Origin of the sequence: Streptomyces longhuiensis (assembly GCF_020616555.1) — a bacterium.
GTDB classification, from domain to species: Bacteria; Actinomycetota; Actinomycetes; order Streptomycetales; family Streptomycetaceae; genus Streptomyces; species Streptomyces longhuiensis.
Genome location: NZ_CP085173.1, coordinates 1,815,019 through 1,870,958, shown reverse-complemented (window position 1 = coordinate 1,870,958; position 55,940 = coordinate 1,815,019). Strand labels below are relative to the sequence as shown.

Below are 55,940 nucleotides of genomic sequence, written 5' to 3'. Positions count from 1 at the left end.
ACCGGCGCGCCCTGGGGCTGCTGCGGGGCGATGCCCAGCGCCGTCGTGTACTTCGACAGGGCCAGCTTGCCGATCGCCGGGTAGGCGCCCAGCGACTCGGCGGACGCGCAGCCGGCCTCGTTCGCCGCCGCCTCGAGGAGGCTGGCGTCTATCTCCGGGCCGATCAGGTACGGGGCGAGCGCCAGCTGCTGCGAGCCGGAGCCGCGCAGCTGCTCGGCGGTCGCCGCGATGGCGCCCTCCTCGTCGAGCGCGGCCGCCATGACCGGCACCGCGAGGCGCGCGGCCAGGAGCATGCCGGTGATCCCGGCCGCCTGGACGGCCTCGTCGCCGCCGACCGAGGCGAGGATGATGCCGTCGGCGGCGGTCGCCACCGTGAACAGCCGGGCGCGGTCGGCACGGGCCAGGCCCGCCTCCGACAGACGCACGTGCAGGCCCTCCGCGAGCAGCGGGTGCGGGCCGAGGACATCCGTCAGTTCGGCGGCCGTACGGCTGTCGATCACGGCCTGCCGGATGCGGCGCGTGAGCGCGCTGTCCGGGCCCGCGAGCAGGGGCACGACCACGGCGACCGGTCCGTCGGGCTCCGCGACGTCGGCGCCCGCGGCACGGGCCTGCTCGAAACGGGCGGTGCGCTCCTTCGCGGCGCGCGAGAGCACGGCCCGCAGGGAGGGGAACTCGGCGAACGCCGAGGCCTCGGCGGCCTCCGAGTCGTCACCGTCGAGGTATCCGATGCGGGCGTCGAGGCCCGGCAGCTCGGAGCGGGCGATGCTGACAACCTCTTCGGCGAGGCTGCGCGAGGCGTTGCTGGGCGTGCCGGGCACCGCGAGGACGAGTGCGGGTGCGCCCTCGGGAGCGGCCACGGGTTCCGGGCGGCGGTGCCGACCGGGCTGACGGGGTCGCGGCATTCGTACAGGCAGGCCGGATGCAGGCCCAGTGGGGGAGCTCATGCCGCCGCATGCTACTGGCTCACGGGTCTCCCTTGTTCGGGGAGGGGGCAGCTGAGCGGTATCCGTCCGTATTTATCCTTTCAGTTACGAATGGCTCAACTGTCCAGGTCAGAAGGGGTGCAAGGACCGCCGTCAGCGGTCGGCCGCCTCCTGGGGGACGTGGAGGAGGCGGCCGTCGCACGGCAGGCGCAGCCCGTCGACGGCGAGCGCGGCGGCGATCACCAGCGCACCGTGCAGGGGGTCGCCGGTCGCCGACACCGCGTCGGCGTACGGGAGTTGCTCCGCGAGCTCGGCGCGGAGCGGGGCGAGCAGCGGCTCGCCCATCTTGAACAGGCCGCCGGTGAGCGCCACTTCACTGCCGTCGCCCGCCGGGCACACCGCGGCCGCCGCCTCGGCGATATGTCCGGCCGCCTCGCGCAGGATGCCGGCGGCGACGGAGTCGTCGAGTGCGGCGCGGGCCACGTCGGGCGCGAAGGCGGCGAGGACGGCGGGACGGTCCGTGCGCGGGTAGATCCGGGCCGGCAGCCCGGCCGCCGGGCCGAACCGCTCCTCGGCGAGGGCGAGCAGCGCGGCGGAGCCTCCGCGGCGCCCGTCGTGGGCACGCATCGCCGCGTCCAGGCCCGCACGCCCGATCCACGCGCCGCCACCGCAGTCGCCGAGGAGATGCCCCCAGCCGTCGGCCCGCTGCCAGGAGGTGAGGTCCGTGCCGAGCGCGATCATGCCCGTGCCCGCGGCGACGACCGCGCCGGGCCGCTGGCCGAGGGCGCCCGCGTAGGCGGTGACCCCGTCCGCGGCCAACGCGAGCCGCCGTACGCCCAGTTCGGCCGCGAGGGCGGCCGGGAGTTCGGCCCGCAGTCCGTCGCCGAGCGTGGCCATGCCGGCCGCGCCGACGGCGACGGCGCTCAGGCGCGGCACGCCGGGGCCGCGGCCGCCGACGCGGGCGAGCAGGTCCCGGGCCATCGGAAGCAACTGTTCGAGCAGGTGCCCGGCGTCGATGCCCGCCGCGCCGGTGCGCACGGGCTCGCGGGACACCGTCGTCTCGGGACGTGCGAGGTCCCCGGCCGACGCGAGTGCCACGCGCAGACCGGAGCCGCCGGAGTCGACGCCGAGAACCCACCGGGGGCCCGCGGGATCGTCCCCGCCGTGGCCCGGTCCGGGCTCGGCAGCGGCGGGCTCGCGCGTCACGGCAGCCGCCAGTCCACCGGCTGCCCGCCCTGCCGCGCCAGGAGGTCGTTGGCCCGGCTGAACGGGCGCGAGCCGAAGAACCCGCGGTCGGCCGACATGGGGGAGGGGTGCGCGGACTCCACGGACGGCAGGTCGCCGAGGAGGGGCCGCAGATTGCGGGCGTCGCGGCCCCACAGGACGGACACGAGCGGGCGGCCGCGCGCGGCCAGCGCCCTGATCGCCTGCTCCGTGACCTCTTCCCAGCCCTTGCCGCGGTGTGCGGCGGGGCGGCGCGGGGCGGTGGTGAGTGCCCTGTTCAGCAGGAGTACGCCCTGCCGCGTCCAGGGCGTCAGGTCACCGTTCGACGGCTGAGGCAGGCCCAGGTCCGTGTTCAGCTCGCGATAGATGTTGATGAGACTGCCGGGCAGCGGCCGCACCTCGGGCGCGACCGAGAACGAGAGCCCGACGGCATGTCCCGGCGTGGGATAGGGGTCCTGGCCGACGATCAGGACCCGCACCTCGTCGAACGGCTGCTGGAACGCGCGCAGCACGTTCGCCCCGGCCGGGAGGTAGGTGCGTCCCGCGGCGATCTCCGCGCGCAGGAACTCACCCATGGCGGTGATCTGTCCGGCGACGGGTTCGAGGGCCTTGGCCCAGCCGGCTTCTACGATTTCGTGCAAGGGTCGTGGTGCCACGGGCGTCACCCTACTGCCGTGACGGACGGGCCGATCAACCGACCACGGCCGCCCGCACACACAGCACGTCCGGCAGATGGGAGGCCAACTGCCGCCAGCTGTCCCCGTCGTCGGCCGACGCGTACACCTCGCCGTTGCGATTGCCGAAGTAGACGCCCGCCGGGTCGGAGTCATCCGTGCACATCGCGTCGCGCAGCACCGTCCCGTAATGATCGCCCTGCGGGAGCCCCGCCGTCAGCGGCTCCCAGGTCCTGCCCGCGTCCTCCGTGCGGAAGACGCGGCAGTGCCGCTCCGCGGGCACGCGGTCCGAGTCGGCGTTGATCGGGAAGACGTACGCCGTGTCCCCGCGGTGCGGATGCGCGGCGGCGGCGAAGCCGAACGTCGAGGGGAGGCCCGTCCCGATGTCGTTCCACCGGGTACCGCCGTCGTCGCTGCGGTACACGCCCCAGTGGTTCTGGAGGTAGAGGCGGTCCGGGTCGGCCGCGTCCTGCGTGACCTTGTGGACGCACTGGCCGAACTCGGGGTTCGGGTCCGGCAGGAAGACCGCCGAGACCCCGGAGTTGGCGGGCTCCCAGCTTTGTCCGCCGTCCCGGGTGCGGAACACCCCGGCCGTGGACACCGCGACCGTCACCGCGCGGGCGTCACGCGGATCGGTGACCACCGTGTGCAGGCCCTCGCCACCGCCGCCGGGGACCCACTTCGACCGCGTCGGGTGCTCCCACAGCGGACGCACCAGGTCGAACGTCTCGCCCCGGTCCTCCGAGCGGTAGAGCGCCGCGGGCTCGGTGCCCGCGTACACCACGTCCCGCTCGGCGGCGGCCGGGTGCAGCTGCCACACGCGCTCCAGCGAGGCCCCCGTGTCCTTGGGGAACTTGACGGCGGGGCGTGACGGCTCCGTCCACGTACGGCCCAGGTCGTCGGAGTGGAAGACCGACGGGCCGAAGTGCGCACTGTCACCGCCCGCGAGGAGTCGCGGGACGTCGCCCCGCGTGTCGATCGCCACCGAGTACACGGCCTGGGAGTTGAAGTACGGGCCTTCGTCGAACTCCCACGCGCCGCCGCCCCGCCTGCGGCCGATGAAAAGCCCCTTGCGCGTGCCAACCGTCAGCAGCACTTCAGTCATGCCCGACACCTCCGAGGACGCCTTTGTCTCAGGTACGGCCCAGTCTGCACCCGACCACTGACAGTCACCCCCGAAGGCGGCGTCGCCGCAGGTCACACCGGCTGGGCGGCCACTTGCTCCGGCACCGGCAGCGGAAAGTGACAGGCCACCTGGTGGCCGGCCCCGCGCGGCGCCGCGACCGGCGGCTCGACCTCGGCGCAGACGTCCTGCGCGAGCGGGCAGCGGGTGCGGAACCTGCACCCCGACGGCGGCTTCGCCGCGGACGGCGTCTCGCCCGTCAGCGGGGACCCGGAACCGGCCGCGGCCGACGGATCGGGCACGTTGACCGTGTCGAGCAGACCCCGCGTGTACGGATGCAGCGGCCGCGCGTACACCTCCTCCGCGGGACCGGTCTCGACGAGTTTGCCGAGGTACATGACGCCCACGGTGTCGGCGAGGTAGCGCACCACCGCGAGGTCGTGCGAGATGAACAGGTACGTCAGGCCGCGCTCACGCTGGAGCTCCCGCATCAGGTTGAGGATCTGCGCCTGCACGGACACGTCGAGCGCCGAGACCGGCTCGTCCGCGACCACAAGATCGGGCGACAGCGTCAACGCCCGCGCCAGGCCGAGGCGTTGGCGCTGGCCGCCGGAGAACTCGTGCGGATAGCGGTGCACGGCCCCGCGCGGCAGCCCCACGGCGTCGAGGAGCCCGTCGATCTGCGCCTCCTGCTCGGCGCGGCTGCCGACTCCCTGGATGACGAGGGGTTCGCGCAGGATCTCGCCGACCCGCATCCGCGGGTCCATGGCCGCGGTCGAGTCCTGGAACATGAGCTGGATGCGGCGGCGGTGCGCCCGGCGCCCCGCCCGCGTGAGGCCCGCGAGGTCCTCGCCGCCGAAGCGCACCGATCCGGCCGTCGGGTCCTCCAGACCGGCGACGATCCGGCCGAGCGTCGTCTTGCCGCACCCGGACTCGCCGACCATGCCGAACGTCTCGCCCTTGCGGATGGTCAGCGACACCCCGCCCACGGCGCTGACCGTGCCGCGACCGCGCGAGAACGGACCGCCCTTGAGCGGGAACTCCTTGACGAGGCCGTCGAGTTCGAGAAGCGGCGCGCCCGGTGCCGACTGCGCGGGGACGGCGGCGGGCGCGATGACGTCGGCCGCCTTGCCCCGCGCGGACACGTCAGGCACCGGATGGAAGCAGGCGAACCGGTGCTCCGTACCCCGCAGTTCGTCGTCGGCGAGCGGCGGCTCCTGGGAGCGGCACTCGTCCGTGGCGAACACGCAGCGCGGCGCGAACCGGCAGCCCTCCGGCCGCACCGTCAGGTTCGGCGGCAGCCCGGGAATCGTGTGCAGTTCGGTCCCTCCGTCGCCCGCCCGCTCCGGAAGCGCCGCGAACAAGGCCTCCGTGTAGCGGTGGCGCGGCCGGGCGAACAGGTCTCGTACGTCGGCCTGTTCGGCGACTCTGCCCGCGTACATGACGGCGACGCGGTCCACACGGTTCGCGATGACGCCGAGGTCGTGCGTGACGAGGATCATCGCCATGCCGAGCCGCTCGCGCAGGTCGTCGATCAGCTCCAGGATCTGGTGCTGGGTCGTGACGTCGAGCGCGGTCGTCGGCTCGTCGGCGATGAGCAGCTTCGGCTCGCAGACCAGCGCCATGGCGATGGCGACCCGCTGGCGCATGCCGCCCGACAGCTGGTGCGGATAGGCCTTCATGCGCTCGGCGGGCTGGGGCATGCCGACGAGCCGGAGGGTCTCCTCGGCGCGTGCCCAGGCCTCCTTGCGGGAGACGCCGCGGTGCAGGAGGAGCGGCTCGGTGACCTGCCGGCCGATCGTCATGGTCGGGTTGAGCGAGGTCAGCGGGTCCTGGAAGACCATGCCGATGGTGTTGCCGCGTACGTCCTGGAGGACGGGGGCGGGCGCGGCGGCCAGGTCCACTCCGTCGAACAGGACGCGTCCACCGGTGACCCGTCCGCCGGGCGGCAGCAGCCCGAGGACGCTGAGCGCGGTCATCGTCTTGCCGCAGCCGGACTCGCCGACGACGCCTAGCGCCTCACCGGCGGCGAGGTCGAGGGAGATCCCGTCGAGGGCGTGGACGGTGCGGTCGCGCGTGGCGATGTCGACGCGCAGGTCGTCGATCCTGAGCAGGGGCTCGGTCATGTCTGTCTTCCTCAATGCCTCGGTCCCTTACTTCCGCAGCCGTACTTCGAACGCGTCACGCAGCCCGTCGCCGATGAAGTTGAACGCGGCGACGACCAGGACGATCGCGATGCCCGGCGGGAAGATCAGCCACCAGTAGCCGTTCTGCGTGTAGGTGATGCCGGCGGACAGCATCGAGCCCCAGTCGGCGGACGGCGGCGGGATGCTGAGTCCGAGGAACGCGAGATAGCTGACGTAGAGGATGGCGTCGGCGATCTGGAACGTGCAGTTCACGATGACCGTGCCGATCGCGTTCGGCACGATGTGCTTGAACACGGCCCGCGTGCCGCCGCCGCCCATCATCCGCATGGCCTGGACGTACTCACGGTTGCGCAGCGACAGCGCCTCGCCCCGCACCAGACGGGCGGGGGAGAGCCAGGCGACCCCGGCGATGATCAGAATGAGGATGCCCTTGCTGGGCGTGATGATCGCGGCGACCACGACGAGCAGGAACATCGCGGGGATGGCCAGCGCCGCGTCGGTGACCCGCATCATCGCGGCGTCGACCCAGCCCCCGAAGTACCCGGCGACAGCCCCGTACACGGTGCCGAACAGCGTCGCCAGCAGGCCCGCCGCCAGGCCGATCTCGAGAGAGGTCCGCCCGGCGACCATGAGCCGGCCGAGCAGGTCGTACCCGAGGTCGGTGGTGCCGAGGAGGTGCCCGGCGGTGCCGGGGGAGAGGTTCGCCTGCGCGAGATCCGTGTGGATCTGCTCGTTCGGGTGGACGAGTGGGCCCAGGTAGCAGAAGGCGAGCAGCAGGACCAGGACCACGACGCCCGTCAGGGCCAGCTTGTTGCCGGTGAAGACGCGCAGCGTGCGACGGGCGAGGGAGGGGGTGGCCTGCGCGGCTTCCTCCTGGCCCGGCTGGACGGGAAGGACGGCGGACGTACTCATGCCACGCTCCGGATCCGGGGGTCGAGGACGGCGTACAGGATGTCGGTGAGCAGCGAGCCGAGGACCGTGGCGATGCCGACCACGAGGGTCACGCCGAGGAGCACGGGGAAGTCGGAGCCCTGGGCCGCGTTCCAGAACAGCAGCCCCATGCCCGGGTAGTTGAACATCGACTCGACGACGAGGGCGCCGCTGAACAGGGTCGGGAGGTAGAGCCCGAGCAGGGTCGCGAGAGGGATCAGGGCGTTGCGCAGGACGTGCCTGACCATGATCCGCCGGCTGGACTGGCCCTTCGCCATGGCCGTGCGGACGTACTCCTCGGTGAGGTTGTCGAGCACGGCGGAGCGCATGTAGCGGCTGAACATCGCCACGATGCCGAAGGCCATCGTCACGACCGGCAGGACCAACCCGGTGAAGTCGCCGAGGAGTTGACCGATCGTCTCGCCCTGCGGTGCCTCGGCCGGGAAGATCGGCATGACCTGCGCGAACAGGATGATCATGATGAGGCCGAGGAAGAAGACGGGCGTCGCGTACAGCAGGAAGGCGAGCCCCGTGAGCGCGTAGTCCGAGGCCTTGCCGCGCCGCACGGCCTGGAGCAGGCCCAGCGGTACGGCGATCACGACGGCGAGGACGGTGGACAGGACCGTCAGGAGCAGCGTCTTCGGCAGGCGCTGCTCGAGCAGGTCGAAGACCGGCGAGTTGAGCTTGTACGAGTCGCCGAGGTCGCCGGTGACCAGCCGCTTCAGATACATCACGTACTGCGTCGGCAGTGAACGGTCATAGCCCTGCTGGTGGTTGAAGTGCTCGATCTGCTGCGGGGTGCCCTTCGGGCCGAGGATGGCTCGGGCCGGGCCGCCCGGCAGCAGATGCAGGAGGGTGAAGACGATCACCGAGACCAGGAACAGGACGACGAGGGCCTGCAGGAAGCGCTTGACCAGAAAGCCGGTCACTTCGCGGCTCCCTTCTTGGCTTGCTTGTTGTTCGTGTCGTTCGTGTGGTGCTTGTCGTTCTTGACGAAGTACCAGTGCTGCGGCGCGAACGTGACGGTCGGGTTCTGCTCGATGCCCCGCAGATCGTTGCGGATCACCGACACTTGGTACGCGGGGTTCGGCATCCACATCACGGGCAGCTGCCCCGCGAGGTACTCGCCGTACTGGTGGACGGCCTTCATGTCCGGTGAGTACTGCACGGCCCGGATGATCCGGTCGGCCTTCTTGTCGCTGTAGTTGCCGAAGTTGGCGGAGGCGCCCGTGGAGAAGAGCTGCTCGCCGCTCGGGTTGAGCGGGTAGTACCAGCTGCCGGCCGTACCGAAGAACGACATGTCCCAGTCGCAGCCCGGGTCCTTGGCCGTGCACGGCACGGAGTTGCCGAGCACCGAGTTCAGGGGCTGCTGGCGCACGGCCAGGTCGATGCCCGCCCGGCTGAGCGACGACTTCAGCTCCTGCATCATGTTCGTCGTCTCGGTGGAACCCGACTGCGAGAGCAGGGTCATCTCCAGGGGAGCGTTCTCCTCGATGCCGGCGCCGCACTCGTCGTCGCCGGTACCCGGGCGTGCGCACCGCGCGACGCCGTCGCGGGTCTTCCAGCCGTGCGCGGCGAGCAGCTCGCGCGCCGCGCGTACGGAGAACGGGTACTGGTTCTTCGCCATGGCCGGCGACAGGTACTGGCTCTTCGGCGTCACCGGCACCGGGCCGAGCGTCGGGGTGGCGCTGCCCTGCCAGATGACGTCGCTCATCGCCTTCTGGTCGACGAGGTGCTGCATCGCCTGACGGATGTACAGCTGGCTCATCAGGGGCCCGGCGTGCGTGGAGTTGAAGTTGTAGACGATGTACGTCGCCGCCCAGCCCTCCCACGGATCGACGCGGTACCCCTTGTCCTCGAACTTCGCCTTCTGCGCCATGACGGACGGCGGTATGTAGCCGTAGTCGACCCCGCCGGAGCGCAGCACGTTGTACTCGGAGTCGGCGGTGGTGAACGGCTTGAAGACGACCTTGTCCAGGTGCGGCCGCTCGGAGTCGGGGCCGGTGAACTTCTCGTTGGGGACGATGGTCACCTGGCCGCTGTCGCGCCAACCGGCGAGTTTCCAGGGTCCGTTGACCGTCTTCCACAGAGGGTCGCTGCCGTACGAACCGAGGCTCTTGGCGTGCCGCGTGAGACGGGCGAAGACGGCCTTGGCGCCCTTGGTGGTGCGGTCGTGGTCGCCGACCCCGCCGCCGTCGGCCGTGGCGTCCCAGGCGTGCTGGGGCAGGGCGCGCATCAGCGTGAGCTGGTTGGCCGTGAACCAGTCGGGGTTGTACGCCCGGTCGAGGTGCAGCCGCACCGTGTGGTCGTCGACGACCTCGAACCGCTTCACGTCGTCCGGCATCGTGCCGACCGAGTAGCTGCCCCAGTCGGCCTTGTTCGCCTTGACGAGGTTGAACCAGAACTCGAGGTCGCGGGAGGTGACCGGCTTCCCGTCGGACCACTTCACGCCCTCGCGCAGCGGCACGGTCACCGTCGTGTTGCCGTCGCTGTACTCCGGTTCGAGGCCGAGCGTGCTCGGGCCGTGCGTGGTCAGCTCGCCCTTGAGCTGCACGGCGTCGTAGACCGGCATGAACAGCAGGGTCTGGATGCCGTAGTTGTACGAGGCTCCGTAGCCGGGCGCGCCGATCGGGAAGATCCAGTTCGGCGTGGCGGCGGGAGGCAGCGCCATCGTGGCCGTGCCGCCCTCCACGGGGGTGCCGCCGGTCGGCCCCATGGCGATGCCGCCGCCCTCGTGCGTGCAGCCGGTGAGCGCCGCCGCGAGGACGAGGACGGCGGCGGCCGTTGACCTGAATGAGCGCATGCCGGAGGGCCTCCAAGGGGACGGGGGACGGCCCCGTACCGGAGTGCGACGGGGCGGCGCCCGAACGCTAGGCCGGTCGACGAAAACAAGTCAATAGCTTCATTCGGCAAATACTTCTTCGGCTCGAAGGTATGGCCATCTTGGTTCGGATCGGTCTAGGGTTCGATCATTCATCGAAGAAAGACATCGAACCAACGCGCCGAACGAGCTCAACGAACCCCACGCGCTGAACCAAGCAACCAAGCAACCGAGCAATCAAGAGGGCGGTATGTCCGACACATCGCAGGGCGAACCGGGGTCGGCGCAGCACATCCTGCACCTGGTCTCCTCGGGCGCCGCCACCTCCCGGGCCGACCTCGTACGGGAGCTGGGCCTCGCCCCCTCCACCGTCTCGCTGCGCGTGCAGGAACTCGTGGCGGCCGGCGTGCTCACCGAGTCCGGCGAGGGCGCCTCGCGCGGCGGGCGGCGCCCCCGTCTGCTGCGCGTGCGGGCCCAGGGCGGTGTCGCGCTCGCCGCCGACCTCGGCAGCCATCACGCGCGGCTCGGAGTGGTCGGCCTCGACGGGACCGTCCTCGACGCCGTCGACCTGCCGCACGACATCACCGTGGGGCCGGAGTCGGCCGTCGACTGGCTCTGCGGCCAGGTCACCGAACTCGCCGCGCGGCAGCGTGAGGCGGGCCGCACCGTGCGCGCGCTCGGCGTCGGCTTCCCCGGCCCGGTCAAGCCTGGTGAGGGGCGCGTCCTGAGCCCGTCCCGCATGCCCGGCTGGCACCGCTACCCGCTGCGCGACGTCCTCGCCGAACGCCTCGGCCTGCCCGTCACCGTGGAGAACGACGCCACGATGATGGCCGTCGGCGAGCACCGCGCCGCCCGCCCCGACCTCGACCACTTGGTGGTCGTGAAGGCGGGCCGAGGCATCGGCAGCGGCATCATCTCCGCGGGCCGCCCGCACGACGGAGCCAACGGCTGTGCCGGCGACATCAGCCACGTACGCGTGGAGGCCGCGCAGGACCGGCCGTGCAGTTGCGGCAACATCGGCTGCCTGGAGACGGTCGCCAGCGGCGCCGCGCTGATGCGCGAACTCGCCGGGCGGGGCGTCGAGGTGGCCTCCACCACCGAGCTCCTCCAGCTCGTCGCCGACGGCGACCCGCAGGCCACCACCCTGGTCCGCACCGCGGGCCGGCACATCGGCACGGTCCTGTCCGTCGTCGTGAACTTCTTCAACCCGCAGGTCGTGGCCCTCGGCGGCGCGCTCGCCGCCGCCGAACCGCTGGTCGCCGCCGTCCGCGGAGTCCTGTACGAGCGCTGCCTGCCGCTCGCGACCGCGGACCTGGAGATCACCACGACGGTCACGGGCCCCGACGCGGGACTGCTCGGCGCCGGCCTCACCGCCCTGCGCCACAACCTCCCCACCGCACCCCTCCCTCAGGAAGAGAGCGCCTCAGCATGACGAGCACGGCCCCCGCACGCCGCCTGCGCATCGGCATCGGCGGCATCGGCATCGAGTCCTCCACGTTCTGCCCGCACCGCTCCACCACGGACGACTTCCGGCAGACCCGCGGCCAGGACCTCCTCGACCGCTACACCTGGACCCGCCCCGACTCCGACCTCGCCGACGTGGTCGAGTGGGTGCCGCTGCTGCACGCGACCTCGCTGCCCGGCGGCCCCGTCGAGGCGGACTCGTACCTGGTCCTCAAGGACGAACTCGTCACCCGCATACGCGAGGCGGGCCCTCTCGACGGCATGGTCTACGACATCCACGGCGCCATGAGCGTCATCGGCCTCACCGACGCCGAGGGCGACCTGACGGACGCCGTCCGCGCCGCCCTCGACGCGCACGGCACCCGCCCGCTGCTGTCCGCCGCGATGGACCTGCACGGCAATGTCTCGCGCCGCTTCGCCGACCCGTGCGACCTGCTCACGGCCCATCGCCTCGCCCCGCACGAGGACGCCTGGGACACCCGCGAGCGCGCCGCCCGCAACCTCGTGCGCTGCCTGCGCGACGGCACGCGTCCGCACCGCGCCTGGGTCCAGGTCCCCGTCCTGCTGCCCGGCGAGAAGACCAGCACCCGCCTCGAACCCGCCAAGTCCCTCTACGCCTCGCTCACCGACATCGAGCGCAAGGAGGGCATCCTCGACGCGGCGATGTGGGTCGGTTACGCCTGGGCGGACGAGCCGCGCTGCAAGGCCGCCATCGTCGTCACCGGCGACGACGCCCCACTCGCCGCCGCGGAGGCCGAGAAGCTCGCCCGGCGCTACTGGGACGCCCGCAGGGACTTCGTCTTCGTCGGCCCGACCGGCAGCGCCGAGGAGTGCATCGAGAAGGCGGTCGCCTCCGACAGGCGCCCGTTCCTCATCAGTGACTCCGGTGACAACCCGACCGCGGGCGGCGCCGGTGACCTCGCGTACATGCTGGGCAAGCTCCTCGCCAACGACGCCATCCGCACGGGCGAGGTCACGGCCGTGCACCCCGGCATCACCGACCCGGTCGCCGTGGCCCGCTGCTTCGAGGCGGGCGTGGGCACCGAGGTCACCCTCAGTGTCGGCGGCAAGGTCGACGCCGGTCACGGCGGACCGTACGAACTCACCGGCACCGTCACGGCGTTGCAGCGTGCCACCGAGCAGAAGGACCGCGCCGAGGGCGGCGCGTACGACCGCGGCGTCGACATGGCGGCCGTGCGCGTCGGCGGACTCACCGTCGTCCTCGTGGAGCGCCGCAAGCCGTTCCACACGCTCGCCGACTTCATGGGCCCCGCGGACGGTGGCCTCGGCGTCGACCCGCGCACGTACGACCTGGTCGTCGTCAAGATCGGATACCTGGAGCCCGAACTCCACGACATGGCCGCCGACTGGCTGCTCGCCCTCACCCCGGGCGGCGTCGACCAGGACCTCCTGCGCCTGGGACACCACCGGGTCGAGCGGCCGCTGTACCCGTTCGACGACGACGCGTACGTGGACGGGCCGGGCCCCGACCTCACGGCCACGCTCCTGTAGGCGCGCTCCTTCAGGCGGGCGTGCTTCCGTAGGGGGGCGCGCTTCAGTGAACCGGCAGCGGACGGAGTCGCGGCGCGGCCGCTTCCGGGTGAGGCTTGAGAGGCCCGTACCGGCCGTCGACGAGCCGGTGCGCTGAACCGCGCGCTGAAGGAGACACGATGCAGCAGGACAAACAGCCCGCCTACGGCCCCGTGGTGTTCCGTGACCGGTCGGCGGGCTATGCCTTTCTGACCCGCTCGACGGCCGCCAGCGAAGAGACGATCGAGTGGGACGACGGCGAGACGTACCCCGTCGTCGACGTGGAGATCTCCTCCGAGTCGCACCCCTTCTACACGGGCAAGGCGCGGGTGGTCGACTCCGAGGGGCAGGTCGCCAAGTTCGAGAAGCGGTACGGCGAGCAGGACAAGGGCTGAGCGCCCGGACGCCTGACCGACCGCCGTACCGCCGGGGCTCAGACCGAGCGGTGGTACTGGTCCGGCACGTGCACGTTCCCGCCGAGCTCGCGCGCCGCCGAGCGCGCCCACGACGGGCTGCGCAGCAGTTCGCGGCCGAGCAGGACGGCGTCTGCCTCGCCGTTGGCGAGGATCTTCTCGGCCTGCTCCACGTCGGTGATGAGGCCGACGGCGGCCACGGCCAGCTCCGTCTCGGCCTTCACGCGCGCGGCGAAGGGGACCTGGTAGCCGGGGCCGACCGGGATACGGACGCCGGACGCGTTGCCGCCGGTCGAGACGTCGAGCAGATCGACGCCGTGCTCCTTGAGGAGGGTGGCGAGGCGCACGGTCTCGTCGGGCGTCCAGCCGTTCTCCTCCAGCCAGTCGGTGGCGGAGATGCGGAAGAAGAGCGGCTTGTCGTCGGGCCACACCTCGCGCACGGCGTCGACGACCTCCAGGGCGAAGCGCACCCGGTTGTCGAAGGAGCCGCCGTACTCGTCCGTGCGGACGTTGGAGTGCGGCGAGAGGAACTGGCCGATCAGGTAGCCGTGCGCGCCGTGGATCTCGGCGACCTCGAAGCCCGCGTCCAGGGCGCGGCGGGCGCCGTCGGCGAACTGGGCGACTATCTCGCGGATCCGCGCCACGGTGAGCTCGGCCGGGGCCGCGTGCTTGTCGTCGAAGGCGAGCGGGCTCGGCGCGACCGAGTCCCAGCCGTACGCGTCGGCGCCGACGGGGCCGCCGCCCTTCCAGGGGCGGTCGGTCGACGCCTTGCGGCCCGCGTGCCCGAGCTGGATGCCGGGGACGGTGCCGTGCGCCTTGAGGAAGGCGGTGATCCGGCGGAACGCCTCGACCTGGGTGTCGTTCCAGATCCCGAGGTCGTACGGGCTGATGCGGCCCTCGGGGCTGACACCGGTGGCCTCGACGATGATGAGGCCGGTGCCGCCGGCGGCGCGGGCCGCGTAGTGAGCGAAGTGCCAGTCGTTCGGGGCGCCGGTGTCCGGGCCCTCGGGAGCGGCGCTGTACTGGCACATCGGCGGCATCCAGACCCGGTTGGGGATGGTCAGCGACCGAAGGGTGTAGGGCTCGAACAGCGCGCTCACGGCAGACTCCTATACGTTCACGACGGGCGTGGCGGGTCCTCGTACGATAGGCATCGTAGTACGGCACCTGTCAAACTACGATGGGTCTCGTACAATGAACCCCGACGCAACAGGAACGCATCCGCACCCGCCATCCCCATCCGCACACCGGGCCGAACGAAGTGGAGCCGCCGTGACGACCGCCGCACCGAGCAGCAGGGCGCTTGCTCACCCCACGCGTGACGAGATCCGCCTGGAGTCGGTGCTGCACGCGCTCGCCGACCCGATGCGCCTGCGGGTGGTGCGGGAACTGGCGGAGGAGGGCGAGAACAGCGAGCTCTCCTGTTCGCACTTCGTCCTCCCGGTCACGAAGTCGACCACCACGCACCACTTCCGCGTCCTGCGCGAGAGCGGCGTGATCCGGCAGATCTACCGGGGCACCGCCAAGATGAGCGTGCTGCGCCGCGCGGAACTGGACGAGCTCTTCCCCGGCCTTCTCGACAGCGTCCTCGCGGCGGCCGCCCGGCAGGACGACCGGCTAGGTGACGGGGGCTCCGGCGGTGCCGGCGGCCTCGGAGGCTGAACTCCCGCTTCCCGGAAGGTGGTTGAACAGCAGGTTGAGCACGATCGCCGTGATGCAGCCCGCGCTGATCCCACTGTCCATGACCGTCTGGAACCAGTCGGGGAACTCGGCGTAGATCCCGGGCACGCCCACCGGCAGCACGCCGATCGCCACCGACACGGCGACGACCGTCAGGTTGTGGTTGCCGGCGAAGTCGACCCGGGCCAGTGTGCGCACGCCGCTCGCCGCGACCGTGCCGAACATGACCAGGCCCGCGCCGCCGAGCACCGGCGCCGGGATCGCGGCGACGACCGCGCCCAGCTTGGGCAGCAGGCCGAGCAGCACCAGGATCCCGCCCGCCGTGGCGACCACCCAGCGACTGCGCACCCGCGTCATGCCCACGAGCCCGACGTTCTGGGCGAACGCGGTGTACGGGAACGTGTTGAACACGCCGCCGAGGACCGTGGAGAAGCCGTCCGCGCGCAGGCCGTCCGCCAGTGAGTGCGGCTGGACGGGCCGCCCCGTCATCTCGCCCACCGCGATGAAGTCGCCCGTGGTCTCGGTCATCGTCACCAGGGCCACGATCAGCATCGACACGATCGCCGCGCCGTGGAACGTCGGCGTACCGAAGTGGAACGGCGTGCTGATGCCCACCCAGTGCGCGTCACCGACACCGCCGAAGTCCGTGAAACCGGTGGGCACGGCGACGGCCGTGCCGACGACGATGCCGATGAGCACGGCGACGCGGCTCAGGAACGGCGGCGCGAACCGCTGCACCGCGAGGACCACCACGAGGACGAACGCCGCCAGCGCGACGTTCTTCGGGGCGCCGAAGTCCTTCGAACCCGCGCCGCCCGCAACCCAGTTGCCCGCCACCGGCAGCAGCGAGACGCCGATGATCAGGATGACCGTGCCGGTGACCAGTGGCGGGAAGAAGCGCAGCAGCCTGCCGAAGACCGGCGCGAGCACCATCATCGCGAGCCCGGCGACGATCACCGCCCCGTAGATCGCGGGAAGCCCGCCGCCGGTCGTACCGATGATCACCATCGGCGAGACCGCGGCGAACGTACAGCCCTGCACGATCGGCAGCCGGACGCCGAACCGCCACACCCCGACGCACTGGATCAGCGTCGCGATGCCGCACACCAGCAGATCCGCGGTGATGAGATACGCGAGGTCGGCGGGCGACAGCTTCAGCGCGCCGCCCACGATCAGCGGCACGGCGACCGCGCCCGCGTACATGGCGAGCACGTGCTGAAGGCCGAACGCGGCCAGCTGCCGCACGGGCGGCACCTCGTCGACGGGGTGGACGGACGGTGGGGCGGCCGGGGCTGCCATGGGCACTCCAAGGGGATGTCGGAACGCGAACGTGGGTGCGGGGGGCGGGGTGGACAGCACGAGACCGTAAGGGGCTTAAACGATTTGTTGATTTCGCGTCTGTTGCCGGGACGTGTCGCGCCTCCCGGGTGCCCCGCGTCGGCGCGTATCGCTGCTCAGGCGCTACGTCGTCCCGTCGCGGGCCGCCGCCAGCAGGCCCGCCCAGTCAGGGATCTTCACCGGGCCACGTCCCAGGGACCGGCCCAGCTCCGCCTCCGCGCGCTCGATCGCGAGCCACCCGGGCCACTCGACGGCCGCGCAGCCCGCCGCGCGAAGCCCGCCGAGCGCGTCCTCGGGAACGTCCCGGGAGGCGAGCGCGGCCGCGTCGTCGAGCAGGGACTGCGCGGTCTCCTTGGCGCACGGGCGGTTGGTGCCGATCACGCCCGTCGGGCCGCGCTTGATCCAGCCCGCGACGTACTCGCCGGGTGAGACCTCGCCCGCCCGCAGGACGCGCCCCTCGCGATGCGGCACGGTTGCGGTGGCCTCGTCGAACGGCAGCCCGTCCAGGGGCACTCCGCGGTATCCCACCGACCGCAGGACGAGCTGCGCGTCGATGTCGTCGAACCGGCCGGTTCCGCTCACGCCGCCCGAGCCGTCCGGCGCGGTGTGCTCGAACCGGACGCCCGAGACCCGGCCCGCAGCCCCCTCCAGGAGTGCCACCGGCCGCTGGAAGAAGCGCAGATGGATGCGGCGGGGGAGACCCGGCGAACGGCGCTCGGCCCAGCCGCGCAGCACCTCGACGTTCCGCCGGTGCGCCGCCGGCAGCCCCGAGGGGTCGAGGTAGGCGGGATCCAGCGCCAACTCGGCCGGATCCACGACCACTTCGACCCCGGGAAGTGTGCCGAGCTCTCGCAGCTCCTTGGTCGTGAAGCGTGCCTGCGAAGGGCCGCGCCGCCCCACCATGTGCACGTCCCGTACCCGGCTGTCGGCCAGTGCGCCGAGCGCCGTCTGCGGCATGTCGGTGGGCGCCAGCTCGGCCGCGCCACGGGCCAGGATCCGGGTGACGTCCACGGCGACGTTGCCCACGCCGATCACGACGGCCGACTCCACGTCCTGTACGAACGCCTCGGCCACCGCGTCCGGATGCGCGCTGTACCAGGAGACGAAATCGGTCGCCGACCAGCTGCCCGGCAGCTCCTCGCCCGGTACGCCCAGATGGCGGTCGGTGGCGGCGCCCACGCAGTACACGACCGCGTGGTACATCTCCAGGAGCCGGTCGGGCGGCAGGCCGGGGCCGATCTCGACGCCGCCGACGAAGCGGACGCGCTCGTGCTCCAGGACCGTGCGCAGATTGTTCTGCAGCGACTTGATCTTCTCGTGGTCCGGTGCCACGCCGTAGCGCACCAGGCCGTACGGGCAGGGGAGCCGGTCGAGGACGTCCACGTGGACGTCCGGCACCCGCTCCTGCTGGACCAGGCTCTGCGCGGTGTACACCCCGCTCGGCCCCGAACCCACAACGGCGACGCGCAGCACGGCGGACTCCTTCCGCAGGCCGACGGACTTCCAGCATGACACCGCGGGGGCCGGGCCGGGAGGGTGTGACGCGCACGGAGCTCACCCGCCCGGCGTCACGACATCTTCCGCATGCGTCCGATCTCGGCCGTCTGCTGCGCGATCACGTCGTTCGCCATCTCCTCGACCTGGACGTTGTTCCCCTCGGACAGCACGTCCGTCGCCATGGTCACCGCCCCGGTGTGATGCGTGATCATCAGCTTCAGGAAGAGCTCGTCGAAGGCGGCGCCGTGCGCCGCGCGCAACGTCTTCAGCTGTGCCTCGGTCGCCATCCCCGGCATCGCCTCGTGCCCGTGGTGCCCGCCGCTCTCGCGCTCCCTGCCGTGGGAGTTGAGCCAGCCCTCCATGGCCCCGACCTCCGGGCCCTGCGCCGCGGCGATGCGCTCCGCGAGGCGCTTGACCTGGCCCGACTCGGCCCGCTTCGGGGCGAGTTCGGTCATCTGGAGGGCCTGCGTGTGATGCGTGATCATCATCTGCGCGTAGCTGAAGTCGGCCGAGTTGGGACTGTCGTCCGGCTTGCGCTTCCGCGCGTCCTCGGCCGACAGCGTCTCGGCGCCCTCGCCCGGCTTGCCCGGCGCGATCACCGAAGGCCCGGGCTGCGCACGGGAGTTGGCGTCGGCGCCCCCGCCGTCCGGCGCCGTGTCACAGCCGCCGAGCACGAGCGCGGCGACCGCGACCGTCAACGGCAGAACAACTTTCATGACGAGTACGTTGCCATCTGTTGATCTGTGCATGATGAAGACGATACTCGTGGGGGTCCGTGCTCCGCTCCCGCATCAACGAGGGACGCGGGGAAGTTTTCGACGAGGGAGACAGCAGTGACCCTGTTGAACGAGTCCCGAACGCGCCGCAGACGCCTGGGAGTTGCCGCGACCGCGGCCGGGCTGCTGGCCGCCCTGCTCATGGCCGGTCCGGCGGCGGCGACCCCCGACCCGGGCGACGCGCCGGCCAAGGCCGAGCGGCTCTCGAAGAGCGTGGCGGCCGACACCCGGGCGGCGATCGCGAACGGCGACATACCCGCCCAGGACGAGGTCGTCCACTCCGACAACATCGAACATCTCACCAACATCCCCAAGGACGTGCTGCCCGGCATCAACTCGGACCTCGCGTTCCAGGGCAAGTACGCCTTCGCGGGCAACTACGACGGCTTCCGCATCTTCGACATCAGCAACCCGAAGGCCCCGAAGACCGTCGCGCAGGTCCTGTGCCCGGGATCGCAGAACGACATCTCCGTCTCCGGGAACCTGCTCTTCCTGTCGACCGACTCGTCGCGCAGCGACAACTCCTGTGCCAGCACCACCCAGCCCGCCACGGAGAAGTCCTCCTGGGAGGGCATGAAGGTCTTCGACATCAGCGACAAGAAGAACCCGAAGTACGTCGCAGCCGTCGAGACCGCCTGTGGCTCGCACACGCACACGCTGGTACCGGAGAAGAAGAACGTCTACGTGTACGTCTCGTCGTACTCGCCGAGCGCGACGTTCCCGGACTGCCAGCCGCCGCACGACGGGATCTCCGTCATCAAGGTGCCGCGCAAGGCGCCCGAGAAGGCCGCGATGGTCAACTTCCCCGTCCTGTTCCCCGGTGAGGGACCCGACGGTGGCGGCAACCCGGGTGGGCCCACCAACCCGGGCGTCTCCAAGACCACCGGCTGCCACGACATCACGGTCCTGCCCTCGAAGGACCTGGCCGCCGGCGCCTGCATGGGCGACGGCATCCTGTTCTCCATCAAGGACCCCGAGAACCCGAAGGTCATCGACCAGGTCGAGGACAACACCAACTTCGCGTTCTGGCACTCGGCGACGTTCAACCAGAAGGCCGACAAGGTCGTCTTCACGGACGAGCTGGGCGGCGGCGGGGCGGCCACCTGCAACGAGGCCGTCGGGCCGAACCGCGGCGCCGACGGCATCTACGCCATCGTCGGCAAGGGTGACCACCGCAAGCTGGTCTTCAAGAACTACTTCAAGATCCCCCGCCACCAGGCGGACACCGAGAACTGCGTGGCGCACAACGGCTCGCTGATCCCCGTCAAGGGCAAGGACATCATGGTCCAGGCCTGGTACCAGGGCGGCGTCTCGGTCTGGGACTTCACCGATTCCTCGAAGCCCAAGGAGATCGCCTACTTCGAGCGCGGTCCGCTCACCACGGACACCCTCCAGGTGGGCGGTGCCTGGTCCGCGTACTACTACAACGGCTACATCTACTCGAACGACATCGCCAAGGGCTTCGACGTCCTGAAGCTCAGCGACCGGCGCACCGACCCGGCCGAGCGGGTCCGCACGGGCGAGCTGAACGTCCAGACGCAGCCGGACTACTTCGACTGAGAACCGTTCGACCGGGACCCGGGACCTCCGGGCTCGAAGTACTGGGAGAAGTCCGGGGCACTCCCCGGGCTTCTCCCGCCGGGCGCCGCGTCGTCCGGCGGGGTTCCGAGCTCCCACGCGAGCCCGTACCGGGCGAACAGCTCCGCCCGAAGCGTCGTCAGAGGCATCGGCGCCCCCGGGACCAGCGCCGCGAACACCGCCCCCATCAGCTGGGAGCGCAGCAGCGGATAGTCGCGCTCGACGCTGAGCGAGCCGTTCCGCATGACGGTGTCGCGCAGCAGCTCGGCGAGCCGCTGCTGCTCGGGGCACTGCACGAAGCCTTCGGCCTGGAGGATCCCCGCCATGTGTGTCCGCATGAGGACGGGGTGGTCGACGGCCAGACCGAGGATCGCGTCGACGGCCCGCGCCAGCCGCTCCGGCCCGTCCTCGGTGTGCGGCTCGCGCTCCAGGGCCGCCTCCAGCGTCCGGTGCATCAGCCGGTGCACCGCGGACTGGAGCAGGTGCCGCTTGCCGGGGAAGTAGTACGACACCAGGCCCCGCGCCGAACCCGCGCGGTCCGCGATGTCGCCGAGTGTCGTCGCGTCGTACCCGCGCTCCCCGACGAGCTCGACCGTCGCCTGCAGGAGCCGCTCGCGGGATCGCCGTCGCAATTCCTCGTTGACCGATGCGCTGCGCGGGGACATCCTGTAACTCCTGCGTTGACTGGCTCCTAGCCAGTATACTCAGCGCGTCCCTGTCAGAGGGCCTTTTGCGGAACCTCTGGCCAGGGCTCCTGGGCGTATCCGGCGACGCGGGGGATCGTCGGATACGCCCGGCTCTACCGGGCGGGTGTCCGGACGGCGTCGGCGCCGTCCGGACACCCGCCCGGTAGCGATTCCGGTCCGGCCGCCGGCGCCGGAAATCCCCGCCGCGGCGGCCTCCTCCAGGGGCACACTGGCCCGATGCCGCAGCTGATCGCTCCCGACGTCCGCGTCCACGCCTCCTTCCTCGCCGCCATGGACGAGGCCCGCGCCGAGGGCCACGGCGGACCCGACGACGACTCCACCGCGGGGCTCAGCCTGCGCGCGTACGGAGACACCTGGCAGGACCCGGCGGTCTTCGCGCAGTACGTCGCCCGCATGCGACTCACCCACGGACCGCGCAGCATCCTGCAGTACGACGTCGAGTGCACGACCCTCTGGTACGTCGACGGGGACACCTACCTCGGCCGCCTCGCGATCCGCCACCGCCTCACCGAGGCCTGGCTGCGCGACGGGCACATCGGCTACGACGTACGGCCCGGCGCCCGCGGCCGCGGACACGCCACCGCGATGCTCCGCGCCGCTCTCCCGCTCGCCGCGCGTCTGGGCGTCGACCCGGCGCTGATCACCTGCGACACCGACAACGCCGCCTCCCGCCGCGTCATCGAGGCCTGCGGCGGAGTACGGGACGACGCGGGCGAGGACGACGGAGTGCTGCGCTACTGGGCGCCCACCGGAGCCGGATCGCACACCGCGCGAACCCTCCCTACAGTGGGCAAGGGGTGACGGCAGGCCACCTGGGAGGCGTACCGACATGGATCAAGAGCAGATCCTCGCCCGGATCACGGCGATGGTCGACGACGAGAAGCGGCTCCGCGCGTCGCTCGCCTCCGGTGAGATCGACGGGGCGACCGAGCACGAGCGCCTTGCCGCCGTGGAACGCGAACTCGACCAGTGCTGGGACCTGCTGCGCCAGCGCCGGGCCAAGACGGAGTTCGGCGAGAACCCCGACGAGGCGAGGGCCAGGCCCGAGTCCCAGGTCGAGGGATATCAGTCGTGACGGCTCAGTAGTGACGGCTCAGTAGTGACGGCCCGGTGGCGACGCCCAGTCGTGAGGGCACACCCTGACGGTCTCGCCCTGATGGTCCTGCCGTGACGGGTCACCTGCTCGCGGTGAGCCGCTCGTAGGCCGTCACGGACACGGTCACCGTCAGCGCCCCGAGCAGCCAGCCGCCGAGTACGTCCGAGGGCCAGTGCACGCCGAGCCACAGCCGCGTGAGGCCCACGCCGACGACCGACACCACCGCGAGCGTGCACGCCGTGCGCCACAGGACACGGCCCGCGCCGTAGCGGCGCAGCAGCCAGAGGATCAGCCCCCACACCACCGTCGCCGTCATCGCGTGCCCGGACGGGAAGGCCGCGTAGTGGGCGGAGTCCACGGGGTCCGTCCACACCGGGCGGTCACGCCCGACGGCCGCCTTGAGTCCCTGCTGGACCAGTGTGCCCACCGCACATGTGGCGGCCACCCACAGTGCGAGCCACCAGGCGTCGTGTCTCCACACAAGCCAGACGACGACCACGACGCACAGGGCGCGCATCGTCCACGGATCCCAGAACCAGTCCGAGAGGACCCGGTTCACCTGCGTCAGTCCGGGGTCGGCCACGGCCCAGCGGTGGGCGGTGCGCGCCAGCTCGCCGTCCAGTGTCATCAGCGGTTCCCAGCGTGTCGCCACCGCGATCAGCAGCAGCGCGCTGAGGGCGGCGAGCACCGCCGTCGCGCGTGCGAGCCGCGGATGCCGGGGGCGGGGCGGGGAGTCGACCGGTGCCGGGTGCATGGGGAAGATCCTCACCCATGGACGGTGCCGGTGGCCATCAGGCGGAGCGGACGCGTCCGGCTCCGGCCTTCGGTCAGCCCAGCGCGCGCAGGCCCGGCACGAAGGTCACCAGGAGTGGCACCACCGGTACGAGGGCGGCCGCCGCGGTCAGACGCAGACGCCGGGCCGGGGTGAGCCGCCGCGGCGGGGTCAGCAACCGGTGCACGCGCTGCGGCACATGGGCCTGCGGCGTGGGGCAGGGGCCGAACACTCCCCGGTCCTCGTTGAGTTCGACCAGGGCGAGGGCGATGGTCAGGCGCCCGAAGCGGCGCGACGCCACGTCGTCGGCGGCGAGTTCGACGAGCCGGTGCATCTCGTCCCGGAACGCGGCGAAGACCGGAACCTGCGGGAAGCCCGTGGCCAGCGCCCCCGAGCAGTGCAGCAGCCAGTCGTGCCGCCACTGCGCGTGGCCCATCTCGTGCGCGAGGACCGCGTCCAGCTGGCGGCCCTTGAGGCGGCGCAGTGCGGCCGTCGTGATGACCAGTTGGGGCGCGGCGCCCGGCAGCCACCAGGCGTCGGGACGTTCGCCCTCGAGGACGACGAGCCGGTCGCTGCCCGGCTCCTCGCCCGGCAACAGCGGGGAGCGCACCAGGAGTTCGGCGCGCCGCCGCCTGCGCCTGGCCCGCGAACGGAAGATCTCCCGGGCGAGCATCGCCGCGGTCCACAGCCCGCCGAGCGCGAGGGTCACGGCCAGCGTCGCCGCCCATCCGCCGGCCGCCCGCAGCGCGTACGCGTCGACGACGGCGTGCGGGGCGGAAGCGAACACATGGCCGCGGACGGCCTGCCAGGCGGCGGCCGCGCTCAGCGTCATCGACAGCGCGCAGCACAGGAGGACACCAGCCACCACGCACTGCCACACCCAAAGGGCGACCACCGGCTCGCGCTCCGGCCAGTCGGCCCGCGCGAGAAGGCGCGGGGCGACGACAGCGGCGAGGGTGCCGAGCAGCAGCAGTGCTACGGGGACCGTCATGGCCTCAGCCTATGAGCCGGGGCTACCAGAGGGTACGGGCTGTCGCGTCAAGTGACGTACGCCACGGTTTTGAGCGGGCGGTTGTCCGCAATGGAGCAGTTTCCCCGGCCCTCTGTCCGTGCGGGCTCACGACGGCACCTCCACGGCCCCGCCCGCGCGTCTACATGGTCAGCAGCATCGCGACCATCCCGATGCCCATCGAGAGGCGGCAGGCCCGCGCCAGTTCCGGGCGGTCCCCCCATCCGGACGCCGGCGGGCCGCCCCCGGCCGTCGCCGCCGGCACCGGTACGAGCCGTGCCCCCGACCACAGCACGTACCCCGCGAAATAGAGCAGGAGGGGCCCGGTCACCAGAGGTGCGCCCGTCCCGCCATGGCCGGCGTGCCCGCTCGGCGCCGCGGCCATCCCCACCGCCATGTACGCCATGGCGAACGTGCCCACCAGGTGGTGCAGGTGGTGCGCGCTCGAACGGGACGCCCACAGCGCGCGCAGCGCCGCCGCGCCGAACACGACCGCGTACAACGTCCAGGCGGCACGCGATGGCGTGATCACCGCGTCGGGTATCGCCATGAGCGCCATGCCGAACCCCATGAGGGCCTCGCTGCCCGCGGTGCGGCGCTGCTCCTCGACTCCGCTGCGCATCCGCAGCAGGCAGTACGCCCCCGTCGCCGCGCACAGCGCGACGAGCAGCCAGGCGGCCGAGCCCGGTCCGTGCACGCGAACCTCCCCAGTCGGACGCCGTACCGCGTCGGGGACGAGATGCCCGTGCGGGGCGGGGCGCAATCGAGCGCAGGGGAGCACTGGGCGCGTTCGGCGGTGCGACCGTGCGCGGGTGGTGCGCAGCCCACGGCCCACGGCTCGCGGGCCGGTGGACGGGTGCAGTGATCAGATGCACGTCCGCAGGAAAAGTTTTCAGGTAAAACACTTGCTAAACTTCTCTGTATGAGCAGCGCGGAGAGCCCAACCTCGACCCCCGCCCCGTCCCCGTCCAGGACCCGGCCGGTGCGGCGGCTCCCGCTCGCGGGGGTGCTGCGCCTCAACAAGCCGTCCGACATCTGGTTCAAGCCCGCGACGAGCGTCGTCGTGTCCGCGGCGGTGCCGAACCTGACGCTGCTCGCCCTCGGCCGCCTCGACCTCGCGATGTACACGATGGCCGGGTCGCTGTGTGCCCTCTACGCCCACAACCTGCCGTACGCGGCGCGCGCCCGTGCCCTCGCCTGGGTCGTCCTCGGCATGCTCGCGAGCCTCGCCGTGGCCCTGCTCACCGCCTCGCTCACCTCGTCGGCTGTCGTGCTCGTGGCGGTCGGCGCGCTCCTCGCCGCGGCCCAGAAGACCCTGTGCGACGCGACCCGCATCGGGCCGCCCGGCCACCTGATCCTCACCTTCATCAGCTCCGCCAGCCTCTTCGCCCCGCAGACCCTGGGGCAGATACCCGGCCACCTCGCCCTGACCGCCGGTGCGGGCGCCGTGGCCTGGCTCGTCGGCATGGCCCCCGCCCTCGTGCGCCCGCACGGCCCGGAGCGGCGCGCCACCGCCCGCGCGCTGAACGCCGCCGCCGCGTACGTGAGCGCCGAGGGCGGCGCGCGTGAGCGGGCCAGGGCCGGCGCTGCCGCCGCCGTCCACGCCGCCTGGCAGTCCCTCCTCGCCACCGGCGGCCGCGGCGCCGCCCGACGCGCCCTGGAGCGCCTCGTCGTGCGCGCCGAGGTCGCCCTCGCCGCGCCCGCCGACGCCGACCCGGCGCTGCTGCGCGACTGGGCCGCCGGCCTGAGCGGCACGGGCCCCGTCCCGCGCGTCAACGACGCCCACGCAAGTGAAGTCGACGACGAGGTCCTCGGCATCGAGGCCGAACTCGCCTTCGGCAAGCCGTCGTTGTGGCGCAGGCTCGCCCCCGGCTCGCCTCTCCTGCCGGTCGCCCTGCGCACCGCCGTCGGCTGTGCCCTCGCCGGATACGGGTCCCTCGCCCTCGGCGTCGGCCGCCCGTACTGGGCCCTGGTCACCGCCGCCTCGCTCTATCAAGCCAACGTCACCCTCACCTGGAACCGCACCGTGCAGCGCGTGGCCGGCAACCTCGCCGGAGTGCTCGTCTTCGCCGCCGTGGTGCCCCTCGCCCACGCCGGCCAGGTCTTCGTCGTCCTGTTCTGCCTGCTGTTCAGCTTCGGCGCGGAGGCGTTCATCTCCCGCAACTACTGGCTCGGCAGCGTCTGCGTGACCCCCATGGCACTGCTGATCACCGAGTTCGCCCGGACGCAGGAGGCCGGCGAGCTCATCACGGACCGGGTCGTGGACACCCTCGTGGGGGCGCTGCTCGGCATCGTCGCCGCCGTGATCGTCACCAACCGGCGCGCCGCCGACCACATCGAGCTCGCCCTCGAAGCGACCGATCACGCCCGCGAGGCCGCGGAGCGCACCCTCGCCGCCCCGCGTCCCGGGCCCGGCGACCTGGAGACCACGCGCCGCAGGCTCGCCGCCGCCCTCGTCGAACTGCGCGCCGCCGACGACACCGCGGCCGGCGAATGGTGGCAGCGCGCCCTGCCCGAGGAGCGTGTGGTCGCCGCCGAGCAGGCCGGACACCGTACGCTCGCGGCGACGGTCCGACGCCCGACGCGGCGGACCGTCCAGGAGACCGACGAGCACAGGGGCGGCACGGACGCCCGGGAGAACACGCGAGCATGACGACACGGAACGGCAGGGCCGCGGCGGACGACACCGTCGCCGCGGTGGTGCGGCAGTGGCAGACGGTCCGCCCCGACATCGACACCGGGCCCATGGAGGTCATCGGGCGGATCAACCGCTGCGCCGCCCTCCTCCAGCAGGCCGAGGACGCGCCGCTGCGCCGCGCCGGGCTGACCCGCGCCGAGTTCGATCTGCTCGGCGCGCTGCGCCGTACCGGCCATGAACTCACCCCGGGCGACCTCGCGCGGGAGACGTTCTCCTCGGGCGCCGCCGTCACCAAGCGGCTCAAGCTGCTCCAGGAGCGCGGTCTGGTCGGCCGGCGCGGCGACACCCGCGACCGGCGCGTATCCCACCTCAGCCTGACCGACGCCGGTCGCGAGCTGGTCGACGCGCTGCTGCCCGACCAGCTCGCGTACGAGAAAACGGTGCTGTCCGGCCTGGGCGGCCCGGGACAGGGGCAACTCAGTGTCCTGCTGGGCGAGTTGCTCGGTCAGCTCGAAGGCCGCCCGGGTGGTCCGCGCGCCTGATCCCGGGGCTCGAAGAGGTCGCCGACCGGGTTGGCCCAGCTGTTCGCCCGGCTTGGTGGAGTACCTGTGGAAGACCCGGTCGGTGGCCCGCGGCAGCCGCTGCTCCGGGGGATCCTCCACGTCCGCCGCGAGCAACCGCCGTGTCCGCGGCGCCACATGGTCGGCACCGCCGTCGGGTGCCATGTGCTGCTCGGCGTGGGACGGTCGCGCCGGAATGAATCCATGATCCGACCATTGACCCGGGCGTGAAAGGACGGGCAGAGTACGGGAAATCAACTGGTCCGACCAGTCGACTGGGCTCATGGCCGGCCGACTTGGAGGTTCCGTGCGTTCCCGCTCAACAGCCCTGTCCGTCCCCGAGACCGACGCCGAGGCGGCGGTCGCCCCCGCCGAAGAACGCGTCCGGCTGCGCACCGTCCACGCCGCGGGAGCCACGGAGGGCGGTGGCGGGGACGGCCCCACGCTGATGTTCGAGGGACACATCGACGTCGTCACCGAGTGAACGACTCGCCCGCCGCCCTTCCCCCCTCCCCAAGGAACTTCATGTCCCCCACAGGCGAAGCCGCCGGCCGCTCCCCGGAGCCGGACCCGCGCGAGGCCGACCCCCTCGAAGGACTCCCCACCCTCGGCGGCCGGGCCCGCCGCTCCCTCTGGATGCTGCTCGTGCCCGTCGTCCTCTACGGCGCCGCGCCCTTCGTCGCCAACCGCATCGAACCCCGCGTCCTGGGCGTCCCGTTCCTGCTGGCCTGGATCATCGGGGCCACGGTCGTCAGCCCCGTCGCCATCTGGCTCGTCGCCCGCTTCGACCCCGCGTACCGCACCGGAGCCGTCGAACCCGTCCCCGCCGACGAGGGAGGCGCTTGATGAGCGGCTCCGCAGCCGTCGCCACGACCGTGTTCGGCCTGGCCATGGTCGCCACCGTCCTGATCGGCGTGCTCAGCGCGCGCGGCCGGTCCAAGGGCCTCGCCGAGTGGTCCGTGTCCAGCCGCGGCCTGGGCGTCATGTTCATCTGGCTTCTGATGGCCGGCGAGACGTACACCAGCTTCTCGTTCCTGGGGACCGCCGGCTGGTCGTACTCCTTCGGCGCGCCGATCCTCTACCTCGTCGCCTACCTCACGGTCGGCTTCGCCGTCGCGTACATCGTCGGCCCCGCCCTGTGGACCTACGCCTCGCGGCACAGCCTCATCTCGATCGCCGACATCGCCGAATTCCGGTTCCGTTCAAGGCCGTTGGGGATCCTCGTCGCCGTCGTCGGGACCGTGTTCCTCGTGCCGTACATCCAGGTGCAGATCCAGGGCATGGGCGTCGTCGTCAACGCGATGACGTACGGGAGCGTCGACCTGCACGTCGCCGCCGTGATCTCGTTCGTCGTCGCCGAGGTGTTCATCCTCGTGTCGGGGCTGCGCGGCTCCGCCTGGGTGAGCGCGCTCAAGGACGTCCTGGTGATCCTCGCGGTCGTCTTTCTCGCCGTCTACATCCCCCTGCACTACCTCGGCGGATTCTCCGACTTCATGCAGCGCATGGTCACCGAGAAGCCCGAGTGGCTCACGTTCCCCGGGCACGCGTCCGGCGGGCGCAACGCCGCCTGGTTCCTGAGCACCGTCGTCCTGAACGCCGTCACCATCACCATCTTCCCGACCACCGTGGCCGGTTACCTCAGCGCGAAGAACCCCAACGCGCTGCGGCGCAATGCCCTGCTGCTGCCCTGGTACCAGCTGCTCCTGTTCGTGCCGATGATGGTCGGCGCCACGGCGCTGTTCGTGCTGCCCACCCTCGGCAACCCCGACCTCGCCCTGTTCAGCCTGGTCACCGACTCGCTGCCGTCGCCCGTCGTGGCGGTCGTCGGCGTCGCGGGCGCCCTGTCGGCGATCGTGCCGATGAGCGTCTTCATGCTGTCCATCGGCACCCTGTGGGGCAAGACCGTTCTCGGCGGCGGCAACGGCTCCGACCCGCGCCACCCCCGGCCGGATGTCACCCACGACCACGACCTGCGCACCAAGCGCCTCTCGCAGGCGGTCTGCGTCCTCGCCGGTCTGGTCGCGCTCGGCGGCAGCCTCTTCTACCCCAACACGCTCGTCCAGCTGTCCGTCCTGTCGTACGAGGGCCTGGCCCAGCTCGTACCCGTCGTGCTGCTGTCCTTGTTCTGGCGGCGGATGACGGCACGCGCCGGGATCTCCGGCATGCTCGCCGGGCTCGCCGTGATGACGGCGTTGTGGGCCACCGACAACGACCCGTGGCACGGAGTCAACGGCGGCGTCATCGCGCTGGCCGCGAACCTCGTGGTGACGTTCGCGGTCACCCGCGCCACACCGGCTCCGAGCGCCCCCGCCCCGCGACGGCCCACCGCCCCGGCCACCTCGGCCGCCCAGGCGAAGGAGTCCCGATGATCGAAGAGACCGCACCCGTCCTCCACCGCGCCACCCACATCGTCAGCCAGAGCGGCGCGGGCCCCGAGCCCGAGATGATCGCCGTCGCCGGCGGCCGGATCCGCGCCACCGGCACCGTCGCCGCGCTGCGCGACCGCTTCCCCGGCGCGCCCGAGACCGACCACGGCGACGCCACCCTCGTCCCCGGTCTGAACGACGCCCACATCCACCTGGTGATGACGGCCGAGGACCTCCTCCACCTCGACCTGTCCGCGGCGGCCGTACGTGACGTCGACGACCTCCTCGCGACCGTCACCGCCGAAGCCGCGCGCACATCACCCGGCGCCTGGGTGCGCGGCAGCCGCTACGACGACGTCAAGACGGGCCGCCTCACCCGCACGGAACTCGACAGGGCCGCCCCCGGCCACCCGGCCCTCGTCGTGCACGTCGCCGGGCACTGGGGCGTCGTCAACTCCGCGGCCCTGCGCGCCCTCGGCATCGACGAGGACACACCCGACCCGGACGGCGGCGCATACGGCCGCGGACCCGACGGCCGCCTCGACGGACGGCTCGTCGAACGCGCCCTGATGAACGTCGTCTACCCGGCCACCGCCCGCGGCGCCACCACCCTGGACGCGAGCGCGCAGGACGACAAGCTGCGCGGACTCGTGCGCGCCCAGGAGCTGTGGCACGCCGCCGGGCTCACCTCTGTCTGCGACGCTCTCGTCGCCCCCGAGGACATCGCCCTCCTCCAACGCGCCCGGTCCGAGGGAAAGTTGAGCCTGCGGGTCGGGATGCTCCTGTCCATCGACCACTACGAGAAGGCGCGCGCACTCGGCGTCGGCAGCGGCTTCGGCGACGACCTGCTGCGCCTCGTCGGCGTCAAGGCCTTCCTCGACGGCGCCGTGGGCGGCCGCACCTGTCTGCTCAGCGAGCCGTTCGCGGACCACGGCGGACACGGTCTGCAGACCACGTCCACCGAGGACCTCTTCGCCCACGTCCGCACGGTCCACGGCGACGGCAACCGCGTCGGCGTGCACGCCAACGGCGACGCCGCGATCCGTCTCGTCCTCGACGCGTTCGAACGGGCGGCCCGCGACCTGCCGCGCCCCGGCCTGCGCCACCGCATCGAGCACTGCAGCCTCGTCGACGACGGGATCCTCGCCCGGATGAAGGCACTCGACGCCATCGCCGTCCCCTTCGCCGGATACGCCGCCTACCACGGCGGCGCACTCAACGACTGGTACGGCGCCGAACGCGTCGGCCGCATGTTCGCGCACCGCTCCTTCCTCGACGCGGGCGTCACGGTCGCCGGCTCCTCCGACTACCCCTGCGGCCCCTACCAGCCGCTCATCGGCCTCCAGTCGATGGTCACCCGCGAGGGAACGGACGACGGCGCCGCGGCCGGTCCCGGGCAGCGCGTCTCGGCGGAGGAGGCGCTGCGGATCTTCACGCTCGGCTCGGCGGAGGCGGAGGGCACGCAGGCGTACAAGGGCCGCCTGGCTCCCGGCCAGTTGGCGGACTTCGTGGCCCTCGGCGAGAATCCCCTGACCGCCGACCCGCGCGGCATCGCGGCGATCCCGGTCAGAGCGACCTATGTGGGCGGCGACCAGGTGTACGCGGCGACGGGGGAGACGCACCGGTGAACGCGCGAGCAGCGAACGACTTCGAGATCCCCGGCCTCGCCGGCCCGGTCGAGATCCTCGTCGACCGGTGGGGCGTCCCCCACCTCTACGCGGACTCCCAGGACGACCTGTTCCTGGCACAGGGCTTCAACGCGGCCCGCGACCGTCTCTTCCAGCTCGACCTGTGGCGTCGCCGCGGACTCGGCCTGCTGTCCGAGGTGTTCGGTGGGCAGTACGTCGAACACGACCGCGCCGCCCGCCTGTTCCTCTACCGCGGCGACATGGCCGAGGAGTGGAGCGCGTACGGCGAGGACACCGAAAAGATCACCACGGCGTTCGTGAACGGCATCAACGCCTATGTGTCCCTGTGCCGCGGCGATCCCTCCCACCTCCCGCCGGAATTCGCCATGTTGGGCTACGAACCGGCGGACTGGGACCCCTCGGACGTCGCCCGCGTCCGCAGCCACGGCCTCCAGTACAACCTCCACGACGAGGTCGCCCGCGCCCTCACCCTGCGCGATCACGGCACCGGTGTCGAGGATCTGCGCCGGCGCCGCGAACCCGCCCCGCACCACCTCACCGTCCCCGAGGGCCTCGACCTGAGCGTCATCCCGGACGACGTCCTGCGCGTGTACGACCTCGCGACGGTCCCGCCCTGGCCGGACGCCGCCGCCCTCCAGGGCATCGACGGCTCCAACAACTGGGTGCTCGCACCGTCCAGGACCGCCACGGGCCGCCCCATCCTCGCCAACGACCCGCACCGCGCGCTCACCCTGCCCGCACTGCGCTACCTCGCGCACCTGACCGCACCCGGCATCGACGTCATCGGAGCGGGCGAGCCCGCCCTGCCCGGCCTCTCCATCGGCCACAACGGGAACATCGCGTTCGGCTTCACGATCTTCCCGATCGACCAGGAGGACCTGTACGTCTACGAGACCGACCCCGGCAACCCGCGCGCCTACCGCTACGAAGACCGCTGGGAAGCGATGACCCGCGTGACCGAGAGCATCCCGGTCAAGGACGAGGAGCCGGTCGAGGCCGAGCTGTGGTTCACCCGGCACGGCCCCGTCATCCATGAACACCCCACACGGGACACCGCGTTCGCCGTGCGCGCCGCCTGGCTCGGCCCCGGCATGGCGCCCTACCTCGGCAGCACCGGCTACATGCGCGCCGAAGGCCCCGACGCGTTCCTCGCCGCGCTGCGCCGCTGGGGCGCACCCGGCGAGAACCAGGTGTACGCGGCGCCCGACGGCACCGTCGGCTGGCGCCCCGCGGGCCGCGTCCCGGTCCGTCCGAACTGGGACGGCACCCTGCCCGTGCCCGGCGACGGCCGCTACGAATGGGACGGCTTCCTCGACGCCGACGCGCTGCCCGCCGAACGCGACCCGGACCAGGGCTGGTTCGCCACCGCCAACCAGATGAACCTGCCGCCCGGCCACCCGAACGACCGCGACACGGTCACGTACGACTGGTACGCGCCCACCCGCCACCACCGCATCGCCGAGGAGCTCGACGCGCGCGCGGACTGGACCGTCGAGGACTGCGTACGGCTCCAGACCGACACCGTCAGCCTGCCCGCACGCCGCATCCTGCCGCTGCTCGCCGGACTGACCGGCGACGACCCGCTGACGGCGCGGGCCGTCGGCCTGCTGCGGGAGTGGGACGCCGACGTCACGGCGGACTCGGCGGCCGCCGCGCTCTTCGAGATCTGGTACCGCCGCCATCTGCGCCCCGCCGTCCACGGCAAGGCGCTGCGGGAACTCGTCCCCGAGGCCGACCGCGCGGCGGCCCTCGCCCGGATCCTGCCGCCCGACGACCCGGCCTCCGACCCCCGCGTCGACCTGGACCTGCTCACCGGCGCGGAGACGGGCCTCGACCCCGGCACCCTGCTCGCCACCCTGTCGGCCGCGGCCGGTGAACTCTCCGCGCTCCTCGGCGCCGACCCGGCCGCATGGACCTGGGGTGCGCTCCACCACGCCCGCGTGTACCACCCGGTGACCGCGCTCCACGACGGACCGCAGCCGCCGTGGGCGTCCGTCGGTCCCGCCCCGCGCGGCGGCAGCGGGGACACGGTGGGCGTCGCGCCGTACGGACCCGACTTCCGCCAGACGACGGGCGCCACCTTCCGCCTGGTCGTCGACGTCGGTTCCTGGGACGACTCCGTGGCCATGAACTCGCCCGGCCAGTCGGGGAATCCGGACAGTGAGCACTACAGCGACCTGTTCGCCGCCTGGGCCGCCGACGGCTCCTTCCCACTCCTCTACAGCCGTGAGCGGGTGGAGAAGAACACGGCGCGGACGATCACCTTGCGACCGTCCGCGCCGGCCACCGCTCAGGACCCGAACGGCAGATAGTCCACGTCGTACCCGAAGTACCGCGGCCCGGCCAGCGCCAGGCCGCCCGGCGAGGTCCACCGGGGGTCGCAGCGCGCGGCCAGCACGCTGACGCGCAGCCCGTAGCGCAGCCCCTCGGTGGTCACCGGATCGCCCGACTCGCTGTCCAGGACGCAGATCAGGTCGGGCGTCGTGGCGACGGTCACGCCGTCACGCGTGGCCAGCAGGTGCTCGTTCTGGAAGTGGAGTTCGAGCACCTGCCCCGCCTCGCCGGCGATGCCCTCGACGCGGGCCCGGCCCCGCGCGAAACCGCCCTCGGTCCGCCGGCTCACGTCGACGACCTTGCCGGTCAGCAGATGGACACCGGCGAGCATCGCGCGGGCCGCGGCCACCGGGTCGCTGTGCGCGGCCCGCGCCTCGCGCACCGCTGCGCCGAGCCGCTCGGCCAGGGTCAGCGTCGAGGGCACGAGGCCGTCGGCGAGCTGGTCCCCACGCATGACCGTGTCCGCGCACGAGATCTGGCAGCCGAGCTCCACGCACACGGCGCGAGCGATCCGCTCGGCCGCGTGGTTGTCGACGGCCTCCACGATGATCGTGTTGCCCTTGTCGTCCGCGAGCGCCATCGGCGAGTTGGTCACGCCGATCAGGCCCGGCAGCACCATCTGCGCCTCGGGGAAGGCCCGCCCCATCGCGTCACCGTCCACGATCGGGAGGCCCGCCTCCGCGGCGCACGCGATGGGCAGCATGGAGTTGACGCCGCCGACCTCGATGGGCGCGATGTGCGTCGCGGGGCGCCCGATGTGCTTCTCCAGCGCCCGCAGGGCGGCCAGTTCCTCGCCGCCGTTCGGGACCCGCTCCAGGAGGACGGTCGGCGCACCCATACCCGACACCGGCACGACGGTCGCGTCCGGCGCCACCTCGTCGATGTCCACCACCCGCACCGGACCGTGCTTGCGGATGGCCTCACGCGCAAGGAGCTTGCCGATGTACGGGTCGCCGCCCCCGCCGGTGCCGAGGATGCCGGCGCCGCAGGCGATGTCGTCGAGGTTGTCCAGGTTGATCTCACGCATGTGCCGTCGCTCCGTGCTGCTGGGTTCCGATGCGGTGCAGGTCGAGGGCGCCCACCGCCTTGACGCGGATCCGGGTCGCGCCGCCCGGCAGATACGCGAGCGGCACCTCCTCTATGTCCACGACGTGTACGGTGCCGCGCCGCGCGCCCGCGTCCTCGGCCCGCCCCACGGCTTCGTCGCGCGCCTCGGCGAGCACCGCGTCCCGGCGCCCCTCGGGGATGTGGAAGACCCGGTCGACCTCGCCGCCGACCTGCGCGATGGCCGCGCCGACCGCGTTCGCGACGCCGAAGTTGCCGGGCCGTCGTACGTTGTCGAAGCCGGGCAACGACTCGGGCACCAGGATCGAACCGCCTCCGACGGCCACCACGGGCAGCGGGGCGGCCGAGGTCCGCATCCGGTCGACGCTCTCCGCGAGCCGGTCGGCGATCCGGTCCAGGGCGCGCGCCACGAAGCCCGCGTCGAGGTGCGCGACCCGCGCGGCGTCACCGACGTCCGCGCGGCCGGCCGCCACGGCCAGGTCCGTCGCCGTCAGCGTCGTACCGCCGAAGACGAGCGCCTCCTCCGTCAGCCGGTACCCGACCGACCGTGGCCCGGTCTCCCCGTCCGGTGACACCAGCGAACCGCCGCCGATCCCGAGGGAAAGCACGTCAGGGATACGGAAGTTGGTGCGGATGCCCGCCGCCTCGCTCTCGCCCGCGGCCTCACGCGGGAAGCCGCCCGCGAGGATCCCCACGTCGGCGGTCGTGCCGCCCACGTCGACCACCGCACAGTCCCCGAGCCCGGAAAGGAAGGCCGCGCCGCGCATCGAGTTGGTGGGGCCGGACGCGAACGTCGCCACCGGATACGTACGGGCGAAGTCCACGTCCATCAGCGTCCCGTCGTTCTGCGACAGGAAGAACGGCGCCGTGATCGACACCTCCGCGAGGGCTTTGCCGAACGACTCCACGATGACCGTCGCCAGGTCCCGCAGCGCCGCGTTGATGATCGTGGCGTTCTCGCGGGCGAGCAGACCGATCCGGCCGAGCTCGTGCGAGAGCGAGAAGTGCACGCCGTCGCCCAGCTCGCCGCGCAGAATCTCCGCGGCGCGCCGCTCGTCGTCCTCGGCGACCGGGGAGAACACCGAGGAGACGGCCACGGAGCCGATCCCGCGCGCGGCGATGTCCGCGGCGGTCCGCTTCAGCTCGTCCGGGTCGAGGGGGGAAAGCACCCGGCCGTCGAACTCGCGGCCGCCGTGACACAGATAGCCGTGCCCGCCGACCGCGGCCCGCTGCCGGTCGGGCCAGTCCGTCATCGGCGGCAGGGCCGCCGTGGCCGGCAGGCCGAGGCGCACGGCGGCGACGGGCGCCAGCCGGGCGCCCTCGATGAGGGCGTTGAGGAAGTGGGTCGTGCCGATCATGACCGCGGTGATGGACTCGACGGGCGGGTCGAGGGCCCGGACCGCCGCCGTGACCCCGGACGTGATGTCCGGCGTCGTCGGCGACTTGGCCGCCGCGAGGACCCGGTCGTCGTCCCCGAGCAGGGCGGCGTCGGTATTGGTTCCTCCGACGTCGATGCCGATGCGCATGTGGTGGCTTCCTTCGTGCGTACGTGGACGGTGCGTCCGTGGATGGTGTGTCCGTGGGTCGGGACGGGGTTCAGTGGGCGGGGGCGGGCAGGGGGTCCGCCGCGCCGGACTCGGCCTCGATCTGGGCCGCAGGGCGGGCGGGCTGGGTGAAGGGCAGCTCACGGACGCCGCGCACGAGACCGAGCCTGCCGACGATCACGTAGCCGAGGCCCGCGAGGATCAGCGAGTTGAGCGCCGGGATGCCCCACGAGGCGTAGTGGTCGCTGAACCAGCCGACCAGTGAGGCGGCGGTCCACAGGGCGACTGTGGCCGGCACCCAGCTCGGCTCGCTCTCCGGAAGCCGGCCCAAGGCACGGGAGGCGTCGAGCTGGGGCCGCCACTTCTTCACGACGAAGTACTCGGCGACCATGATCCCGGCGACGGGCGGGGTGAGGACGCCGAGGATCGTGAGGAAGTCCGTGAAGTGGTCCAGGATCCCGGCCGCCGCGGCGAGGCTGCCGAGGACACCGATGACGACGGTCGTCCCCACCCGGCCGAGGCGCACCTTGAACACCGACTCCACGGCGGTGATCAGGCCGAGCGCGGACGAGTACAGGTTCCAGTTGTTGATCTTCACGGTGGCCGACACGAGGACGATCACCCCGACCACGCCGGAGCTGGACGTGATGATCGCGATCAGGTCGGAGGACTTCACGGCGTAGGCCAGGAGCACCCCGGCGAGGCCGAGGACGTACTCGCCGAGGGAGATGCCGACCAGGGTCTGCTTGACGACGTCGCCGGTGGTGCGGTTGAAGCGCGTCATGTCGGGCGTCGTGACGGCGCCGACGATGTACGAGCCCGCGACGATCGTCGCCCCCGTCGCGATGGAGATGTGCGCGCCGAACGGCGGCGACGCGACCAGGTCGGTGAAGCTGTGCCGGGAGATCTGCACGGTCATCGCCCACCCGGCCAGGCCCAGGAACGCCGGGACGGTCACGAACGCCGTCCAGCCCATGGCCCGGAAACCGCGCAGCACCAGCGCGGTCACGGCGAGCCCGCAGATCAGGCACCAGGCCCACAGCGGTATGGACGGCACGATCGACTGGAGACCGGCCGCGAACACCGCGGTCTGCACCCCGAACCAGCCGAAGAGACTGACCGCGATGACGAGCCCGATGAGCGTCGAGCCGTACCGCCCGAAGCCGGTCCAGCGCACCAGCATCGAGGTCGCGAGGCCCTCGCGCATCCCGGCGATGCCGACGAAGATGCAGACGACCTCCAGGATCACCGAGCCGAGGGTGAACGCCCAGAAGGCGCCCCAGAAGGAGAGCCCGGCGCCGAGCGTCGCGCCGAGGAGGAACTGCGTGAGGTCGGAGAGCTGGCCGAACCGCTGCACGGCGACGTTGAACCAGGAGTAGCGGGCCGCGCGCGGCACCCGCTCCAGGGGGTAGTCCTCATCGGCCGGGTCGTTCTGACCGGGCGTCGGCACGTCGGATGGCTTGGGCATGGGGACGGTCCTCGCATCGAAGAGGGATGGGCGGGATCACGGCAGGGCGAAGCTGAACTGCCGTGCGGGGAAAGGGTGTTGGTCAGGTCAGAGCGGTAGCGGCGGCCCGAAGGCCCTGGCCCTCAGGAGCAGCGCGCCCGGCAGGTAGGGCACGGTGAGATCCGGTTCGAGAAGCGTGCGCACACGACGGGGATCCGCCCCGGCGCGCACGGCCCCGGCCCGGGCGAGGTCGCGCACCTCGTCCCGCACGGCGTCCAGACGCCGGCCGGGACCGGCCCGCACGATGCGCTCGTGGTGGCCGCCCACCGGGCTCGCGGCCGCGCCGAACGCGCCCGCGACGCCACCGTGTTCGGGTCGCACGACGTCGCATCCGGGAAGCGCACGGCCGGGCACCGCAGCCGCGCCACCGCCGACCAGGACGACGGGGAGCCGGCCGGCGGCCGGTTGCATGCGGTCCACCGCCTCCGCCAGGTCGCGGTGTGCCGCGGCGCCGACGGTGAGCAGTTCGGGGACGCGCAGGCTGACGGGTACGCCGCCGATGCGCCCTCCGGGTCCGGCCTCCTGGGGATAGCCGGCGGTCAACGCGCCGACGCGGGCCCGGCGTTCGCCGATGTCCGCGACGACGGCGTCCCGTACGCCGCCGAGCAGCCCCGCGCCGCGAATCGTGCACGCAGGGCCCGAGCCGAGGCTCAGGCCGGGCTGGCGGCGCAGGTAGTCCAGGCTCATCAGGGTGCCGTCGTGCCGGGTCACGAGCACGGCGGCGCCCGGCGCGAGCCCGAGCCGGGGGAGCGCGGCCGTCAGTTCGTCGGCGACGCGCGCCACCAGGAGGCACAGCGCGGCGTCGAGGGCCGTCGCGTTCTCGCGCCGCAGCAGCCCGAGCGAGCCGATCTCGCCCGACAGGACCACCGGCACGTCGGCACCCGCCTCGGCCCGCAGGATCTCGGCGGCCTCCCGCTCCTGCGTCCCGTCGGCGGGCGCGAACACGGCGCTGACCGCGAACGCCTCGGCCCGGCCCGCGAGTTCGGCCCCGAAACGGGCCACGGCGTCCCGGTCGAGCGGCGCCCCGTCGTGCGGACCGAGCCCGCCGCCACCGGCCACGTTCGCGGTCCCGGCACACACGGCGTCACGCAGCTCGGCGGGCCACCCGAACAGCGGCCGCACGGTGTCGGCGGCCTCGCCCCCGATGCGCAGCACCCCCACATGGGCGAGGCCCGCGCGCTCCGCCAGGGCCCGGTCGGCGACCCGCAGCCCCACGGCGAGCTGCGTGGCGCGCGCCCGCGGCTCGCCGGGCAGCGCCTCGACAGCGGCGACGAGCGAACCGACGGCGTCGCCGGGCAGGGACGGCACCTTCACGGCCCGGACCGCCCGACCGCCACCCGTACCGTCCCCGTCCAGCAGGACGGCATCCGTGCTGGTGGGGCCCACATCCACACCGATGATCATGGCGTGGCCCCCCGGGTGCGGCCGTCGAGCCCGAACGCGCGCCTCGTCGGCGCGGCTTGGTCGACCTGCTCGTCGATGCTGATGATCATGGCGCGACCTCCCCCGGGAGTCCGTGCTCCCCGAACGCGGCGGGCGCGGCGAGCGGCAGACGGGCCTCCGTGTGCCGGATCTGCGTGGAGTGCGGCGCGGCAAGCTGCGTCGGCGGCCGGTGTCTGAGCTGTTTCGTCGGGGCGGTCCGGCGGGGCTGCTCGTCGATGCCGGTGATCACGGCGTGACCTCCCTGGTCAGCCCGTGCACCCCGAACGCGGCGGGTCCGGCCAGGCGCAGTCCGGCCTCCGAGTACCAGATCGGCGCCGACGGAAGGGTGACGAGGCGCACCCGCAGCCCGTACCTGACCTCTTCCACGGGCACCGCCCAGCCGGTCCGCACGTCGACGAGAGCGATCACGTCGGGCACCAGCGCCAGCGCCCTGCCGTCCTCGACCGCCGCGACGAACTCGCTGCGGGCCTCGATCCGTACGAGGCGACCGGCGTCGGCGCCGGTGCCCTCCAGGAGTACGCGCGTCGCGTCCTCGTCGGCCCGCCGCACGGACGAGACCTTGCCGGTCAGTACGGGCGGGGGCCCCTCGCCGCGTCCGACGGCGACGGCCCGCGTCACCGAGCCCGCGACCGCGTGCCGGGCGGCCTGCCCGGCCGTCAGCGGGTACTCGGACGACGCCGCGTGCCCGCCGAACGTCGCGACCACGGCCCGCGCCAGCTCCTCCAGCCAGGGGCCGTCGACATGGTCGAGGACGACGGTGCGGCCGTACTCGTCCGCGAGCACGGTCGGGCCCGGCCGGAGCCCGGCCAGTTCGAGGACGTTCTGGTCCATGCGCGGGAACGCCCGGCCCATGGCGTCGGCGTCGAGCAACGGCAGCCCCAGCCGCGCCGCCCAGGCGACGGCCGTACAGCCGTTGAGCCCGCCGATCTCCGAGGTGAGGACGGCGGCGACGGGCACGCCGTGCAGCGCCTCGACCCGCTCCCGCATCCGCGCGGGCTCGGCCCGGCTGCCGATGCGTTCCTCGGCGACGGCGGGCGAGCCGATCAGGCCGACCGGCATGACGAACGCGTCCTCGGGCAGCTCGCCGGCCGCCACGACCCGCACGGGCCCGCATTCCTCGATGGCCTGCTCGGCCACGGGGCACGTCACGGCGGCGGGGCCACCGCCGCCTCCCGACCCCAGGACGGCACAGCCCCGCGCGAAGTCGGCGAGCACTCCGGCGTCCATCTGCATACGGCTCAGAGTACGAGCCCGCGCGCGCCCACCAATGGGCTGCAAGCCCACACCTTGGCAGCGTGATGTGCCTCCAGCACAATGGCCGTATGCCCCGCCTCGTCGACCTGCTCAGCGCTCCCGGCCTCGACACGCTCCGACCGCTCGCGGGCCCCCTCGACGCCACCGAGGTCACCGGCATCCGCCTCGAACCCCGCGCCGACGGGCTCGCGACCGTCCCCGCGGGCACGGTCGCGGTGCTCCTCGCACCCGTGCCGGACCACCTCCTTGACGTGGCCGTACGGGACGCCGCGGCAGCCGGCGCCGCGGCGCTGGTGCTTCCGGGCGCCGAGCAGGTGGCGGGGGACATCGCCGTACGCACCCTCGCGGAGCGCGGCCGGATCGCCGTCCTGGCCACGGACGGAGACCTCGCGGCCCTCGTCGTGGCCGTCGACCGCGCCGTCGCGGGGGACTCCGCCGACGCCCTCGCCCGGATCGGGGCCGCCGCCCGCGAACTGCCCTCCGCCGCGGGCGACCCGGAACGGGCCGCCGCGATCGCCGCCCGCCTGCTCGGCACACCCGTCGAGCGCCGGGCCGCAGGCCCCGGGGAGGAGGGCGCGACGGCCGCCGGACCCGACGGCGAGGTGCGCCTCGCCGCGGCCGCACATCCTGGTCACCCGGGTACCGCGATCCGCTCCGTCCTGGCGCTGGCCGCGCTCACGGCGGTCGGCGGCGGACACGGCGACGTCCCCGTGCGCTCCCGCGGCCACCTCCTCGCCGAACTCCTCGTCGCCCCGCAGGACCAGACCGCCCGCCTGGCCGCCCGCGGCCGGACCATCGGCCTCCCCGTCGACGGCCGCCACATCGCCCTGCGGATCGAGGCCGCGGCGCTGCCCGCCGCGGACCGCTACCGGCTCCTCGACACCGTCCTGCCCAGGACACTGACCGACGTACGGCAGCACGCCGACGGCCACGTCCCCGACGGCGTGCACTGGAACGCCGCGCTCGTCGACGACGCGCTCGTCCTGCTCGGCACCTGGCCCACCGACCCCGGCGCCCCGGGCCGCCGCGCCGCGCTCGCCCTGGCCCGCCGCGCCGTCGACCGGCTGCGCCGACTGCACCCCGAGGCGGACCTGCGCGGCGGCGTCGGCGCCCCGCACCGCGGCCCCCTGGGCATCCGCACCTCGGCCCGCGAGGCCAGGGCCGCCCTCCTCAAGCCCGCCGGCGCCGACATCGCCCCCGTGACCGCGCACGACGCCGCGGGCCTCGACCGCATGCTCCTGGAGTGGTACGCCTCGGACACCGCCCGCGAAGCCGTGGACGAACTCCTCGCACCCGTCATGGAGTTGGGCCCGGACCGCGCCGACCCGCTGCTGCGCACCCTCCAGGCCTACCTCGACCACAACAACTCCCCGGCCCGCGCCGCCGAGGAGCTCCATCTGCACCGCAACGCCGTCGGCGCCCGCATCCGCCGCATCACGGACCTCACGGGCGCCGACCTCACCGATCCCGAAACCCGGCTGGCCCTCCAACTGGCGTGCCGCGCACGGCTGTCGGCCCCGTCGGGACCCGCGTAGCCGCCACCGCTACGGGATCTCGGGATCCACCGGAGCCGTCGTCGAACGGCCCTCGACATGCGCGGTCACCATCGCCCGCACTTCCTCCGGCGTCAGATACGCGTCCGTCTTCTCGAAGTCCTTCAACGTCGCGGGCCGCTCCGACTGGAACCCCGTACGCACGAAGTCGTCGCCGGCGACCGCGTTGAGCCCCCAGTTCGCCGCCGTACGGAACCGGGCCGTCCCGGTGCGCAGCGCACCCAGGTGGTAGGCCCGGGCGACGAACTGGGCGGGCAGCCCGGTCAGCTGCACGCCCATCGGCTTGGACACGGCCTGAATGCCGCCCAGGTCCACCACGAGCCCCAGGTCCTTGTGCCGGTACGGCCTCAGCGGCAGGCCGTGCAGGGCTGCGGCCACGTTCTTCGCGGCGGCCCAGCCCTGCCGCATGGCGTGCTGGGCGGTCGGCGGGCAGATCGCGTCGGCGCCCTTCTCGAGGTCCGGCACGGCGGCCGCGTCACCGAGCGCGAACACGCCGTCGAGCCCCGGCACCGTCAGATCGGGCTCGACCACGAGCCGGCCGCGGTTCGTCTTCGCGCCGAGCGTCGCGATGAGCGGACTCGGCGCGACACCCGCCGTCCAGATCAGCGTGCGGCACGGCAGCACCCGGCCGTCCGTGAGCGTCACCGTGTCCTCGGTCACCTTCGCCACGGACACCCCGAGCGACACGTGCAGCCCGCGCCGCTCCACGATCGACAGGGCCTTCTCGCCGAGCCGGTCGCCGAGTTCGGGCATCAACTTGGGCGCGATGTCGACGAGATGCCACTTGATCTGATCCGGGTCGAGCCCTCGAAGACGCTTGGCGGCGGCGGTGGTCAGGCGCTGCAGATAGGCGGCCGTCTCCGTACCGGCGTACCCGCCGCCCACCACCACGAACTGCAGCCGCGACTCCCGCTCGGCGGGGTCGGTGCTGGCCGCGGCCAGGTCGAGCTGCGAGATGACGTGGTCGCGGATCCAGGCCGCCTCCGCCAGCGTCTTCACGCCGACCGCGTACTGGTCCACTCCGGGGATGTCGAACTGCCGCGTGACGCTGCCCGGCGTCAGGACCAGGTAGTCGTAGCGCTCCACCACCGTCTCGCCGTTGATCTTCCGTACGACGACGGCCTTGGCATCGGGGTCCACGCCCACCGCGCCGCCCGGCACGATGCCGGTGTGCCGCAGCATGCGCCGCAGCGGCACCGCGACCGACTGCGGTGTGAGCACGCCCGAGGCGACTTGGGGGAGCAGTGGCAGGTACAGCTGGTGGTCGAACGGACTGACCAGCCTCAGCTGCGCCTCGCCCGGCTTGAGGATCTTCTCCAGCTTGTGCGCGCACTCCATGCCGGCGAATCCGCCGCCGACGATCAGGATCCGCGGAGCTGCCATGTGATGTCTCTCCAGGGTCGGGCTCATCCGGACGCGGAAGGGCCGGTCTCCGGCCGTCCCGCCCATACTCTTCCGCGCGCTGGTGCCGCGCACGCTGAACGGGTCGTTCCAACTCGCGTACCCGGAACCCGCTGCCTCAAGGCCGGTAGCGCAACGGATGGTCCTCGGGTACTTCGGTGATCACGATGCGCACGCCGTCCGGGTCCGAGATCCACATCTCGATCAGCCCCCACGGCTCCTTGACCGGCGGCCGGAGCACCTCGACGCCGCGCGCCGCCAGCTCCTCGTGCGCGGCCGCCGCGTCCGCGACCTGGAGCCACAGCTGGAGTCCGGGCGACGGCGGTGCCTCCGCGTGGCCGGACACCTCCAGGAAGCCGCCCCCGAGGAAGTAGACGGTCCCGCGCTCGGGCCCCGTCCCGAACTCCCGGTACACGGCAAGGCCGAGCGCCTCACCGTAGAAGGCCCGCGACCGCTCCGGATCGGTGGGGCGAAGAAGCGTCCTGCTGCTCAGTACGTGAACCATGCCAACGCAGCGTAGAGGCTCGGCGTTAGGCTCGACGGCGCCCGCGCCGACAGCCGCGCACGAGATCGGAGACCGTCCCATGTCCATCGCTCCCCGCCCCACGACCGGCGACCTCACCTTCCGGGACGCCACCGACGCCGATGTCGACGTGCTCGTCGCGCTGATCGAGTCGGCGTACCGCGGGGACTCCAGCCGCACCGGCTGGACCACGGAGGCGGACATCCTGGAGGGGCAGCGCACCGACCCGCAGGGCGTCGTCGACGTCATCAAGTCGCCGGACAGCCGGCTGCTCACCGTCGAGCGCGACGGCGCGGTCGTCGCCTGTTGCCAGCTGGAGCACCGCGGGGAGCACGCCTACTTCGGCATGTTCGCCGTGAGCCCGGCCCTCCAGGGCGCGGGCCTCGGCAAGGTGATCATCGCGCAGGCGGAGCGCACCGCCCGTCAGGCGTGGGGCGTGCGCGAGATGCACATGACGGTGATCTCGGTGCGCGAGGACCTCATCGCCTGGTACGAGCGCCGGGGCTACCGCCGTACGGGAGAGATGACCCCCTTCCCGTACGGCGACGAGCGCTTCGGCATCCCGCAGCGGGACGACCTCCAGTTCGAGCTGTTGGTCAAGCCCCTCGGCTGACGCAGCCCCATCGGGCCCCCGGGTGACGCGGTTGCCGCTCGGCCGTTGCAGACCCTTCGGCGCCCTCGGCCGACGCGGGCCGCTCGGCCGGCCCGGGTCCCGGGCATGGCTCGGGCCCCTCGCCCGGCTCAGGCCGTGAAGCGGCCGGTCCGTTTGATCTCCGGATAGTCGGTCGTCGCGCCGTCCAGGCCGAGCGCCCGCACCAGGCGCAGATCGTCCTGGGTGTTGACGACCCAGCCGATGATCCGCAGGTCCGCCTTGCGGGCCCGCTCGACGATCTCCTGCGTCAGGCGCCGGATGTTGAGGACCAGGGACGTGGCGCCGACGGCGGTGGCGCGCTCCACCACGTCGGTGCCGTAGCGGCTGGCCACCAGCGCCGTACGGACGCCCGGCACCAGCCGGGCGATCTCGGCGATGGCATCGTCGTGGAACGAGATCACCTCGACGCGGCTCACCAGGTCCCGGCGCAGCATGACGTCGGCGAGGGCGCGCGCCGCGGCGACGTCCTTGATCTCGGCCTGGAGCGGCTTGGACACGGCGTCGAGCACCTCCTCGAAGACCGGTACCCGCTCACCGCGCCCCGCGTCCAGGGCGCGCAGCTCGGCGAGGGTCTTGTCGGCGATGGGGCCCCGGCCGTCCGTCGTGCGGTCGACGTCGGCGTCGTGCATGACGACGAGGGCGCCGTCCTTGCTCAGGTGAAGATCGAGTTCGATGAGGTCGAGGCCCGCGTTCTGCGCGGCGACGAAGGACCGGAGGGTGTTCTCGGGTTCGACACCCATGACTCCGCGATGCCCGATGGTGAGGAAGTTCAAGATCGTCTCGCTTCCGTCGACGGCGGCTCGGCATCCGCGCGAGGTCGTGGACGGGGTCGCCCGCGCGGCACGGCCGAAGCCTAACGGCCCGTCTCCACGATGGGACCGGTCCGACGCGAGGGAGTGGAGTGGTCCGCTCTGGTTGCGGTGATTCCTAGGACCAGTCCAGTGATGACGGCGGCGACCAGGACGGCACGAATGCTCACGGTCGGGGGCTCCAGACGGGCTGAGGGACAGGGAGAGCACGGGGACCGGTCCGTCCTACCGTCCTCGGCAGCCTGCCGCGGGAAGCATCACCCGTGGGTGGGCGAGTCCCCCGGAGGTTGACCGGGCGCCGCGTCCAGGTCGTCCAGCATGGCCTCGGCCAGTTCGACTTCGGCCGCGAGCCGCCGTTCGCTCCAGCGCAGCGCGATCTGCGGATGGGCCCACGCCTCGACCCCGTCGGCCCGTCCGAGCGCGTCCCTGACCTCCTTCAGCTCGCCCTTCGTGCGGGCCACGTGTTCCGTCACGAGGCCCCGCAGGTGCTCCGGCGCGGCGAGATGCCCGAGCCAGACGCGCAGGAGTACGGGGTGCTTGAGCACGGGCGCGCCGAGACCCCGCCCGCCCCCGGCCCACACCGCGAGCGCCCCGCGCCCCTCCTCGGTGATCGCGTACGTCCGCTTGGCCCGTGGCTCCTCGGCGCCGGAGTGCAGCGACGTGACGTAGCCCAGTGATTCGAGGCGGCGCAGTTCGGCGTAGATCTGGCTGATGGCGGGCGACCAGTAGAAGAACCTCAGGGAGGCGTCGGCCCACTTCTTCAGCTCGTATCCGGTCCGTTGCCCGGGGAAGGACAGCAGTCCGAGGACGGCCCAGGCGGTCGGTGGCAGGTCGTCAGCCATGCGCCGCATTGAAGTGACCGGGAGCCGGTCACCGCAAGACCCCGGCACGTGCCGTGTCGCCGAATCTCGTCGCCGGTCTTGCCGCGAGTGCACCTGACGGTTAGTCATATACCTAACCGGAATAGTGCGTGTGGCCCAACTCCCTGGAGGCAACGTGAAGTTCTCCGTCATCTTCGAGGCGCAGCTCGCCGATCCCACCGTCGAACACGAACATCAGGTCATCCATGACTGCGTGGAACAGGCGGTCCTCGCCGAGGAGATGGGCTTCGACCGGATCTGGGCCGTCGAGCACCACTCCCTCAAGTGGTACGCGCACATGTCGGCCCCCGAGATCTTCCTGACCTGGGTCGCCGCCCGTACCAGCACCATCCGGATCGGGCACGGCGTCGTGTGCATGCCCTTCAACTTCAACCATCCGGTGCGGGTCGCCGAGCGGGCCGCCATGCTCGACCTGCTCTCCGGGGGCCGCCTCGACCTCGGGGCCGGCCGGGGCGGCACCGAGCAGGAGACCTCCCTGTGCGGTGTCGACAAGGACCGCACGACGCAGGAGGTCGAGGAGGCGCTGAGGATCATCGGGAAGGCCTGGGAGAAGGACGAGCTCGAACACCACGGGGAGCTCCTCGACATCGACCCGCACCCCGTCCTGCCCCGCCCGAAACAGACGCCCCACCCGCCCCTCTTCCTCGCGTGCAGCCGCACCGAGACGCTCACCCAGGCCGCCGAACTCGGCATCGGCGCCCTGGTGATGGGCTTCGCGGGCCCCGAGTCGATCGCCGGCATGCGGCGCGCCTACGACGACGCGATCGCCGCCCGTACCCCTGACCGCTTCGTGTCCGGCGTCGTGAACGACCACTTCTCCGTCCTGTGCCCGACCATCGTCCTGGACGACCAGGAGGCGGCCCGGAACATCGGCATCCGCGGACAGCGGTTCTTCGCGCAGTCCATCGGGCACTGGTACGGCGGCGCGGGCGTCCCCGACGAGGCGGTGGTGGAGGGCGCCGACGAGGCGGCCGACATGCGCAGGGCCGCCGAACAGGTCGTGGCCCGCCTCCACGAACACCGGATCCCGGTACGCCCCACCGCCACGGCCACTTTCAACGCCGACCACGCCTATGGCACCGCCGACGACGCCATCGCCTATGTCGAGCGTCTGCGTGACGCGGGCGCCGACGAGATCATGTGCCTCGTCCAGATGGGGACCGTCCCCCAGGAGGCCTGTCTGGAGACGCTGCGGCAGTGGGGCGAGAAGGTCATCCCGCACTTCCGCGCCCAGGAGCGGCAGGCGGTGTCCGCATGAGCCCCGCGCCCGAGGACCGCCTCGCACCCGACGTCCGTGCACTGGTCGACGCGATGACCGCGTTCTTCCCCGACCTCGGCGGCGCCGTCACCGACGCCGCCGAGGCCCGCCGCATACTGGCCGCGGCTCCCGCGTCGCCGCTCCCGCCGCCGGTCGTCGGCTCGGTCGAGGACCGCGACATCCCCGGCCCGGCCGGAGCGCCCCGGATCCCCGTACGCATCTACCGCCCGGACCCCGACGACGCACCGGGCCCGCGCCCGACCGTCGTCTTCCTCCATGGCGGAGGGTGGGCGATCTGCGGCCTGGACAGCCATGACTCGACCGCCCGCGGGCTGTGCCGCGAGGCGGGGGCCGTGGTCGTCTCCGTCGACTACCGCCTGGCCCCCGAGTCGCCGTTCCCGGCCGCCGTCGACGACGCGTACGCGGCGCTGCGCTGGGCGGCGGACCATCACGCGGCGCTGGGTGGCGACGCGGACGCCCTCGTCGTGGCGGGCGACAGTGCGGGCGGCAACCTCGCGGCCGTCGTCTGCCTCCTGGCCCGGGACCGTGGCGGCCCGCGCATCGCGCTCCAGGCCCTCGTCTATCCGGCCACCGACGCCCATCGGTCGACGGAGTCGTTCGCGCGGAACGCCGACCGCTATTTCCTGACGGCCGCGCACTGCCGCTGGTTCGCCGAGCAGTACCTCGGCCCGGAGGGCGACCGGTCCCACCCGCACGTCTCGCCACTCCTCGCCGATCTCGCCTCGCTGCCGCCCGCCCACATCGTGACCGCGGGCTGCGACCCGCTCTGCGACGAGGGGCTCGCGTACGCGACGGCCCTGCGCGAGGTGGGCGTGGAGGTCACCGAGAGCCACTTCCCGGGGATGTTCCACGGCTTCTTCGGCTTCCCGGAGCTGCTCGACGACGCCCGTACTGCCCTGGCGGATGTGGCGAAGGCCATCGTTTCAACCGTGTCGGGCAGGAAAAACGACGGTGAACCAGGGGGTCACGCAGGATAACTTCCTCCCGGCCCCCCTTGTGGTGGAGAACCTCGCCCGTTTACGGTGTCTGTACGCGAGGTTCTCCCGTGGAGGATGGGTAATGACGGAAATTCTTGTGCAGTCGGGCGTGGAGGGGAAGGTTCCTCCGGAGATGGTTGGGGGAAGCCCCGAAACCAGGGTGGTGGAACACCCGGCGTGGCCCCTGCTCAAGGCCGCCGTGGAGGAGGTCCGGCCCTGGCAGCAGAAGGACGGCTCCATCGACTTCGCCGCCGAGGGCGCCCCGTCCAAGGCCGTCGCCGAGCTGACGCTCGACCGCGTGATATCCGCCGTCGAGCAGCTCTCCCCGCTGCTCCCGCACGACGCCGCGTACCACTCGGCGCTCGTCGCCGACCTGCGCCGCTGGGCGGAGGAGGGCTTCCAGGTCCCCGACTTCCTCGACTCGCTGCTGGCCTTCCAGCCCGCCGCGCACCGCGAGGACGGACTGCAGCACCTGGTCCTCTTCCCGATGTACACGCAGAACGGCAACCCGGACCGCAATCTGGAGGCCGTCGTCCTGCGCATGGTGTGGCCCGAGTGGCTCGCCGAGCTGGAGGCGACGCGCTACGACAACCCGCTGTTCTGCGGGATCACGTTCGAGGACTTCACCGCCGGCTACGACACCAACTCGGCCGTGCTCTTCCCGGAGACCATCGCCGTGCGCGAGGCGCCCGAGCGCTTCTCCTGGGGCGGCATCTTCTGCGACCGTGAGGCGGCCCGCTTCCGCGCCGTCACCGAGGCGTCCGTCGGCATCCTCGGGCTCGAACTGCCCGACGACATCCGCGAGATGGTCTCCGACCAGGACCGCTGCCAGCAGGCCTTCGTGCTGTGGGACATGGTGCACGACCGCACCCACAGCCACGGCGACCTGCCGTTCGACCCGTTCATGATCAAGCAGCGCCAGCCGTTCTGGATGTACGGCCTCGAAGAGCTGCGCTGCGACCTCACCGCCTTCAAGGAGGCCGTGAAGCTGGAGGCCGACGGCTTCCCGCAGGGCCGCGACGTGCAGTACGCCGTCCTCTTCGACCGGATGTTCCGCTTCCCGGTCACCGGCGAGCGCGTGCGCAACTACGACGGACTCGGCGGCCAGCTCCTCTTCGCGTACCTGCACAAGCACGACGTGGTGCGCTGGACCGACAACAAGCTCCAGATCGACTGGGAGCGTGCCCCGCAGGTCACCAACCAGCTGTGCGCCGAGATCGAGAAGCTGTACCGCGACGGCATCGACCGCCCGAAGCTGGTGCACTGGTTCGCCGCGTACGACCTGGTGTCCCAGTACCTCGCCCCGCACCCCGGCTCCCGCTGGGCCAAGGGCCCCGACGCCCTCGACCTGAGCCTGCCGCCGCGCAAACTCGTCGACGACGTGCTTCCGGACGAGTTTCCGCTGAGCATGTTCTATGAGGCACTGTCCAAGAAGCTGAAGAACGTGATCGCCTCCACCAAGGGGATCACCGCTGCGGGCGCCGAGCAGGCCGCCGCGTGAGCGCTCGCGACGAGGAGGCGACGGCCATGGCCGAAGGCAACGGAAACGGCACGCTGGACGGAGCGGTCATCGCGGTCGCGGGCGCGGGGGGACCCGCGGGCCGCGCGACGCTGCTGCGCCTCGCCGAGGCGGGCGCGACGGTCGTCGGAGCGGACGCGGACGCCACACGCCTGGCGGAGGCCGTGGACGCGGCGCGCTACGCGCACGGCGGCGCCACCGTCATCGGTGACACCGTCGACCTGCTCGACCTGCAGGCGACCCGCGACTGGGCGGACCACGTGGAGAAGGACTTCGGGCGCGTCGACGGTGTGGTCCACCTCGTCGGCGGCTGGCGCGGCAGTGCCTCCTTCGCCGAGACCGACCTCGCCGACTGGGAGCTGCTCGAAAAGCTCCTGATCCGTACGGTCCAGCACACCTCCCTCGCGTTCCACGACGCCCTGCTGCGCAGCGACCGCGGACGCTTCCTGCTGATCAGCGCCGCGGGCGCCAGCAAGCCGACCGCGGGCAACGCGGCGTACGCGGCCTCCAAGGCCGCAGCCGAGGCCTGGACGCTGGCCCTCGGCGACGCCTTCCGCAAGGCGGGGGGCGACGAGGGGCCGCAGCAGGCGGCTGCGATCCTGGTGGTGAAGGCGCTGGTGCACGACGCGATGCGCGCCGAGCGACCCAACGCGAAGTTCGCGGGCTTCACGGACGTCACGGACCTGGCCGATGCCATCGCCGGCGTCTGGGACCGGCCCGCCAAGGAATTGAACGGGACCCGTCTGTGGCTGACCGAGAAGCCGTGAATCCTCCGAAGACCGACGCCCGCAGGCATCACGACCCGGACGTGCGCGGCTTCGCGAGCGACAACTACGCGGGCGCGCACCCGGAGATCCTCGCGGCCCTCGCCCTCGCCAACGGCGGTCACCAGATCGCGTACGGCGAGGACGACTACACGGCGAACCTCCAGCAGATCATCCGCGCCCACTTCGGCCCCACGGCCGAGGCGTTCCCGGTCTTCAACGGCACCGGTGCCAACGTCGTCGCGCTCCAGGCGGTCACCGACCGCTGGGGCGCGGTGATCTGCGCCGAGTCCGCGCACATCAACGTGGACGAGGGCGGGGCCCCGGAGCGCATGGGCGGCCTCAAGCTGCTCACCGTGCCGACCCCGGACGGCAAGCTCACGCCCGAGCTCATCGACCGGCAGGCCTTCGGCTGGGACGACGAGCACCGCGCGATGCCGCAGGTCGTCTCGATCACGCAGAACACCGAACTGGGCACGCTCTACACGCCCGACGAGATCCGCGCGATCTGCGACCACGCCCACGAGCGCGGCATGAAGGTGCACCTCGACGGCTCCCGCATAGCCAATGCGGCCGCCTCGCTCGACGTGCCGATGCGCACGTTCACGAACGCGGTCGGCGTCGACATCCTGTCGCTGGGCGGCACGAAGAACGGCGCCCTGTTCGGCGAGGCCGTCGTCGTCCTCAACCAGGACGCCGTCAGCCACATGAAGCACCTGCGCAAGCTGTCGATGCAGCTCGCCTCCAAGATGCGCTTCGTGTCGGTGCAGTTGGAGGCCCTGCTCGCCAAGGACCTGTGGCTGCGCAACGCGCGGCACGCCAACGAGATGGCCCAGCGCCTCGCCGAGGGGGTCCGCGCCGTCCACGGCGTCGAGATCCTCTATCCGGTGCAGGCCAACGCCGTCTTCGCGCGGCTGCCGCACGACGTCAGCGAGCGCCTCCAGAAGCGCTTCCGGTTCTACTTCTGGGACGAGGCGGCCGGCGACGTCCGCTGGATGTGCGCCTTCGACACCCGCGAGGAGGACGTCGACGGTTTCGTCGCCGCCCTCAAGGAGGAAATGGCCCGCTAGGCGGCCCCTCCGGACTCACCTGAGTCTCCCGCATCCCTGCATGGATATGCGATCGACCGTAAAGTCATTGACGCGCGGTCGGTCGCATTTCTATGCTCCCCGTCCATGCAGCTGATCCAGAAAAACCCTGACCTGTCGGCCTACTTGGCGGCCGACGAGGTCATCGACCATCGCCATCCACTGGTACGGAAGACCGCCGAGCGCCTCGCCGCCCAGGCCTCCGACTCATATTCATACGCGCAGGCCGCCTATGAGTTCGTGCGTGACACCATTCCGCACTCCGCCGACAGCGGGGATCTCCGCGTCACCTGGCGCGCCTCGGACGTCCTGGAGCAGGGCACGGGCATCTGTCACGCCAAGTCCCACGCGCTGGCCGCGCTCCTGCGCGCCGAGGACATCCCCGCCGCGCTCTGCTATCAGCGGCTGACACACGACGCCGGGACCGGGCACGTGCTGCACGGCATGGTCGCCGTGCGCTTCCGCGGGGCCTGGCACCGGCAGGACTGCCGCGGGAACAAGCCCGGGGTCGACGCCCAGTTCTCCCTCGACGGCGAGCGGCTGGCCTTCGCCGTGGACGCGAAGTCCAATGAGGTGGACTATCCGGTACTCTTTGATGTACCGGCCCCGGCCGTGCTGCGCGCTCTGCGAGACGCCCCCGACCGGCCGTACCTGTGGGAACACCTCCCCGACGCACTCTGAAACAGCAAGCGCACCCCGAACAGCAAGGCGGACGATGACCCTCCACCTCACCGTGTCCGACGAGGTACGGACCCTCGCACCCGACTTCCGGCACGTCGCCATCGAGGCGCACGGGCTGGTCAACAGCCCCAGCGGGGAAGGGACTTCGGCCCTTCTCGACGACGCCGCACGCCGCCTCGCCGCACGCCTCGACGGACGCGCCCCGCACGAGGACCCGCACATGGTGGCCTGGCGCGCCGCCTACACGGCCTTCGGCGCCAAGCCCTCCCGCACCCGCAACTCCGCGGAGGCGCTGGCCAAGAGGGCTCTCGCGGACGGCGGACTGCCGCGGATCAACACCCTGGTCGACGTCTACAACGCGATCAGCGTGGCCCATCTGATCCCGGTCGGCGGCGAGGATCTGGACCACATCAAGGGAGGGATGCGCCTCGTCAGGGCCACCGGCGAAGAGGGCTTCGCCACCGTGGCCGGGGGCGCGGACGTCGTGGAGCAGCCCGACGCGGGCGAGGTCGTCTGGTGCGACGACGACGGCGTGACCTGCCGCCGCTGGAACTGGCGCCAGGGCACGCGCACGCGCCTCACCGAGGAATCGGTCAACGCGCTCTTCCTGCTGGAGGCGATGGGGCCGCACTGCGACGTGGCGGCGGCCGGCACCGAACTCGCCGAACTCCTGGAGAAGTTCAGCCCCGGCGCGCGGATCGCCGTCCACGCGCCGGAGTAGACGCACCGCGGTGGGCCCGCGGCACGTCTGCAGTACCGATTCAGCTCGCCTCGGCGGCCTTCACCTCTGCCGCGGTGGGCGCGGTGCCGCCGAGGTGCGCGGGCATCCACCAGGTGTCGTCCGGACCCTTGGGGCGTACGGGGTACGCGCGCTGCGCCGCCTCGAGGAGTTCCTGCACACGCTCGCGCAGGCGCCGCGTGATCGCACCGGCGAACTGGTCGCGCGGGGCTTCCATCGGCTCGCCGACCCGGATCGTGATCGGGATGTGCTCACGCCTGAAGTTCTTCGGGTGGCCCTTCGTCCACAGGCGCTGCGTACCCCACAGCGCCATGGGGATCAGCGGCACACCGGCCTCCTGGGCCAGGCGCGCGGCACCCGACTTGAAGCTCTTCAGCGTGAACGACTGCGAGATCGTCGCCTCGGGGAACACGCCGATGACCTCACCGGAGCGCAGCGAGTCGAGGGCGTGCGCGTACGCGTCCTCGCCCTGCTTCCGGTCCACGGGGATGTGCTTCATGCTGCGCATCAGCGGACCGGAGATCTTGTGCCGGAAGACCGATTCCTTCGCCATGAAGCGCACCAGGCGCTTCTGCGGCAGCGCGGCGAGACCGTCGAAGATGAAGTCCAGGTAGCTGATGTGGTTGCTGACCAGGACCGCGCCGCCGGAGCGCGGAATGTTCTCCGCGCCCTTGACGTCGATCTTCAGATCGAGCGCCTTGAACATCGTGCGGGCCGCGCCGATGACCGGACGGTAGACGAGCTCTGCCATGGAGGGGGAGGACCCTTCATCTCTGCCTGGGGAGGGGGCTCCCGGCGGGAAGTTACGCAGCCGTAGGTTTTGTGGCTAGCGCAGATCGTGCCCCATCAACGGCTGAGTAGCCAGTCCTGGTTCCGGCAGGGCGCGAGATCCTCGTCACTCCGGCGCGATCCCCGCAACCCGTTGATCAGCCAAATCGTGCCGCGCCACGCCGCAGGAGCAGGTACATCTCGCACCCCAGGCAGTAGCCGAACACCGAGTTGAGGAACGCCGCCGCCAGTGCGAGGGCCGTCGCCCCGAGCCCCAGCCAGCCCGGCCCCCACATCAGGCCCACCAGGCCCGCGAGCGCGAAGACGAGCCCGACGAACTGCGCGAACCGCGGCGGCTGCGGAGCCTCGAACTCCGTGGGCGGCCCGAGCCGCGGTCGCACCGCCGTACGGAACAGCCACGCGTAGGGAGAACGCCCCACCCCGCCCGCCGCGCCGAGCGCGAAACACAGCGTCTGCCACGCCAGGAGCCAGGCGCTGCCCGTGACGAGCACCAGGGCCAGTACGACCGTCGTGACCGCGGCGCCGAACCGCGGTCCTCTCACATCGATGTCCATGAACCCAGCATTCCGCAATGGTGCGCCGCGCGGACCCGGGGAATCTTTGCGGTCTCGTGAATGCTGCACTGGAACGATGACCGGACTTGTGGTGTGTGTGGCCGTGCTCGCCGCGGCGAGCGTCTTCGGGCTGATGCAACGGCGGCGGAGCGGGAGGATGAAGGTGCGGCAGGGCGAAGCGGCTCTCGGAGCGGCGAAGTTGGGCGAGGAGCTGGGGGAGCGGGCCACGCTCGTGCAGTTCTCCAGCGCCTTCTGCGCCCCGTGCCGGGCCACCCGGCGCGTGCTCGGCGAAGTGGCCGAAATGGTTCCCGGCGTGGCCCATGTGGAGATCGACGCCGAGGACCGGCTCGACCTCGTGAGGGAACTCGGCGTCCTCAAGACGCCCACCGTGTTCGTCCTCGACGCGTCCGGACACATCGTGCGCCGCGCCTCCGGTCAGCCGCGCAAGGCGGACGTCATCGCCGCGCTCGGGGAGGCGGTCTGACGGGGGGTGACTTCGTGGTGACGCTTCTCCCAGATGGCGGGACGCCCTTGACTGCACGCACCACCTATCGTCAGCCTGACTGTATGCCCACGGAACTCCTTCTCTTCGAGCGTGTCCATGTGGACCTCGCCCGCTGCGCGAGTGCGCGCTGTCCCGGCTCCTGAGCAGCCACGGATCCCGCTCGCACCCCTCCGGCAGAAGGACAACTCCATGACGGCCACGCCCGATCTCCGCACCGCCACCACCGCATCGCCCGACCTGCTGCGCTCGGTCTTCCGGCAGCACGCGGCGGGAGTCGCGGTGATCACCGCCCGGGGCGCCGCCCCGGTGGGCTTCACCGCCACCTCCCTGACGTCGGTGTCGGCCGAGCCTCCCGTCATCTCGTTCGGCATCGGCCTGGGCGCCTCCAGTTGGCCCGTCGTCTCCGAGGCCGAACACATCGGCGTCCACATACTCGGCGAGCACCAGCAGGATCTGGCCGCCACGTTCGCGAAGAGCGGCGCCGACCGCTTCGGGGAGCCCACGCGCTGGCACGAGGGCCCGGAGGGCGTGCCCGTACTCGACGGCGTGCTGGCCTGGTTGGTGTGCCGGGTGATCGCGCGCGTGCCCGCCGGAGACCACCGCATCGTGCTTGCCGAGGCCGTCGTCGGGGACCCCGCGGGAGCCGGTCGGCCGCTCGTCTACCACCAGGGCCGCTTCAACGGTCTGCGCGACTAGGATCACAGTTCAAAGCGCTTGCTTAGCGGGCAAATGCTGGGTGTACTGACGAGTAATATTTCGTTCGGGGCGCGGGCCGCCCCGACCGGGAGAGTCCGCTTCGGACGCCTATGCTGCCTGCAGGGAGCAAGGCCGCCCAGTAAAGACGATTGCAGTAGGAGAGCCGGCGTGAGCTTGAGGATCGTTGTCACCGTGAAGTATGTGCCGGACGCGACGGGGGACCGGCATTTCGCTGAGGACCTGACGGTGGACCGTGATGATGTGGACGGGCTGCTGTCGGAGCTGGACGAGTACGCGGTCGAGCAGGCGTTGCAGATCGCGGACGAGGCGGACGATGCGGAGATCACCGTGTTGACGGTGGGTCCGGAGGACGCGAAGGACGCGTTGCGCAAGGCGTTGTCGATGGGCGCGGACAAGGCGGTCCATGTCGAGGACGACGATCTGCACGGCACGGACATCGTGGGCACG

54 protein-coding genes (2 of these 54 only partly in view) are annotated in these 55,940 nt (G+C 72.2%); 26 read left to right on the top strand and 28 right to left on the bottom strand.

From position 1 onward, the window contains the following. From LGI35_RS08890 to LGI35_RS08855, 8 genes are all read right to left on the bottom strand, one after another. On the bottom strand, positions 1-944 hold the 5' portion of the coding sequence (locus tag LGI35_RS08890) for a sirohydrochlorin chelatase (protein WP_116500265.1). Its footprint begins 7 nt before the window's first position; only the first 944 of its 951 coding nucleotides appear in the window; the start codon lies at positions 942-944; the stop codon falls past the left edge of the window. A 132-nt stretch (positions 945-1,076) separates the two neighbouring features. Beyond that, entirely contained in the window at positions 1,077-2,129 is a 1,053-nt protein-coding gene (locus LGI35_RS08885) for an N-acetylglucosamine kinase (protein ID WP_376570879.1), read from the bottom strand. After that, positions 2,126-2,803: a uracil-DNA glycosylase gene (locus LGI35_RS08880; RefSeq protein WP_116500267.1), complete on the bottom strand. Its 678-nt coding sequence runs from the start codon at positions 2,801-2,803 to the stop codon at positions 2,126-2,128. Before LGI35_RS08880 ends, LGI35_RS08885 begins: the two co-directional genes overlap by 4 nt. 34 nt (positions 2,804-2,837) lie before the next feature. Continuing rightward, positions 2,838-3,926: a WD40/YVTN/BNR-like repeat-containing protein gene (locus tag LGI35_RS08875; protein ID WP_227293352.1), complete on the bottom strand. Its 1,089-nt coding sequence runs from the start codon at positions 3,924-3,926 to the stop codon at positions 2,838-2,840. Positions 3,927-4,018: 92 nt separating this feature from the next. Then, a complete protein-coding gene (locus LGI35_RS08870; RefSeq protein ID WP_227293351.1) occupies positions 4,019-6,070 on the bottom strand; it encodes an ABC transporter ATP-binding protein in 2,052 nt (683 codons plus the stop codon). Between the two features lie 27 nt (positions 6,071-6,097). Beyond that, positions 6,098-7,003 (bottom strand): ABC transporter permease, encoded by a 906-nt coding sequence (locus LGI35_RS08865; protein WP_227293350.1) that lies wholly within the window; start codon positions 7,001-7,003, stop codon positions 6,098-6,100. Next, the gene (locus LGI35_RS08860) at positions 7,000-7,950 is read right to left on the bottom strand and encodes an ABC transporter permease (RefSeq protein WP_227293349.1); all 951 of its coding nucleotides are present in this window, start codon (positions 7,948-7,950) and stop codon (positions 7,000-7,002) included. Before LGI35_RS08860 ends, LGI35_RS08865 begins: the two co-directional genes overlap by 4 nt. Continuing rightward, the gene (locus tag LGI35_RS08855; RefSeq protein WP_227293348.1) at positions 7,947-9,824 is read right to left on the bottom strand and encodes a peptide ABC transporter substrate-binding protein; all 1,878 of its coding nucleotides are present in this window, start codon (positions 9,822-9,824) and stop codon (positions 7,947-7,949) included. Before LGI35_RS08855 ends, LGI35_RS08860 begins: the two co-directional genes overlap by 4 nt. Positions 9,825-10,092: 268 nt before the next feature. Between LGI35_RS08855 and LGI35_RS08850 the strand changes: the two genes are divergently transcribed. The 3 genes from LGI35_RS08850 (at position 10,093) to LGI35_RS08840 (ending at position 13,231) form a co-directional block, all read left to right on the top strand. After that, positions 10,093-11,274: an ROK family transcriptional regulator gene (locus LGI35_RS08850; protein WP_227293347.1), complete on the top strand. Its 1,182-nt coding sequence runs from the start codon at positions 10,093-10,095 to the stop codon at positions 11,272-11,274. After that, positions 11,271-12,818 carry a M81 family metallopeptidase gene (locus LGI35_RS08845; RefSeq protein ID WP_227293346.1) on the top strand — a complete coding sequence of 516 codons (1,548 nt, stop codon included), beginning with the start codon at positions 11,271-11,273 and terminating at the stop codon, positions 12,816-12,818. Before LGI35_RS08850 ends, LGI35_RS08845 begins: the two co-directional genes overlap by 4 nt. A 158-nt stretch (positions 12,819-12,976) precedes the next feature. After that, positions 12,977-13,231, top strand: a complete 255-nt coding sequence (locus LGI35_RS08840; protein WP_227293345.1) for a type B 50S ribosomal protein L31 — start codon at positions 12,977-12,979, stop codon at positions 13,229-13,231. 38 nt (positions 13,232-13,269) lie between these two features. On the opposite strand, the gene LGI35_RS08835 is transcribed toward LGI35_RS08840, so the two are convergent. Further along, complete coding sequence (locus LGI35_RS08835) at positions 13,270-14,349, bottom strand: NADH:flavin oxidoreductase/NADH oxidase (RefSeq protein ID WP_227293344.1); 1,080 nt, start codon at positions 14,347-14,349, stop codon at positions 13,270-13,272. Positions 14,350-14,521: 172 nt separating this feature from the next. On the opposite strand from LGI35_RS08835, the gene LGI35_RS08830 reads away from it, so the two are divergent. Then, positions 14,522-14,911 (top strand): ArsR/SmtB family transcription factor, encoded by a 390-nt coding sequence (locus LGI35_RS08830; RefSeq protein WP_227293343.1) that lies wholly within the window; start codon positions 14,522-14,524, stop codon positions 14,909-14,911. Here the strand turns inward: LGI35_RS08830 and LGI35_RS08825 are convergent. From LGI35_RS08825 to LGI35_RS08815, 3 genes are all read right to left on the bottom strand, one after another. After that, a complete protein-coding gene (locus LGI35_RS08825; RefSeq protein ID WP_227293342.1) occupies positions 14,867-16,228 on the bottom strand; it encodes a nucleobase:cation symporter-2 family protein in 1,362 nt (453 codons plus the stop codon). The genes LGI35_RS08830 and LGI35_RS08825 overlap by 45 nt on opposite strands. A 162-nt stretch (positions 16,229-16,390) precedes the next feature. Continuing rightward, positions 16,391-17,740, bottom strand: a complete 1,350-nt coding sequence (locus tag LGI35_RS08820) for an FAD-dependent oxidoreductase (protein ID WP_227293341.1) — start codon at positions 17,738-17,740, stop codon at positions 16,391-16,393. 95 nt (positions 17,741-17,835) lie between these two features. Continuing rightward, complete coding sequence (locus LGI35_RS08815) at positions 17,836-18,480, bottom strand: DUF305 domain-containing protein (protein WP_227293340.1); 645 nt, start codon at positions 18,478-18,480, stop codon at positions 17,836-17,838. Between the two features lie 117 nt (positions 18,481-18,597). Between LGI35_RS08815 and LGI35_RS08810 the strand changes: the two genes are divergently transcribed. Further along, complete coding sequence (locus LGI35_RS08810) at positions 18,598-20,100, top strand: LVIVD repeat-containing protein (RefSeq protein WP_227293339.1); 1,503 nt, start codon at positions 18,598-18,600, stop codon at positions 20,098-20,100. On the opposite strand, the gene LGI35_RS08805 is transcribed toward LGI35_RS08810, so the two are convergent. Further along, positions 20,088-20,783, bottom strand: a complete 696-nt coding sequence (locus LGI35_RS08805; protein WP_227293338.1) for a TetR/AcrR family transcriptional regulator — start codon at positions 20,781-20,783, stop codon at positions 20,088-20,090. The genes LGI35_RS08810 and LGI35_RS08805 overlap by 13 nt on opposite strands. Positions 20,784-21,041: 258 nt before the next feature. Here LGI35_RS08805 and LGI35_RS08800 point away from each other — a divergent pair, with 258 nt between their 5' ends. Together LGI35_RS08800 and LGI35_RS08795 are read left to right on the top strand one after the other, a co-directional pair. Further along, a complete protein-coding gene (locus LGI35_RS08800; RefSeq protein WP_227293337.1) occupies positions 21,042-21,626 on the top strand; it encodes a GNAT family N-acetyltransferase in 585 nt (194 codons plus the stop codon). A 28-nt stretch (positions 21,627-21,654) separates the two neighbouring features. Next, positions 21,655-21,900, top strand: coding sequence for a DUF2630 family protein (locus LGI35_RS08795; RefSeq protein WP_100598810.1), 246 nt, complete (start codon positions 21,655-21,657; stop codon positions 21,898-21,900). A gap of 100 nt (positions 21,901-22,000) precedes the next feature. Here the strand turns inward: LGI35_RS08795 and LGI35_RS08790 are convergent, their stop codons facing one another. The 3 genes from LGI35_RS08790 to LGI35_RS08780 all read right to left on the bottom strand — a co-directional run bounded on the left by LGI35_RS08790 (position 22,001) and on the right by LGI35_RS08780 (position 24,399). Beyond that, positions 22,001-22,675, bottom strand: coding sequence for a phosphatase PAP2 family protein (locus LGI35_RS08790; RefSeq protein ID WP_227293336.1), 675 nt, complete (start codon positions 22,673-22,675; stop codon positions 22,001-22,003). A 73-nt stretch (positions 22,676-22,748) separates the two neighbouring features. Further along, a complete protein-coding gene (locus LGI35_RS08785; RefSeq protein WP_227293335.1) occupies positions 22,749-23,684 on the bottom strand; it encodes a M56 family metallopeptidase in 936 nt (311 codons plus the stop codon). Between the two features lie 160 nt (positions 23,685-23,844). Continuing rightward, a complete protein-coding gene (locus LGI35_RS08780) occupies positions 23,845-24,399 on the bottom strand; it encodes a DUF5134 domain-containing protein (protein WP_227293334.1) in 555 nt (184 codons plus the stop codon). Positions 24,400-24,624: 225 nt separating this feature from the next. Here LGI35_RS08780 and LGI35_RS08775 point away from each other — a divergent pair, with 225 nt between their 5' ends. The 7 genes from LGI35_RS08775 (at position 24,625) to LGI35_RS08745 (ending at position 33,227) form a co-directional block, all read left to right on the top strand. Beyond that, complete coding sequence (locus LGI35_RS08775) at positions 24,625-26,355, top strand: FUSC family protein (RefSeq protein WP_227293333.1); 1,731 nt, start codon at positions 24,625-24,627, stop codon at positions 26,353-26,355. Further along, entirely contained in the window at positions 26,352-26,882 is a 531-nt protein-coding gene (locus LGI35_RS08770; RefSeq protein WP_227293332.1) for a MarR family winged helix-turn-helix transcriptional regulator, read from the top strand. The genes LGI35_RS08775 and LGI35_RS08770 overlap by 4 nt, the downstream gene beginning before the upstream one ends. A 325-nt stretch (positions 26,883-27,207) precedes the next feature. Continuing rightward, positions 27,208-27,384: a hypothetical protein gene (locus tag LGI35_RS08765; protein WP_227293331.1), complete on the top strand. Its 177-nt coding sequence runs from the start codon at positions 27,208-27,210 to the stop codon at positions 27,382-27,384. 41 nt (positions 27,385-27,425) lie between these two features. Further along, positions 27,426-27,746, top strand: a complete 321-nt coding sequence (locus LGI35_RS08760) for a DUF3311 domain-containing protein (RefSeq protein WP_227293330.1) — start codon at positions 27,426-27,428, stop codon at positions 27,744-27,746. Next, a complete protein-coding gene (locus LGI35_RS08755; protein WP_227293329.1) occupies positions 27,746-29,269 on the top strand; it encodes a sodium:solute symporter family protein in 1,524 nt (507 codons plus the stop codon). The genes LGI35_RS08760 and LGI35_RS08755 overlap by 1 nt, the downstream gene beginning before the upstream one ends. Next, positions 29,266-30,894 carry an amidohydrolase gene (locus LGI35_RS08750; RefSeq protein WP_227293328.1) on the top strand — a complete coding sequence of 543 codons (1,629 nt, stop codon included), beginning with the start codon at positions 29,266-29,268 and terminating at the stop codon, positions 30,892-30,894. Before LGI35_RS08755 ends, LGI35_RS08750 begins: the two co-directional genes overlap by 4 nt. Beyond that, the gene (locus tag LGI35_RS08745) at positions 30,891-33,227 is read left to right on the top strand and encodes a penicillin acylase family protein (RefSeq protein ID WP_227293327.1); all 2,337 of its coding nucleotides are present in this window, start codon (positions 30,891-30,893) and stop codon (positions 33,225-33,227) included. Before LGI35_RS08750 ends, LGI35_RS08745 begins: the two co-directional genes overlap by 4 nt. Here LGI35_RS08745 and LGI35_RS08740 read toward each other — a convergent pair. From LGI35_RS08740 to LGI35_RS08715, 6 genes are all read right to left on the bottom strand, one after another. Then, positions 33,206-34,276 carry a DUF917 domain-containing protein gene (locus tag LGI35_RS08740; protein WP_227293326.1) on the bottom strand — a complete coding sequence of 357 codons (1,071 nt, stop codon included), beginning with the start codon at positions 34,274-34,276 and terminating at the stop codon, positions 33,206-33,208. The two genes, LGI35_RS08745 and LGI35_RS08740, sit on opposite strands and share 22 nt — an antisense overlap. Further along, entirely contained in the window at positions 34,269-35,840 is a 1,572-nt protein-coding gene (locus LGI35_RS08735; protein WP_227293325.1) for a hydantoinase/oxoprolinase family protein, read from the bottom strand. Before LGI35_RS08735 ends, LGI35_RS08740 begins: the two co-directional genes overlap by 8 nt. Before the next feature lie 70 nt (positions 35,841-35,910). Further along, the gene (locus LGI35_RS08730; RefSeq protein ID WP_227293324.1) at positions 35,911-37,326 is read right to left on the bottom strand and encodes a purine-cytosine permease family protein; all 1,416 of its coding nucleotides are present in this window, start codon (positions 37,324-37,326) and stop codon (positions 35,911-35,913) included. A gap of 87 nt (positions 37,327-37,413) precedes the next feature. Continuing rightward, positions 37,414-38,769 (bottom strand): hydantoinase/oxoprolinase N-terminal domain-containing protein, encoded by a 1,356-nt coding sequence (locus LGI35_RS08725; RefSeq protein ID WP_227293323.1) that lies wholly within the window; start codon positions 38,767-38,769, stop codon positions 37,414-37,416. A gap of 85 nt (positions 38,770-38,854) precedes the next feature. Further along, on the bottom strand, positions 38,855-39,037 hold the full coding sequence (locus tag LGI35_RS08720) for a hypothetical protein (protein ID WP_227293322.1): 183 nt from the start codon (positions 39,035-39,037) through the stop codon (positions 38,855-38,857). Then, entirely contained in the window at positions 39,034-40,041 is a 1,008-nt protein-coding gene (locus LGI35_RS08715; RefSeq protein ID WP_227293321.1) for a DUF917 domain-containing protein, read from the bottom strand. The genes LGI35_RS08720 and LGI35_RS08715 overlap by 4 nt, the downstream gene beginning before the upstream one ends. Positions 40,042-40,130: 89 nt before the next feature. On the opposite strand from LGI35_RS08715, the gene LGI35_RS08710 reads away from it, so the two are divergent. Beyond that, a complete protein-coding gene (locus LGI35_RS08710) occupies positions 40,131-41,597 on the top strand; it encodes a PucR family transcriptional regulator (RefSeq protein ID WP_227293320.1) in 1,467 nt (488 codons plus the stop codon). Positions 41,598-41,606: 9 nt separating this feature from the next. Here LGI35_RS08710 and LGI35_RS08705 read toward each other — a convergent pair whose 3' ends face one another. Together LGI35_RS08705 and LGI35_RS08700 are read right to left on the bottom strand one after the other, a co-directional pair. Further along, positions 41,607-42,998 carry an NAD(P)/FAD-dependent oxidoreductase gene (locus tag LGI35_RS08705; RefSeq protein ID WP_227293319.1) on the bottom strand — a complete coding sequence of 464 codons (1,392 nt, stop codon included), beginning with the start codon at positions 42,996-42,998 and terminating at the stop codon, positions 41,607-41,609. Between the two features lie 136 nt (positions 42,999-43,134). Continuing rightward, complete coding sequence (locus LGI35_RS08700) at positions 43,135-43,521, bottom strand: VOC family protein (protein WP_227293318.1); 387 nt, start codon at positions 43,519-43,521, stop codon at positions 43,135-43,137. 79 nt (positions 43,522-43,600) lie between these two features. Here LGI35_RS08700 and LGI35_RS08695 point away from each other — a divergent pair, with 79 nt between their 5' ends. Next, on the top strand, positions 43,601-44,152 hold the full coding sequence (locus LGI35_RS08695) for a GNAT family N-acetyltransferase (RefSeq protein ID WP_227293317.1): 552 nt from the start codon (positions 43,601-43,603) through the stop codon (positions 44,150-44,152). 128 nt (positions 44,153-44,280) lie between these two features. Here the strand turns inward: LGI35_RS08695 and LGI35_RS08690 are convergent, their stop codons facing one another. Together LGI35_RS08690 and LGI35_RS08685 are read right to left on the bottom strand one after the other, a co-directional pair. Then, the gene (locus LGI35_RS08690) at positions 44,281-44,964 is read right to left on the bottom strand and encodes a glycerophosphodiester phosphodiesterase (RefSeq protein ID WP_227293316.1); all 684 of its coding nucleotides are present in this window, start codon (positions 44,962-44,964) and stop codon (positions 44,281-44,283) included. Positions 44,965-45,257: 293 nt separating this feature from the next. Next, complete coding sequence (locus tag LGI35_RS08685) at positions 45,258-45,842, bottom strand: PadR family transcriptional regulator (protein WP_227293315.1); 585 nt, start codon at positions 45,840-45,842, stop codon at positions 45,258-45,260. A 154-nt stretch (positions 45,843-45,996) separates the two neighbouring features. Here LGI35_RS08685 and LGI35_RS08680 point away from each other — a divergent pair, with 154 nt between their 5' ends. From LGI35_RS08680 to LGI35_RS08650, 7 genes are all read left to right on the top strand, one after another. Beyond that, the gene (locus tag LGI35_RS08680; RefSeq protein WP_227293314.1) at positions 45,997-47,139 is read left to right on the top strand and encodes an LLM class flavin-dependent oxidoreductase; all 1,143 of its coding nucleotides are present in this window, start codon (positions 45,997-45,999) and stop codon (positions 47,137-47,139) included. Beyond that, on the top strand, positions 47,136-48,137 hold the full coding sequence (locus LGI35_RS08675; protein ID WP_227293313.1) for an alpha/beta hydrolase: 1,002 nt from the start codon (positions 47,136-47,138) through the stop codon (positions 48,135-48,137). Before LGI35_RS08680 ends, LGI35_RS08675 begins: the two co-directional genes overlap by 4 nt. An 82-nt stretch (positions 48,138-48,219) precedes the next feature. Further along, on the top strand, positions 48,220-49,638 hold the full coding sequence (locus LGI35_RS08670; RefSeq protein ID WP_227293312.1) for a DUF6421 family protein: 1,419 nt from the start codon (positions 48,220-48,222) through the stop codon (positions 49,636-49,638). A 26-nt stretch (positions 49,639-49,664) separates the two neighbouring features. Beyond that, a complete protein-coding gene (locus tag LGI35_RS08665) occupies positions 49,665-50,423 on the top strand; it encodes an SDR family NAD(P)-dependent oxidoreductase (protein WP_116500344.1) in 759 nt (252 codons plus the stop codon). Beyond that, a complete protein-coding gene (locus LGI35_RS08660; protein ID WP_100598786.1) occupies positions 50,420-51,490 on the top strand; it encodes a threonine aldolase family protein in 1,071 nt (356 codons plus the stop codon). Before LGI35_RS08665 ends, LGI35_RS08660 begins: the two co-directional genes overlap by 4 nt. 105 nt (positions 51,491-51,595) lie before the next feature. Then, complete coding sequence (locus LGI35_RS08655; protein ID WP_227293311.1) at positions 51,596-52,189, top strand: transglutaminase-like domain-containing protein; 594 nt, start codon at positions 51,596-51,598, stop codon at positions 52,187-52,189. A 34-nt stretch (positions 52,190-52,223) separates the two neighbouring features. Continuing rightward, complete coding sequence (locus LGI35_RS08650) at positions 52,224-52,910, top strand: B3/B4 domain-containing protein (protein ID WP_227293310.1); 687 nt, start codon at positions 52,224-52,226, stop codon at positions 52,908-52,910. A 40-nt stretch (positions 52,911-52,950) separates the two neighbouring features. Here the strand turns inward: LGI35_RS08650 and LGI35_RS08645 are convergent, their stop codons facing one another. Both LGI35_RS08645 and LGI35_RS08640 read right to left on the bottom strand, forming a co-directional pair. Then, positions 52,951-53,679 carry a lysophospholipid acyltransferase family protein gene (locus LGI35_RS08645; RefSeq protein WP_227293309.1) on the bottom strand — a complete coding sequence of 243 codons (729 nt, stop codon included), beginning with the start codon at positions 53,677-53,679 and terminating at the stop codon, positions 52,951-52,953. 175 nt (positions 53,680-53,854) lie between these two features. Further along, complete coding sequence (locus LGI35_RS08640; RefSeq protein ID WP_227293308.1) at positions 53,855-54,271, bottom strand: DUF4395 domain-containing protein; 417 nt, start codon at positions 54,269-54,271, stop codon at positions 53,855-53,857. A gap of 76 nt (positions 54,272-54,347) precedes the next feature. Between LGI35_RS08640 and LGI35_RS08635 the strand changes: the two genes are divergently transcribed. The 3 genes from LGI35_RS08635 to LGI35_RS08625 all read left to right on the top strand — a co-directional run. Then, positions 54,348-54,755: a TlpA family protein disulfide reductase gene (locus tag LGI35_RS08635; RefSeq protein ID WP_227293307.1), complete on the top strand. Its 408-nt coding sequence runs from the start codon at positions 54,348-54,350 to the stop codon at positions 54,753-54,755. Between the two features lie 210 nt (positions 54,756-54,965). Continuing rightward, positions 54,966-55,472, top strand: coding sequence for a flavin reductase family protein (locus LGI35_RS08630; protein ID WP_227293306.1), 507 nt, complete (start codon positions 54,966-54,968; stop codon positions 55,470-55,472). 168 nt (positions 55,473-55,640) lie between these two features. After that, on the top strand, positions 55,641-55,940 hold the start of the coding sequence (locus LGI35_RS08625; RefSeq protein ID WP_227293305.1) for an electron transfer flavoprotein subunit beta/FixA family protein. Its footprint extends 486 nt past the window's final position; 300 of the gene's 786 nt are visible here — the first part of the coding sequence; it begins with the start codon at positions 55,641-55,643; its stop codon lies off the right edge, out of view.

Bases quoted from the DNA above. Each gene is read 5' to 3' on its own strand.
- LGI35_RS08875 (WP_227293352.1), bottom strand. From the start codon at position 3,926: ATGACTGAAGTGCTGCTGACGGTTGGCACGCGCAAGGGGCTTTTCATC.
- LGI35_RS08870 (WP_227293351.1), bottom strand. From the start codon at position 6,070: ATGACCGAGCCCCTGCTCAGGATCGACGACCTGCGCGTCGACATCGCC.
- LGI35_RS08865 (WP_227293350.1), bottom strand. From the start codon at position 7,003: ATGAGTACGTCCGCCGTCCTTCCCGTCCAGCCGGGCCAGGAGGAAGCC.
- LGI35_RS08855 (WP_227293348.1), bottom strand. From the start codon at position 9,824: ATGCGCTCATTCAGGTCAACGGCCGCCGCCGTCCTCGTCCTCGCGGCG.
- LGI35_RS08850 (WP_227293347.1), top strand. From the start codon at position 10,093: ATGTCCGACACATCGCAGGGCGAACCGGGGTCGGCGCAGCACATCCTG.
- LGI35_RS08845 (WP_227293346.1), top strand. From the start codon at position 11,271: ATGACGAGCACGGCCCCCGCACGCCGCCTGCGCATCGGCATCGGCGGC.
- LGI35_RS08840 (WP_227293345.1), top strand. From the start codon at position 12,977: ATGCAGCAGGACAAACAGCCCGCCTACGGCCCCGTGGTGTTCCGTGAC.
- LGI35_RS08825 (WP_227293342.1), bottom strand. From the start codon at position 16,228: ATGGCAGCCCCGGCCGCCCCACCGTCCGTCCACCCCGTCGACGAGGTG.
- LGI35_RS08815 (WP_227293340.1), bottom strand. From the start codon at position 18,480: ATGAAAGTTGTTCTGCCGTTGACGGTCGCGGTCGCCGCGCTCGTGCTC.
- LGI35_RS08805 (WP_227293338.1), bottom strand. From the start codon at position 20,783: ATGTCCCCGCGCAGCGCATCGGTCAACGAGGAATTGCGACGGCGATCC.
- LGI35_RS08800 (WP_227293337.1), top strand. From the start codon at position 21,042: ATGCCGCAGCTGATCGCTCCCGACGTCCGCGTCCACGCCTCCTTCCTC.
- LGI35_RS08795 (WP_100598810.1), top strand. From the start codon at position 21,655: ATGGATCAAGAGCAGATCCTCGCCCGGATCACGGCGATGGTCGACGAC.
- LGI35_RS08790 (WP_227293336.1), bottom strand. From the start codon at position 22,675: ATGCACCCGGCACCGGTCGACTCCCCGCCCCGCCCCCGGCATCCGCGG.
- LGI35_RS08785 (WP_227293335.1), bottom strand. From the start codon at position 23,684: ATGACGGTCCCCGTAGCACTGCTGCTGCTCGGCACCCTCGCCGCTGTC.
- LGI35_RS08775 (WP_227293333.1), top strand. From the start codon at position 24,625: ATGAGCAGCGCGGAGAGCCCAACCTCGACCCCCGCCCCGTCCCCGTCC.
- LGI35_RS08770 (WP_227293332.1), top strand. From the start codon at position 26,352: ATGACGACACGGAACGGCAGGGCCGCGGCGGACGACACCGTCGCCGCG.
- LGI35_RS08760 (WP_227293330.1), top strand. From the start codon at position 27,426: ATGTCCCCCACAGGCGAAGCCGCCGGCCGCTCCCCGGAGCCGGACCCG.
- LGI35_RS08755 (WP_227293329.1), top strand. From the start codon at position 27,746: ATGAGCGGCTCCGCAGCCGTCGCCACGACCGTGTTCGGCCTGGCCATG.
- LGI35_RS08750 (WP_227293328.1), top strand. From the start codon at position 29,266: ATGATCGAAGAGACCGCACCCGTCCTCCACCGCGCCACCCACATCGTC.
- LGI35_RS08740 (WP_227293326.1), bottom strand. From the start codon at position 34,276: ATGCGTGAGATCAACCTGGACAACCTCGACGACATCGCCTGCGGCGCC.
- LGI35_RS08735 (WP_227293325.1), bottom strand. From the start codon at position 35,840: ATGCGCATCGGCATCGACGTCGGAGGAACCAATACCGACGCCGCCCTG.
- LGI35_RS08730 (WP_227293324.1), bottom strand. From the start codon at position 37,326: ATGCCCAAGCCATCCGACGTGCCGACGCCCGGTCAGAACGACCCGGCC.
- LGI35_RS08725 (WP_227293323.1), bottom strand. From the start codon at position 38,769: ATGATCATCGGTGTGGATGTGGGCCCCACCAGCACGGATGCCGTCCTG.
- LGI35_RS08715 (WP_227293321.1), bottom strand. From the start codon at position 40,041: ATGCAGATGGACGCCGGAGTGCTCGCCGACTTCGCGCGGGGCTGTGCC.
- LGI35_RS08710 (WP_227293320.1), top strand. From the start codon at position 40,131: ATGCCCCGCCTCGTCGACCTGCTCAGCGCTCCCGGCCTCGACACGCTC.
- LGI35_RS08705 (WP_227293319.1), bottom strand. From the start codon at position 42,998: ATGGCAGCTCCGCGGATCCTGATCGTCGGCGGCGGATTCGCCGGCATG.
- LGI35_RS08700 (WP_227293318.1), bottom strand. From the start codon at position 43,521: ATGGTTCACGTACTGAGCAGCAGGACGCTTCTTCGCCCCACCGATCCG.
- LGI35_RS08695 (WP_227293317.1), top strand. From the start codon at position 43,601: ATGTCCATCGCTCCCCGCCCCACGACCGGCGACCTCACCTTCCGGGAC.
- LGI35_RS08685 (WP_227293315.1), bottom strand. From the start codon at position 45,842: ATGGCTGACGACCTGCCACCGACCGCCTGGGCCGTCCTCGGACTGCTG.
- LGI35_RS08675 (WP_227293313.1), top strand. From the start codon at position 47,136: ATGAGCCCCGCGCCCGAGGACCGCCTCGCACCCGACGTCCGTGCACTG.
- LGI35_RS08670 (WP_227293312.1), top strand. From the start codon at position 48,220: ATGACGGAAATTCTTGTGCAGTCGGGCGTGGAGGGGAAGGTTCCTCCG.
- LGI35_RS08665 (WP_116500344.1), top strand. From the start codon at position 49,665: ATGGCCGAAGGCAACGGAAACGGCACGCTGGACGGAGCGGTCATCGCG.
- LGI35_RS08655 (WP_227293311.1), top strand. From the start codon at position 51,596: ATGCAGCTGATCCAGAAAAACCCTGACCTGTCGGCCTACTTGGCGGCC.
- LGI35_RS08650 (WP_227293310.1), top strand. From the start codon at position 52,224: ATGACCCTCCACCTCACCGTGTCCGACGAGGTACGGACCCTCGCACCC.
- LGI35_RS08645 (WP_227293309.1), bottom strand. From the start codon at position 53,679: ATGGCAGAGCTCGTCTACCGTCCGGTCATCGGCGCGGCCCGCACGATG.
- LGI35_RS08640 (WP_227293308.1), bottom strand. From the start codon at position 54,271: ATGGACATCGATGTGAGAGGACCGCGGTTCGGCGCCGCGGTCACGACG.
- LGI35_RS08635 (WP_227293307.1), top strand. From the start codon at position 54,348: ATGACCGGACTTGTGGTGTGTGTGGCCGTGCTCGCCGCGGCGAGCGTC.
- LGI35_RS08630 (WP_227293306.1), top strand. From the start codon at position 54,966: ATGACGGCCACGCCCGATCTCCGCACCGCCACCACCGCATCGCCCGAC.